The following is a 49,062-nucleotide window of genomic DNA, read 5'->3' on the forward strand; positions in this document are numbered from 1 at the left end:
CGTAAGAAAGGGCGTGTCGCCAAAAAGGATCAGAACGTCGCCGGTAAAACCGGACAACCGCTTTTTCGCCGCGCGAACGGCATCCCCCGTCCCGGCCTGAGTCTTTTGAACCACGGTAGGCCATGGCGCGACCGCGTCAGCAACCGCTGCCATCCCCGGCCCGATGACGACGACACCTAAATCCGGTTTTAGCGCTTTTGCCGCCGCCAGCGCGTAGCCGATCAAGGGCTGCCCCCCCAGGGGGTGCAGCACCTTGGGGAGAGCCGATTGCATCCGGGTGCCTTTTCCGGCAGCGAGGATAAGAATTGCGGTTTTTTGTCTGGCCATCGTTCCGCACGTAATAGGGGAGGGCGACTTCTTGAGTCTGCTTATGAAAGCTTGTCATAAAGCCCTCACCACGTCCAAAGCAAGATTTCCATTCCAGACGAACGGCAATATGAGGTTAGCCCGGCGAAACCCGACTGGCGAGGCTGGCCTGGCGAGGCTGGCCTGGCGGGGCCAGATCGCCATGAATTACCGGGTGCCCATCGTCACCTGCCTTGACAGGTGAAAAGCGGGCCCCTTATATCGCGGTTTCGCATCATGGGGCGCTTAGCTCAGCGGGAGAGCACTGCCTTCACACGGCAGGGGTCGCTGGTTCAATCCCAGCAGCGCCCACCATGAAATCCCAAGAAATCAATTGCTTCGCTATGAAACACGCAACGGCCCGTGGTTCTCTTGAACCAATTTTTCCAAAAATGTGCCCGGCCTGTCTGGTGCTCCTGGTTCTTTGCCTCGTTTTTCCAGGCGCCGCCGCCGCAGATGTTCTTTTGCTAAAATCCGGCGACCGCCTCAGCGGCATGATCGCCAGGATCGATCCGAAGAACCTCACCCTGCAAACGCCCTATGCGGACCGCCTCCACATTCGCCGCGAAAAAATTGCCGCCATCCAGACAGACCGGCCCCTGCGCGTAACATTTGCAAGCGGCACAGAGCTGGAAGGCACGATCCTGCCAGCCTATGGGGGCATGCTTCAACTCGTCACCCCGGACTTTAAACAGACTTGGGAATTCCGCCTCACAGATATTCAAACCGCAACACGACAAACCGCAACACGGGCCACGCCGCCCAAGGCAGTTTCTCCCAAGGTGGCTTCCCCGGTGGGGACAAAGGCCGAAAAATTTGAATGGAAGGGACGCCTCAATCTTGGCTTTAGCGCCACCGGCGGCAATACGGACAAAGAAAACTATCACGTGGACGCCGAAACAACCGTGCGCATGAAACGTCAACGGGTGAAGCTTTCCCTCCAATACAATCGGGAAAAGGACAACGGCAGAGAATCCGAGGACAATGCGGTCGTCTCTGCCAAATACGATCACTTTCTTACGAAACAGTGGTTTGCGTTCCTCAATGCGACCGTTGCGCGCGATCCTTTCCAGGACCTGGCGCTTCGCACGGCAACAGGCGGAGGCGCCGGCTATCAGTTTTTCGACACGAAGAAACGCCGTCTTTCCGCCGAAATCGGTATCAATTATGTAAAGGAAAATTTTGATACCCAGGCGAATGAAAGCTATCCCAGCGCAAGATGGTCAATCGATTATGAAGAAGAATTATTTCACAGCCGTATGGCGATTTTTCACTTCCAGGAAGGGCTTTTGGGATTGGAGAACACAAGCGACCTCATCATCCGGACCCATACCGGCCTTCGTTTCCCCCTGATCCACGGTTTTCTTGCCACCTTGCAGGCAAATATCGACTGGGACAATTCGCCAGCCCTGGACAAAACCAGCACCGACAAGACCTATCTTTTAACCCTCGGTTACGAGTGGTAATCGGAAAATCTGCGCCCGTTGCAGCCTGAACGGGTCAAAAACATTGAAATCCTCCTACACATGGCTTCTTTTGGGGGCAGCGACCTCACCGCCATTTTGAAGGAGCCCGTCTTTGGGACCAAAAGGCCAGAAGCTTGACCGCACGCGAATTTACAAATCGCCCCGACAGCGTTTTGAACATTTCCTCCTGAAATACCGGACGAAATACCGATCGCGCGACCGCCATGTGATTGCATGCCTGGGGACGCTGATCCCGGAAAACGGAGTGGTCTTCGACATCGGCGCGCATGTCGGCAACTACGCGAAAGAATTCGCCCGCCTGCACCAGGGAAATATCCATGTGCATTGCTTTGAGCCATCCCCCTACAACGCCTCCATTCTGGAAGAGGTGGCAGGCAAAATGCCAAATGTCGAAACAAGCCGGTTGGCGCTTTCCAATGTGGCCGAAGAAATTGACCTCTACCTGCCCGTCAAGGAAACCGGCCGTCTGGGCACCGGGCTTGGCCATTTCGGGATGGAAAACACGCGCGATTACGTGACCGAACGTGTCCAGACGACAACCCTTGATACCTATGCCAAAGAACGAAATCTTTCGCGTCTCGATTTCATGAAATGCGACGTAGAAGGTGCCGAAATGCTGGTTCTAAAAGGCGGGGCCGAAACCATCGCGCGTTTTCGTCCCACAATCTGCCTGGAAGTCATCGACGAACATCTGGCGCGCACGGGCCATTGCGCACAGGACGTCTTTGACTGGCTTGGCCCCCTTGGCTATGGCACCTATCAAATGGATTTTAAGACTGCCACGCTGATGCGCGTCGAGGGTTATCAAGGGCCAGCAGATTATATTTTCCGCGTAGAGAACCTACGCCAGTAATTTCGGCAAAATTTCTTCCTCGGCCTTGCGCACGTCTTCCGGAAAATCAATCTCCGTCCAGGGAAGGCCGGTAATGTCTTCGAACCCGAACGTGCCTGCCGGTTCGGACATAAGCGTGTCGCGAATGGCTTCTTCGTACCAGATTTCCGTTTCGTCCTGCCCCAAACGACGTTCCGCATGGGCCAGAATTTTTGCCGCGATTTCCGGTGCGAAGCGAAAAAAACCAACGGACTCACCATAAAAATCATGGGGTTTTGCAATTTGCCGGTTGAAATCGACAAGCCTGCCATCTTTTACGCCAAGCTTGACCGGCTCCTCCCCCGCCTCAACATCGCGGTCGAGAAGAAAGCAGTTTTCGTGCGAAGACGCCAACAGGCGTGCGATCAGACGCCGGTCGTAAAGAACGTCGCCATCCATCAGCAGCACCGGCCCGCCGGCAAGGACCGCATCTTTCAGCGCCCAAAGGGTCGTGATGCTTCCTTTGCGATAATCGGGATTTGGAAGAAAGCGAACGAAGGTTTGCGCATTTAGCCGCACAACTTCGGCCGCAATGCGTTCCGCCTCGTAGCCAACCCCAAGGGTGAGCGATTCTAACCCCGCCTCTTTCAGAATCGCAACATGGCGTTCAAGCAGCGTTTGGCCCGCAAACGCCAGCAGCACCTTGGGGGTACGATCCCCGGCACCAAGCCTGGACCCCACCCCGGCGGCAAGCATGATAGCTTTCATAATAAGAACATCCCTCAACTTTTGCGTCGCCCCACCCGGCATCCCACAGGAAGAACCGGCTTTGCACGGTTGCGGAGCCACGCGTTTCGTGGAAAATCCCATATAGGCATTTGAAAAGCCACGAGATATGACATAAATGTTACGCGTCCCTTTCCGAAAGATCTGCACCCAATGACGGTTTCACCAAAACACGCGCCGGAGGCCCCCCGCCAGCCTACGAAGGCTGGCTTGCTGCGCCGCGCATTGCTTGCCCCCGAGCTTTCCTTCCTGATGGAAGCTCATAACGGACTTTCCGCAAAAATCGTCGAAGAGGCAGGCTTTCGCGGCATCTGGGCATCCGGCCTTTCCATCTCGGCGGCGTTGGGCGTGCGCGACAACAACGAGGCCTCATGGACCCAGGTTCTCGAGATCCTCGAATTCATGTCGGACGCGACCACAATTCCGATCCTGGTGGACGGCGACACCGGCTACGGCAATTTCAACAACGTTCGCCGGCTGGTAACGAAGCTTTGCCAGCGCGGCATCGCCGGCGTCTGTATCGAGGACAAACTTTTTCCGAAAACGAATTCCTTTCTGGGCGAGGGTCAGCCCTTGGCTGACATCGACGAATTCTGCGGCAAAATCAAAGCGGGCAAAGACAGCCAGCTCGACCCCGATTTCTGCGTCATCGCACGCATCGAAGCCTTCATCGCAGGATGGGGGCTGGACGAAGCCCTGCGCCGCGCCGAAGCCTACCATCGGGCTGGCGCCGATGCGCTGCTTATCCATTCCAAGGAAAAAACACCGGACGAGATTTTTTCCTTCATGAAGGAGTGGGGAGACACCTGCCCGATCGTCATCGTGCCGACGATGTACTATTCCACGCCAACGGAACAATTCGAGAAAAGAAACATCTCGACGGTGATTTGGGCCAATCATAATTTACGCGCCGCGATCTCCGGCATGCGGAGCATCAGCAAGCAGATTTATGAAAGCAAAAGCCTCGTCAATGTCGAGGACAGCATTGCGCCGGTGAAAGACGTCTTTGCGCTTTCCGGACAGACCGAACTGGCCGAGGCGGAACGGCGCTACCTGCCGCAAAAAGGGAAGAATGCACGCGCCATCATTCTTGCGGCAACCCGGGGAGAATCCTTAGGCCCGCTTACGGAAGACCGGCCAAAATGCATGATCGACATTCGCGGAAAATCGTTGCTGCGCACGATGCTGGCGACCATCCATGAGAGCGGCATCCGCAACGTCACCGTCGTAAGCGGTTATTGCGAAGAAACCATCGACGTTCCTATGATCGACCTGCGCCCGAATGCGGATTTTGCCACGACCGGCGAGGTGGCATCGCTGGCTTGCGCAAGCGATCAGTTGGAAGACGGGCCTTGTCTAATTTCCTATGGCGACATTCTTTATCGAAGCTACATCCTGGACCAACTTCAGGAATCGGATGCCGACATCACCGTTGTCGCCGATGCGCTTTGGAAAGAACGCCAGACCCAGAAACGGTCGCGAGACTTCGTGCATTGCGACCAGCCCTTCCATCCGGACTATCTGGAGGGCGACACGGCGCAGTTGCTGCATGTCGGAACGGAAATTTCCGACGACGACATTACCGGCGAATGGGTCGGACTTGCCCTTCTAAGCCCGGTCGGCGCAAAAATCGTCCGCGACGAAATCGAGGTTATGGCGACGGATGGTAGCCTGCAAAAGGCCGACATGCCGGACCTCTTCAACCGCCTGGTCGAGGCAGGACACAAAATCCGGGTCCAGTACATCACAGGCCATTGGCTGGACATCGACGACCCCTTCGACCTTGCGAAAGCACGCAATTTTCTATGATCGAGGCGGATGCGTTTATAGAACCGGCGCGTGAACGCGGATTTGCTTTTTATACCGGCGTTCCCTGCTCGTTTTTAACCCCGTTCATCAACCGCGCCATCGGGCACCCAAAGCTTCGTTACATCGGCGCCACCAGCGAGGGCGAAGCCGTCGCCATCGCGGCGGGCGCCTGGCTTGCAGGCAAGCGCAGTGTCGCCATGTGCCAGAATTCCGGCCTTGGAAATACCGTCAATCCGCTGACCTCCCTCACCCATCCCTTTCGCATTCCCATCCTTCTGATTACGACCTGGCGCGGCCAGCCAGGACTTGGCGACGAACCGCAGCACGAATTGATGGGAAGGATTACGGGGCGGTTGCTGGACGACATGGAAATTCCCCACCGGCTGTTTCCCACCGCCACCGCCGCCATACCCGAGGCGCTCGCAGCCGCAGACCAGGCCATGCAAGCAACCGAGCGCCCCTTTGCCTTCATCATGGAGAAGGGTGCCGTTCGCAATGACGGCCTGGTCGAGTCTGCGCGCGACGCACCGCCGCCAGGCGTCCGGCAGGATTACAGCACCGGCAGCGAACGCCCCACCCGCGCGGAAGCCCTGGCCACCTTCCTCGAACTGGTGCCAGAGGACGCCGGCGTCCTTGCCACAACGGGAAAATGCGGCCGCGAGCTTTATACCCTCGGCAATCGTGAACAGCATTTTTACCAGATCGGCTCGATGGGCTGTGCAAGCGCGCTTGGCCTTGGCGTTGCCCTGAATTTTTCCGGCCCGGTCATCGTTCTCGACGGCGATGGGGCGGCGCTCATGAAATTTGGAAATTTTGCGACGATCGGGGCCGCCGGACCGAAAAATTTTCTTCACGTGCTTCTCGACAACGGCACCCATGATTCGACGGGTGGCCAGGCGACGGTTTCAAACAGCGTCGATTTTGCCGCCGTCGCACTTGCCTGCGGCTATGCCAACGCCTTTGTCGCGGACAATTGCGAAGGCTTTAGAAAAGCCTTTCAGCAGGCGGTATCCCTTCCCGGCCCGACGCTTTTGCACCTTCGCATTCGCCAAGGCTCCCTTGCCAATCTCGGGCGGCCAAAGGAAAACCCCACTGACCTCGCCCGGCGCTTTCGGGATTTTCTTACTCGGAAGTAGGAGGCGCATCCCGCGCCCCAAGGCGCGTTAGACCAAACGTCGCCACCGCCTCGCGGATCGCCGACAAAACGCCTCGAATATCCTTCTCGAAAACCTGCCCGATGCAGCCGACCCGGAAGGTGGGTGCCACTGTCACCTTCCCCGGATAGATTGCATAACCTTTGCCGCGTAGAAAATCGTAAAACGCCGGAAAAGAAAAATTCGGGTCCGGTGGCGAATGGAAGGCAACAATAATCGGAGCCTGAAATTCATCCGGCAGAAATGTCTGGAATCCAAGTTCCCTCATGCCTTCGACAAGAAGGTGGACGTTGTTGCGATAGCGGTCGCCTCGGCCTTTGACGCCACCTTCCTTTGCGTGTGCGCGGCAAGCCTCGGCAAGGGCCGCCAGCACATGGGTAGGTGGTGTAAAACGCCACTGACCCGTTTCCTCAAACGCGCGCCATTGGTCGAAGAGGTCCAGACACAGAGACGGCGCATTTCCTTTGCCCGCGACAAGTGCGTCCCGTTTCAGGATCGCAAAAGCGATCCCCGGAACGCCTTCCAGGCATTTATTTGCCGAAGCCATCACCGCGTCGCAGGGAACATTGGCAACGTCGATGGGCAGCGCCCCGAATGTGCTGATCGCATCGAAAAGAAAGTGGCGACCATGTTTCGCCACGACGTCCGCAATTTCTTCGATCGGGTTTAAAAGCCCCGCCCCGGTCTCGCAATGCACGGCCGCCACATGGGTGATGCCAGGGTCCGCCGCCAGGGCCGCATCAAACGCCATTGGGTCCAGTGGGAAGCCTTCGTCAAAAGACTGCATCACACAATTGCGCCCCATACGAAGGGCAATTTCAACCATGCGCGCCCCATAGGCACCATTGGCAAGCACAAGCAACTTTCCCGCACGCGGCAAAAACGTACCAAGCACCGCCTCCACGCCAAAAGTTCCGCTTCCCTGAATTGGCACGCAGACGTGGCTTTCGGTGCCACCCGCCAATTGAAGGAGCTGCGCACATACATGGCGCGTCAGCTCGATAAAATCCTGATCCCGCGAGCCCCAGTCGCGGAGCATCGCTTCCTTCACCGTCCGGGATGTGGTGATCGGTCCCGGCGTCAGCAGCAGTGGTTCTTCTGGAAAATCCGCCATATTCTATCTTCCCGTCTTTGAATAAGGGAAGCCTGTGGCACCCTACGCTGTCAATCCACCCGAATAAAAAACCTTGTCCTCGTACATCTTGCAGCTACGATCCCGCCAGAAGGAACACAACTAAGGACACCCCACCCGTGAGCCGCAACACCTGGATCCACCGCCTTGTTCGCCGACCGGCACGCATGCTTGCCCATACACCGGTTACACCGAACCACGTGACGACTCTGCGGCTTCTTACCGGCCTTGGGGCGGCCGGCGCCTACGCAAGCGGGGATCCTGAATGGATTTTTTCCGGTGGCCTTTTGTTCGTGCTTTCAATGGCTCTCGACCGTGCCGATGGCGAACTTGCGCGTTTCACCGGCAAGATGACCGATTGGGGCCATCGTTTTGACCTGGTGTGCGATGCCATCGTAAACGCCGGCATCCTTATCGGCATCGGCATCGGACTTCGCGAAAGCGATCTTGGAAACTGGGCAATCCCGATGGGGCTGCTAGCCGGGCTGGCGGTTGCCGCGATCCTGGGCCTCGTCGTGCAGATGGAAAACCGGGAAGGACACGGAAAGCCCGCCTTCGAAGGAGCCGGCGGCTTTGACCCGGACGATGCAATCCTTGCCGTGCCGGTCGCCATGTGGCTCGGCTGGAACGAACCCCTTCTCATTTCCGCCACAATCGGTGCGCCTGCCTTTGCCATTTACGTCTATTTGCGCTTTCGGACGCTGGCGAAACGCGGCTAACCTCCGCTAACCCTGCGCAAAAACCCCTGATATGTGCCTGCCAAAAAACCTTTTGCGCGATTGCCAAACTAGAAAGGAATTAGTAAGAAAACTGTGTCAGAAATTATGGAAACGGATCAGGAACGGACCGTTTGCCAGGCAGCCAGGATGGTGCTACCTTCCTGAAACTTAAGCTAAGTTAGGGAGTAAATAAATGCGTGAAGGCCGGTCACCTTTTCTATTGTTTCGGATGCGTCGCGTCCAAATTGTTGCGTTGTTTCTCCTGCTCGGCATGTTCGCGCTTCCTTTGTCGAATGCGCACGCCCAAGAGAAAAATGGCACAAACGACCCTATCGAATATGTGAACCGGGGCATTCTCGACTTCAACCTTCTGCTTGACCGCTTCTTCTTAAAACCGGTTGCGCAAGGGTATCGCTTTCTGTTTCCGGCTCAGGTGCGGAAAGGTCTTCACAACGCCCTTCGCAACCTCCAGACGCCAACCGTTCTCGCAAACGACCTCCTTCAGGGAAAATTCGAGCGTGCCGCAACGACAGTGGGCCGTTTCGCCATCAATTCGACCATTGGCATCGGCGGTATTTTCGATGTCGCCGTGGACTGGGGGATGGAACCCCATGTTGAGGATTTCGGGCAGACGCTGGCCGTTTGGGGCGTTCCTGACGGGCCCTATCTGATGCTGCCCGTCGTTGGACCATCAAACCCGCGCGATCTTGTCGGCGGCCTTGTTGACAGCTTTGCCGACCCCTTCCGGCTCTGGGCCAACCACGAAGACAAGGAATGGATCACCTATACCCGGAGCGGGCTTAGCGGCCTCGACCGGCGCGAAAGAAACATCGAGCGCTTCGATAATCTGCAGCGCACGTCCATTGATCTCTACGCCACGATCCGCAGCCTCTACCGGCAGGATCGCCTAGACAAGATTCACGATGGCAAGCTTCCGATGGATAGCGAATCCAGCCCCTTTGGCTACTCCTACCCGGATTACGGCAACGGCAACTAACGCCTGAAAAAATACCTCTTTTACGATTTCAAAACGGCACCCCTTCCGGGTGCCGTTTTTCGTTTCTGGGCTTTGCCGAGTTAAAAAAGCAGCCTAATAAGAAAGGCGGATGCGGATCGTTTTTCCGCCTTCTTCGAGAAAAACCGCCGCCGAAGAAAAACTTGGGGCGCTTAGAAAGCTACTCGCATCCCGGCTAAACCCATAGCCTTCAAGGGGAAGTCCGAGAAACCCCTGATCAAACTCGCCATTCCCGTTTTCGTCATGATAGGCGGCAACCGCATAAGCGCCAGGCGCAAGATCCGTAAAGACCGCCACAACGCTTCCTGTCTCTGCAACCGGCACGTCGAGATACGCGAAGCGCCCCTCATGCGTGGGAAATCCAGACGCCCGATTGTACAAGGCAAAGCGCATGACACCGTGGCGGCTTTGCACGCTGTTTACCTGAACCCGAAGATCCGCCGCCAGCGCCAAATTCACATCCAGCACGGAAAGAGGCAATCCGAAGCACAGGCAAAGAAAGAGAAAAATACGCATCCCGTTCCCACGTCAAAGAAGGTGCCGTCAGCTGTTGTCGGCCAGGCTCATGGCCTTTTTCTCCACGGCTTCGATCAACGCATCCACCCCCCGATCGCGGATGACACTCATATATTCCGAACGCCTGGCCGCAAGCTCGCTAATCGTTCCCTTGAGAAAAACGTCGATAATCCCCCATTTTTCGTTCGATTTTCGAAGCAGGTAATCGATCCGAATTTTTTCGTCGGAGGTGACAATATGAGTCTGGACGACGGTATCGTTACGTGGTGTTTGCARCGTGCCAAGGGTTTCAAAAAATTCGCCGGAGAACCCGTCAAACCGCAAGGCGTAATTCGAGAGCGTCATCTCCGTAAAGGCATGAGTCAGTTTATCTTTTTGCGCGGCGCCCATCTCTTTCCAGTAATGGCCTACCGTTACGCGCGTCATTCTCCGAAGATCAAAGCTGGCCAGAATGACCGGTGTCAGCGCGTCGCGCCGGCCCGCATAACCAAGCTCTTTCGCCTGTTGCATCACCGAAATCAGCTTGCCGTGAAGTTTTTCGATCATCGCAACCGGGTTCAGCGGCTCGGCACGAAGCGGCGGTGCCAGCAAGACGGCGGCAACGGCCAGGGCAATGAGCCCTCTTATGAAATAAAACGACATGTCTTCTTCCTTGCTCAGGCCTTCCACGCTTTCCGTGCCACATGTTCGTCGATAGAATGTTTAAGCATTTTTGGCTGAGAAAGCATCTTTATATCTCTATGATGACCCCCAGCCTCACCACAATCACCCGGAAATTTTTCAAGAGCAATCGACATTTTCGTGATTGACCGGATAACCAACTGGTATCGCCATATGCTCGCCCGGTGGGTTGGCGTTCTTTTACGCCGGGCACGGACGGTCGTCCTCACCGCCATTGCCGTGACAATCGGCCTGCTGATTTACACGGTTGAAACCCTGGGCATCAACACCCAGACGACGGACATGCTTTCGCCCGATCTGCCTTTCCGGAAAAACGCCGAAGCAATCAAATCAGCCTTCCCACAATATTCCGATGTCATCCTTGCTGTTATCGATGGCGAAAACCCCGATCAGGTGGACGCGGTGGCGGAAGAGCTTGCCGAACGTCTGCGCGCGCAACCGGCGTTTTTCCGAACGGTCTTTCATCCGGCCTCCGACCCTTATTTCAAAAAATATGGCCTCCTTTATCTGGATAGCGAGGCGCTAAACGCGCGCGCCCTTCAACTTTCCCAGGCGCAACCTTTTCTTGGAACCCTTTCACGGCATCCCGATCTTGGCGGTCTTTTCGACATGTTGGGGCTGGCAATCGATCGCATCCTGAAGGAAAAAAAACCGGAAAAAGAGGACAAAAAAAAGACGGAAGGCCTGAAACGTCTACTCAACCATATGGCCGCTGTCGTCGAGACGTTGCCGGAGGAACAGGCTCGCTCGCTTTCCTGGAAAAAAATCATTGAGGGTGAAGAGCTCGCCACCAATGGGCGTCAATTCATCGTCATACAACCAGTCTTGGATTTTTCGACTCTCGCCCCGGCAAACGCCGCCATGAACAAGATCCGCGACCTTGCCGCAACGCTGGCGCCCCGGGGTGATATTCGCCTGCGGCTAACCGGCTCTGCCGCCCTCGAACAGGCGGAACTTCAGAGCATTCAGGAAGGCATCGGCCTGGTGGGCCTGATCTCGGTCAGCCTGGTGACCGGCCTTTTGCTAATCGGTCTCGGCTCAGCGCGCGTCGTGGTTGCCGCGATCTTGACCCTAATCATGGGCCTTATCTGGAGCCTCGCCTTCGCCGCCTTCGCCATTGGCCATCTCAATCTTATCTCGGTCGCCTTTGCTGTCCTGTTCGTCGGGTTAAGCGTTGATTTTGGAATCCATTTCTCGCTCCGCTTCCGGGAAGAAATTGAGCGGGGAGAAGCGCCTCTACCCGCCCTCGAGGCCGCCGTGAAAGAGGTGGGTGGCGCCCTTACTTTTTGCGCAATAGCCGCCGCAATCGGTTTCTATGCCTTCCTGCCGACGGATTACCTAGGGGTTGCCGAGCTTGGCCTCATCGCCGGGACCAGCATGTTTATTGCACTTTTTGCAAACCTCACCGTTTTGCCGGCGCTTCTCGCCCTGATGCCGCCGCGACGATCGTCTTTTTCGCCTGGAAGGCCGTTTGATTTTGCAAAAATTGTTCGCCGGCATGCGCGCCGAATCGTGATGGCCAGCAGCCTGTTGGCGATCCTTGGTTGTGCGGCGCTTCCCTTTGCGCGGTTCGACTTCAATCCGTTGAACCTTCAGAACCCGGACAGCGAGGCCATGCGTACGTTTAAGGACCTGCTGAAAACGGGTGACATTGACCCCTATGCCATCACCGTTTTGACAAAAAATATCGACGTGGCAGCCGCGCTTAAGAAAAAACTTTCGGAACTGCCGGAAGTGGGCGACGTCATCATCCCTCAGGATCTTGTGCCAAAAAATCAGGAGGATGCGCTGTTCGTCCTGGACGATTTGTCCATCATTTTGCTGCCTGTCCTGATGGGAAACACAGAAGAACGAAAGCAAACGAACGAAGATCGCCGGGAACAGCTTCACGCATTCCGAAAAAAAATCGCGGATTTGGCCAAGATAGACCCGTCCCTTGGCTATGCCAAGATCGCAGGCCGGCTGGCAGATGCCTTCCAACGGGCGGACGTCGCATTCCCAGAAAGGGGGCTGCCAACCAAGCGGCTTGAAAAACGGCTTCTCGGTACGCTGCCAATGCAGCTCGATCGCCTTCGCACCGCACTTGGCGCGCAACCGGTGACATTCGCAACACTGCCCGAAGAACTCAGGGCACGCTTTGTCGCCAAAGACAGCCGCGCCCGGGTGGAAGTCCGCCCAGCCACGGACCTGAAAGACCCCCAGGCGCTTCGCCGCTTTGTCACCGCCGTGCAAGCCGTCGCACCAAACGCCACCGGGGACCCGATTGTCATGATCGGTGCCGTAGAAGCCGTCATCGACGCTTTCTGGCAGGCGACACTTCTGGCGCTTGCCCTGATTACAATTCTTCTGGCCATTGTGCTCCGGCGCGCCTCTGACGTTCTACTCGTGCTTGCCCCCCTCGGCCTGGCGATGCTTTTGACCAATCTTTTCGCCGTTCTTCTCGACCTGCCTCTCAACTTTGCGAATGTCATCGTCCTACCCTTGCTGCTTGGGCTTGGCGTCGCAAATGGCATTCATTTTGTCCTTCGCGAGCGCAACAATGGCGGTGACGGCGATGTTCTTCATACCAGCACGCTCCGTGCCATCCTGTTCAGCGCCCTGACAACCATTGGCTCTTTTGCCAGCCTCAGCCTTTCCACCCATGTGGGAACGGCCAGCATGGGCATGCTGCTTACGATTGCGCTGATATTGGTGATGGCCTGCACGCTGACCCTTATCCCGGCCCTGATAGCGATCCGGCGAAAGGACGCTTAAGAAATTTTTGGCGGCAGGCAAATCCCGTGTTGGGAAAACCACGTGACGGCATCGCGAAACGCTTCCTCTACCGGGCGCGGCGAATAGCCAAGTTCCTGCCGCGCGCGCGCGTTCGAGTAAAACATCCGCTTTTTCGACATCCGCACGCTGTCAACCGAAACGAAGGGCTGATCCCCACCGCTTAGCCGTGTCCAGGCTTCGGCCATAACCGCAATCGGAAAAATTGCGTTGTGAGGGATGCGGAATCTTGGTGCCGAACGCCCCGTTATGACGGCAATCTTCTGCAAGATTTCACGAAGCGTCAGGTTTTCACCACCAAGCACATAGCGCCTGCCGATCTTTCCTTTCTCGAAAGCCAGCAAATGCCCTGCTGCCACGTCTTCAACATGCACAACGTTGAGACCGGTATCGACATAGACAGGCATCCGCCCGGAAGCGGCTTCAGCAATCATATGGCCTGTGGGCGTGGGCTTGATATCACGGGGGCCAACCGGCGCCGAAGGGTTTACGGTAACGACCGGAAGGCCCTTGGCAACCAGGCGGCGCACTTCTTCCTCGCCAAGAAATTTCGAACGTTTGTAATGCCCGATCATGTCGGCAAGGGTGACCGGCGTTTCTTCATCACCGACGCCACCGTTTTTCGGCAGTCCCAGCGCCGCAACGCTGCTTGTATGGACAATGCGCGAGACTCCCGCCTGGCCTGCCGCTTCAAGCATCTGGCGAACGCCCGTGACGTTGCTTGCATAGAGCGTTTCCGGATTTCGCACCCATATCCGATAATCAGCGGCAACGTGAAAAAGCGCCTCGCAGCCCTTGATCGCACGGTCGAGGGAAGGTCGGTCGCGAAGATCGCCGGTAACGACCTCAACACGGAGTCCTTCAAGGTTCCGCCGGTCGCTGGTTTCGCGTAGCAGCACCCTTACGTCATGATCCGCCGCAAGCAAGGCCCGAAGAACGGCGGAACCAACAAAGCCCGAGGCCCCGGTAAGCAATGTCGTCATGCAGCCCTTCTCCCAGCAAAGCAAAAAACAACAAAAATTTTAGGGCCATTTTGCCCCATCCGTCTTCGGCAGGCATGCACCCGCCTTTGACAAAAAACGACCGAAAACACCTCTTATGGTAGGATGGCACTCATCGCATTCGAAATCTTTGCCTTTTTAAGAGTTCGGGCAAAGGATTACCATTGCAACCGGCACCCTAGCTGTCCTATTTGTTCCCCACCCCTTTCAGCCCGGGTAGGCAAAGAAAGCGTATAATTTTCCCATGGTGACAAGCAATACAGCCCTCAATCGACGGAAAATCCGTGTCCTCCTCGCACAACCGCGCGGATTTTGTGCCGGCGTCGAGCGCGCGATCGAGATCGTCAACCATGCCCTCGAAAAATATGGTCCGCCGGTTTATGTGCGTCACGAAATCGTCCACAACCAGCATGTGGTTGACGCCTTGCGGGAAAAGGGCGCGCGCTTTGTCAGCGAGCTTGATGAAGTGCCGGAGGGAGCGGTCACCGTGTTCAGCGCTCATGGCGTTTCCAGAAAAATTACCGACGAAGCAAAGCGCCGTCATTTGCCGGTACTCGATGCGACCTGCCCCCTCGTCTCAAGGGTGCACAAGGAAGGGCAACGCTACGCCGAGAAGGGCTATCAACTCATCCTCATCGGCCATGAAGGGCATCCGGAAGTCGAAGGAACGCGCGGGCAAATTCCTGGCGGTGTCCTTCTCATCTCAAACCCCGGCGATGCGGATAGCCTTGTGGTTAAGGACCCCAGCAAGCTTGCCTACATCACCCAGACAACGCTTAGCGTCGATGACACAAGGGACGTAATCGAGGCCTTAAAAAAGCGTTTCCCGGAAATCCAGGGACCCGACGTGAAAGACATTTGTTACGCCACCCAAAATCGTCAGGAATCCGTCCGGCATCTTGCCAAGAAGGTGGATTTGCTGCTTGTCGTCGGGGCACCGAACAGTTCAAATTCAAACAGACTCTGCGAAATTGGCCTTGAAATGGGCCTCCCCAGTTATCTCATCGAAGATTCGCAAGGGCTTGACCCAGAATGGCTGCAAGGCGTTGCCACGATCGGCATCACGGCTGGCGCGTCCGCCCCGGAAGAACTGGTGCAGGAAGTCATTCGACGACTTGGCGATTTCGGCGAACTGGAAATCCAGACCCTGGATGGAATTGAAGAACACGTGCAGTTCAAACTGCCGCCTGAACTGCTAAGCGATCCGCAAACAGCCCGCGCCTAATAAAAGTAGGATAAAGAAACGGATGCCCGTACCTCTTATACAACAAGCCCGCGTTGGCGCTTACGTTCTGAAACAACGCCTGCGGGGCACAAAGCGTTATCCGCTTGTCCTTATGCTGGAACCGTTGTTCCGCTGCAATCTTGCCTGCGCTGGCTGCGGAAAAATTGATTATCCAGCCGAGATTCTGAACAAGCGCCTAAGCGTCAAGGAATGCCTTGATGCCGTCGACGAATGTGGCGCGCCGATTGTCTCCATCCCTGGTGGCGAGCCGCTCTTGCACAAGGAAATGAAAGAGATCGTCGAAGGGATCGTTGCCCGGAAGAAATTTGTCTATCTGTGCACGAACGCCTTGCTGCTGGAGAAGAAACTGCATCTTTTCAAGCCAAGCCCTTATCTTACCTTCTCCGTTCACCTGGACGGCAACCGCGAAGTGCACGACAAGGCGGTTTGCCAGGACGGCGTCTTTGACCGGGCCGTTCAAGCCATTCAAGCCGCCGTCGAAAAAGGGTTTAGGGTCAATGTAAACTGCACATTGTTCGACGGAACAGACCCTGAGGAAATTGGAGACTTTTTCTCCTATGTGACGGACAACCTTCATGCCGAAGGGATCACCGTCTCACCTGGCTACGCCTATGAACGCGCACCGAACCAGGAACATTTTCTGAGCCGGCAAAAAACACGTCAACTTTTCCGCGATATTTTTAAAAAAGGAAAAGGAAAAAACTGGCGCTTCTCACAATCCAGCCTGTTTCTCGACTTCCTTGCCGGCAACCAGACCTATCACTGCACACCATGGGGAAATCCAACCCGCAATGTTTTCGGCTGGCAGCGACCCTGTTATCTTTTGGGCGAAGGCTATGCCAATTCCTGGAACGAACTGATTGGGGAAACGGATTGGGAAAAATACGGCACTGGCAATTACGAAAAATGTGCAAATTGCATGGTACATTGCGGCTACGAGCCAACCGCCGTTAACGACACCATCTCGCACCCGTGGAAAGCGCTCAAAGTCGCGCTTTTCGGCGTTCGAACGAATGGGCCGATGGCGGCGGACATTCCGCTTACGACACAACGAAAAGCGGATTACGTCTTTGAAGAGAACGTGGACAGCTTCCTGAAAGAAACGGGAAAAAGCGACGCCGCCTAAGCCGCACGCGCGGCCCCTCTACACGCCCCCTCTATTCGAAAGCAAGACCGACGCCAGCCACGCCAAGAAAATGGCGAAGGGCGTCATGAGCTTTTTTATGTGAACCGCCAAGCCGGACAAGCGCCGGCCATGTCTGGGGCGAAAAGGCCGCGCGCCGAAGCACGGCCAAAGGCAGGGCCTCGCCCTTTTTCCCAACGCCGACCAAAGCCACGTCCGGGATTGTCGCATTCGCCGCGTCCGCGATGGCGCGAACGACCAGAAAGGGAACGCCACAATCGCGCGCCACCCTTGCAACGACATGGCTTTCCATATCGACGGCCAGAGCGTGGGTCGCTTCGAAAAGGCCTTTTTTTTCACCCACGGTCTGCAAAACCGTATCGCTTCCAGCGATGCCACCAAGCTCCGGATTAAAATTACCCCTTACCCGGGCGCAAAGCCTATCCCGCCAGGCAAGATCGATGTTCAGCGACGGTTCCCCCACAAGTCGGACGGTGGAAGCCAGAACCAGGCTTCCTGAGGCAAGTTTTGGTGCCAGGCCACCTGCAATTCCAAAGCTAACCAGGGCACCTGCACCTTCTTCGATCAAGCGAAGCGCGCCCGCAAGCGCACGGCCCGCATGGGCACCGCCACAATGAATCAGCGGTCGATGTGGCTGGGACAGCGTCTCAGATGCCGCGTCAACAATCGCGGCTTCCGTGCGCAGGCCGGTGATGAAGCCGAGCCGCGTCATATTCCGTTCCGAAATGTCGGCGCGTCACCCCGCGAAAGATTCCGATAACGCGTCAATGCCCAGACCGGGAAATACGCGCTGTACCCGTGATAACAAAGGTAGAAGATGCGTGGAAAGCCGACAGATGTGTACCACGCCTCGTGCCATTTCGCACCGCTCCGCGGGGCGTTTAGAAGATAGGCAATCCCGCGCTTTACCGCCTGGCACTCCACCTCGCCAGCCGCAAGCAATCCAAGGATTGCCCAGGCCGTCTGCGAGGCGGTGCTTGCCTTTACCTCACCCCGGCGCGTTTCCCAATAGCTGGCACCGTCCTCACCCCAACCGCCATCTTCTCGTTGGCGTGCTTTCAACCAATCGACCGCCCGGCGAATATAGGGTGCGTTCGGATCTTCCCCGATCGCCTGAAAAGCGACAAGCGCCGACCAGGTCCCATAAATATAATTCGTACCCCAACGGCCAAACCATGAACCGTCTTCTTCCTGTTCGTTTTTCAGGAACGCCAACCCCCGGACGATCACGGGATGATCGCGCGCATAACCAATCTGCATGAGAAAACCCAGGCACCGCGCACTGACATCAACGGTCGGAGGGTCCAGCAAAGCACCATGATCGGAAAAAGGAATGTGGTTTAGACCGTAATGGGCATTCTCGGCATCGAAAGCCCCCCAGCCGCCATTTTTGCTTTGCATGCCGACAATCCACTCAGTAGCGCGTTCAATTGCGTTGGCATAACGCGCCCTGTCAAAGCGGTGAAGCGCCATCGCAACGACAGCCGTGTCATCCACATCCGGGTAATGATCGTTCCAATATTGGAAGGCCCAGCCACCGGGCCGCAGATTTGGCCGTTGCGCTTCCCAGTCGCCGACGACGTCAAGAATTTGACGGTCAGCCAGCCAATCCAGCGCCTTTTGATTTTTCTCTGTTTCTGCGCCTGGCACCTCTTGCAGCGCAAGCGACATAAGGCACGTATCCCACACCGGCGAAAAACAGGGCTGGCAATAGGCCTCCGTCTCGCGAATGACAAGCAGGCGCTGAATGGCCTTTTTGGCAACGACAATTTCCGGGTGATCCTTCCCATAGCCAAGGCAGTTCAAGGCAATCACCGCGTTCACCATCGCCGGAAAAATACCGCCGATGCCGTCTTCGCCATTGAGGCGTTCCCGGATAAAGGCGAGCGCCCTTTCAAGGGCACGCTGGCGAAGGGACTTTGGAAACCAGGGTTCCACCACACGCAGCAGGCGATCCACACGCAGCAGCAAGGCACCAAGCAGGGACCCGGTTGGATTAACGTGGTAATGCGTCTCCACATCCGGCGACAAAACAAAAAGTTCGCGAATATCAATTTTTCGCGGATTCAAAGCCCTTGGCTTTTTCGCCATGATAATCAGGAGAGGCACCATCACCGTTCGCGACCAATAGGAAACCTTGTCGAGGTGAAAAGGAAACCACTTCGGCAACAACGCGATCTCAACCGGCATGACCGGCACCGCTCGCCATGGCACCTGTCCGAAAAGCGCAAGCGCGATGCGGGTAAAGACGTTTGATTTTGCTGCCCCGCCATGGGCCAGGATTGCCTCGCGGGCACGCGTCATATGCGGCGCGTCGATGGCGTCGCCGATAAGTTTTAGTGCAAAATACGCCTTCACACTGACACTCACATTAAAATCGCCATCGTAAAAAAGTGGCCAGCCGCCATGCCGATCCGATTGTGTGCGACGAAGATAAGCCCCGATTTTTTTCTCAAGGCCGCCATCAATCTCATCAAAGAAATGTTCGTAAAGAATATATTCCGCAGGGATGGTTGCGTCCGCCTCAAGCTCGAAAACCCAATGGCCGTCCCCGGCCTGGCGACGAAAGCAATCCGCCCGGGCGTCCTCAAGGACGGCATCAAGCAGGGCATCGTTTTTGCCCTGGCGAGCCATCGAAGGGGCAGCAGTCACTGGGGCGGAATTTGTCGGCGTTTCCATGTAATCTCTGCTTGGTCGCGCGTGAATCATCGCTTTATGACGGCCTTGGCGGCCAAGTGACCGGACGCAATCGCACTTTCGATCGTAGCGGGCAAGCCAGTATCGGTCCAGTCGCCGGCCAGAAACAAATTTTCGTAATTTGTTTTGGTTTTCGGACGCAGGGAACACGCGTCTGGCGTTTGGGAAAAGGTCGCCCTGCGTTCCTTAATCACACGGCAAGGCGGCGGCGGGCTGGGAGCAATCTGCAACGCCTGCACCACGTCCGCCCAAAGTTTCGGAATGAGAACTTCGGCGCTTTCGTCGATATGGCTGCCAGCGGCGCTTACGGTAACCGATGCAACACGGCCACGCAGAAACACCCATTGGGCAAGCCCGCCAATGACGCCGATAAAGGGTGCCTCATGGGGCCACGGCGGGGCTTCAGCCAGGTGAAAATGCGCGTTCAGGATTGGTTCTGTTTCCTCTGGCGTGGAAAGGTCAGGAAGCAAACCGGCGGCATTCGACGGTGGCACAGCGAGAATCAACTGATCCTCTGCTTCCAGTGAAATTTTTTGGCCTCCAAAATCAAGTCCCCGGACACGTCCATCCACAAAGGTGATTTTGCGAAGACGTTGCGTGAAATGGATAGCCGCACCCCTTGCCTCAAGATAGGCAAGCGCCGGGTCGATAAAACTTTCCGAGAGCCCTTCTTTTGCAATCATCGGGCGCGCCGCTTCTGGTCCCCTCCCAAAAATACGCAGCACGACAGGAAGAAGCAGCCGCGTCGCCGCTTTCTCTACCGGCGTGTTCAGTGACGCAACGGCAAGGGGCTCCCAGAAACAGCGATAGAGAGGACCGCCATCCGCGAAGGTTTCGGCAATGGTCGCCTGAGGCGATGCCAGAAAAAGCCGCAAAGCCGCCAGATAATCCGCCGGCACCGTTCCCGGAATGCGGCGCGAGGGCATAAAAATCCACCATGGGAAAACGCCTGCGGAGGGACGCACGACCCAACGTTTCCCGGACGCAAGATCGATGAAAGGAAAGGCGGGCGTACCCGGGCAAAGAAAACGATCCGTCGCGCCAATGGTTTTCAGATAGCGAAAGGCCGCCCGATTGCCACGAAACAACAGATGGTTGCCATTGTCGACGCGCCTGCCAAGCCTGGCATCGACATAGGAACGGCAGCGCCCACCGGCATGGTCGGACGCCTCATAAATCGCCACCTGTCTTCCCGCCTTCGAAAGAGAAACGGCGGCGGCCAGCCCGGCCAGCCCGGCGCCAACGATGTGCGTAACGGCCATCGCCTATAGCATCCCGTAGCGTAACGCGATCCATAACTTCGTCGCCTTCGAAGGCCCGACCGCGCGATCCAGATCTCTCCAGCCTCTCGCCTGCAACGCCTCAAGGGTTTCCCAGTAAACCCGAAGCATGACATTGGCCGGCCGCATTTTCCGCCGCGCGCATTGCGCCAGCGCCGCTTCCGCCTCTTCGAAGTGACGGCGTGCGATCCGGACAAGATCCTCGCAGACTGCCGGAAGGGCTGGATGCTTCAGAACCTCTTCCGGCACGCGTTCGGAAATGCCGTGCGTGTCCAAAAGCTCCGCAGGCAGATAAAGGCGGTCGTCTTCTGCATCCTCATGCAAATCGCGAAGAATGTTCGTCAGCTGCAATGCGTGGCCAAGCTTGTCCGCGACGACATAGCCAAATGCGTTTGGAACGCCGAACGCGTGCACGGAAAGACGCCCAACGGCGCAAGCCACACGGTCGCAATAGCGTTCCAGATTGGCCATCGACGGTCCCTGAATAGGGCCGTCCGCATCCATTTCCATGCCATCGATGATGGCCAGGAAATCTTCTTTTCGAAGGTTGAATTCAGCAATCGGGCCGACCAAAACCCTTGCCGTGGGAGGCAGTTTTGCGTCTTTTCCAGCATCCCCGGCATAAAGACTGTCAAGATACGCCCGCCACTTACCAAGACCTTCGGTCTTGGCCGCCTTTGGCGCCGGTTCGTCAGCAATGTCATCGACCTCACGGCAGAAAGCGTAGATCGCAAACATCCCCCTTCGACGACTTTCCGGAAGCATCCGCATCGCCCAGAAAAAAGACGTGCCGGAACGCCTCACAACCCGTTGGGCTGCTTCGAGGGCTTCCATATCCCGAGAAGGTTCGAAGGCATCTGGCGACATTGGCACCCAATTTATCCATTCAGGTTTTGCAAAAAGCGGCCCGAGCATAGACCGAAATGAAGGGCGCGAAAAGCAAGCGATACCGCCCCAGGTAACGAAAAAAGAAGGCACCGCCTCAAAAAATCGTGCGGAAGATGCCTTTCAGGAAACAGGTCGCATAGGCCATTTTTGAAAGAACGACCCGTTCGGCAAGCGGGTCACGGCGACGGAGTTGACGGGTCAGTTCTTCCGCGACGGCAAAAATAACAGCCGCTTCCATCGCCAAGAAGCGGTTGCTGAGTATATCAGGCAACCTGCGCGCCGGGACGAGAAGCGCCTCAACGCCATCAAGGCAGCGATCCAGCACCCGACGAAGGGCGGCACTTGCATCAGAAGCCGCCAGGTCCTCAACCGAAGCACCCGCTTCCGCCAGCCAGCTTTCTGGAAGGTAAACCCGGTCGAGAGAAAGGTAGTCATCCTTGCAATCCTGCAAATGGTTCAAAACCTGTAGCACGTTACAAAGCGCGTCCGATTCCAGATAACCTGCTTTCGATTCGCCGTGAAGGTCCAAAAGATAGCGCCCAACCGGCGCCGCCGACCGATCGCAATAATGCAGAAGATCGCGCCAATCCCGGTAGCGGCGCTGCGTCGCATCCTGCTTGAAGGCGTCGATCAGATCCGTGCAATGAACCGTTGAAACCTTTGTTTGGCGAAGGCTTTCGCGCATGCGATAGGCCTTTTCATAGGCTGGAGCCTCGGTTTCGTCGCCGACAATGGCCCGTGCAAATCCTTCGAGACGATGAATTTTCTCTTCCGGCGCAAGTTCTGGATTGTCCGCAATGTCGTCGATTGCACGAGCATAGGCATAAAAAACAGCGGCGTGCGGGCGCAGCCGTGGCGGTAGCAAAAAAGACCCAACCGGGAAGTTTTCCTCCGCAGCTTCTTTTCCGGACGGTGTTTCGGCCGGGCTGAAAGTTGTCATATTTCGACGTTCCGGTGTGTCATGAACCGTGGCGAGGCACCGCAAAACCAATCGTCAGCGGATCGGCCTGAAATTAGCACGAATGAGGCACCACCATACAGGCCGGAAAAGGCCCTTTTGTCCCTTGGGAACAGGGATGCTATAGACGGAGTCCAAGGATCGGATTTTGCCCTTGAAAGGAAATGCAATGCTGACCCTATACACGGACGGCACACCGAACGGTCGCAAAATTTCCATCTTCCTTGAAGAAGCCGCCCTTCCCTATCGGGTCGTCCATATCGACATTACGAAAGGTGATCAGTTCAAGCCGGATTTTCTGAAAATCAGCCCCAACAACAAAATCCCGGCGATCCTCGACCCAAAAGGGCCGGACGGCAGGGAAATCGCGCTTTTCGAATCCGGGGCCATCCTGATTTATCTGGCCGAAAAAACAGGAAAATTCCTGTCACCGGACCCACGCACGCGCATTGAAACGATCCAATGGCTGATGTTCCAGATGGGCGGCATTGGGCCCATGCTTGGCCAAGCCAATCATTTTCGAAAATACGCTCCGAAAAAAATTCCCTACGCAATCGAGCGCTACACGAAGGAAGCGGCAAGGCTTTATCGCGTTCTCGACACACGGCTTGGCGAAAGCCCCTATTTAGCCGGCGACTATTCGATCGCAGACATGGCCACTTTCCCATGGATACGGTCGCACGACTTGCAGGGGCAAAACCTGGTAGATTTCCCGAACATCGCGCGATGGTTCATGAAAATCGCCAATCGGCCCGCCGTGGGACGAGGCATGGAAGTGCCGCGTGGCTTAAAATCGGATTGGGCAGAAGATAAGGATGCCTGGAACGTCATGTTCGGCCAGGCCCAATATGAACGCCACTAAATAAGGAAATCAACTTGGACAAAACAACGCGCCTTGCACTCATCGAGGCCCTCCGCCCCATCGTTCACGAAGCCGGCAAGGAAATCATCCGGATCTACGAGACGAAAAATTACAACGTCCGCAAAAAAGAAGATGCGTCGCCCGTCACGGATGCCGACGAAGCGGCCGAACGCATTCTTCTGCGCGGCCTGCGCAAACTTACGCCCGATATTCCCATTGTTTCGGAGGAAAGCGTCGAGGCGGGCGACATTCCATCCATCGCCGGCGGAAAATTCTGGCTCGTCGACCCCCTTGACGGCACAAAAGAGTTCATCAGCCAAACCGGCGAATTTACGGTGAACGTCGCCCTTGTCATCGGCGACCGTCCGGTTCTGGGGCTGATCGGCATCCCATTTAAGAAAATCATCTATGCCGCAACAGAAACCGGGCCTGCCACCATTGCCATTGGCGAAACACCTCCCCGACCGATCGCCGCCGTCACGGCATCCCCGGAAGGCGTTGTCGTTATCACAAGCCGTTCCCACACCGGCAAGGAAACGCAAGAATATCTGTCAAACATAAAGGTCCGCGAGAAGAAGGTTGCCGGCAGTGCATTGAAATTTYGCGTCATCGCAGAAGGCGGCGCCGACCTTTACCCGCGTCTTGGACGAACGATGGAGTGGGACACGGCAGCCGGACACGCCATCCTGCTTGCGGCAGGGGGCAATGTTCTAACCCTGGATGGCAAACAATTGCGTTACGGAAAACCGAATTTTGAAAATCCATCTTTTATCGCGAAKGGGTGCAGTTCGTAGCCATATCGCAAAATTGGAGAACCGTTATTAACCTTGCTRAGGTAACTTTACGGACAAAATTCCGTAAATTTTTCTTCATTAGCCGGTTTTTCAATCGACATGAATGAAGCAATGCCCCTTACCAAGCTGCCCGCACCCGATCCAGACTGGGCGCTGCTCCTGGACGTAGACGGGACACTGATCCAAATCGCAAAAACKCCAAAGCAGGCGCGCGTCGAGTCAGAGATGCGGACGATCCTGCACCACCTCTCCGATACCTTCGACGGTGCCAAGGCCACAGATGGACGCGTCCGCCAACGCCTTGGGGGCAGTCTGTCACCCTTTCGGGGTGAGGCGCGCACGCTTTGTCCCTTTTCCAGGATGTTAGCGCGAGCGGGTTTTTGAAATCAGATCCGGCATCCGCTTCCTTCCCGGCATCCCCAATCGGATCGGCCAGCCACAAACAAGGCCCCCGAGCTAACTGCAACCTGGCAATAGCATGTAACAATAAGACATGCAGCGCACGACGCCAGAAAAGGGAAACGTAAAAGAATGACTTCCAATTTACCGGAGATCGTCGGGGTGTTGCTGGCAGGCGGGCAGGCGCGACGGATGGGCGGCAGGGAAAAATACCTCCTTCCGCTTCAGGGCCGGCCGCTGCTGGCCCACGTCATTGAACGCGCCAGATCACAGGTAACGTCCCTGCTTCTCAATGCCGCGGGCGACCCAGACCGCCTGTCCGGCTTTGGCCTGCCGATCGCATGCGACGTTGTCGAAGGGCATGCCGGCCCCCTGGCGGGTGTCCTGACCGGCATGGAGTGGGCCTTGCAAAACGCCCCCCAATGCCGGTGGATTGCCACGTTCGCAACAGACACGCCCTTCTTTCCAACGGATTTAGTGCATCATTTATGGGCGGCGGTCGAGGCGGAAGAAAGCGACCTTGCCCGGGCCACTTCCGCCGGGCGGCCACATCCCGTTTTCGGACTCTGGCCGGTCGCACTTGCCCCGGACCTCCGACACGCCCTCACAGAAGAGGGAGCCAGCAAGATCGCCACATGGACCGCACGCTACCGAACAGTCGATGTGAACTTTCCGACGGAGCCAATGGATCCTTTTTTCAATATTAATCAGCCACAGGATTTGACGCGGCTAGAAGCACTGCTCGAAAAAGCCGGCAAGAAAATGCAGGCTTGAGGCCTGCGGTTCCTGTCAGCTCTGCATTGCAATATCCGCGTCGCAGGCGGCTTCAGCCACGACCTGATTTCGCCCCTGATTCTTTGCGCGATACAGGGCATTATCCGCCCGTTGAATGAGGGCTTCCGCATTCTCGCCCGGACGGTATTCTGCAACGCCGACGGAAATTGTGATGGAACCAAGGTCCTCGCCCGTTGCCTTGCGAATAACTTTTTTCGAAGCAACCCGCAGACGGATATCCTGCCCGACTTTCTTTGCGCCAAGGATATTCGTGCGCGGAAGAATGATAGCAAATTCCTCGCCTCCGAAACGGGTTGGAATATCGCGCCCCTTGACGCATTCAATAAGCGTATTTGCAACAAGCCATAAAACCTGGTCGCCAAAAAGGTGCCCGTAATTGTCGTTGAATTTTTTAAAGTGGTCGATATCGGCCATCACCAGACAAAGCGCTTCCTTCCCCTCCTTTGCCTGGTGCATAGAACGTTCGAGCTGATCATTGAAATGCTTGCGGTTTGGCAGACCGGTCAGGGCGTCCGTCGTCGCCTCCTGGCGAATATATTGGATGTGCTCATGAAGCTCGACAATTTCATCCGTCGCAGTTTTTAATTGCCCCTCCAGCTTTCGGCTTTTCACAGCCATGCGCTTCGTCTCGGAAAGAATGTCGCCCACCACATCCCGAATGGCATCGATATCCGTCTCATTTTTAATTTTCCCGGACACGGTTTCCAGGGCCTTGCCATAGGTCAGAACCTCGGCGTTCGTATCGCCCAGATAATCCAACACCCGCGTCACGGCCGATTGAATGCGATCACTTGCCTTCTTTATCTCGGCTGCCTCGTGAGAAAGGCCAAAGAAGCGGTCGTAAATTTCACCGTTTAGAACTTCCGTGAATTTTTCTTTTTTTCTGAGAACGGCATCCAAAATCTGCTTCAACTCCGGATTGGTGCCGGCATAGTAGCAATACCAAGTCTCAAAATTTTCCGGCTGCGGCACAATGCCAAGCGCCGCCATTTTGGCGAACGCCGCCTTGGCGTAACTGGCGGCCTGTTCAGAACTCTCGTGGTAACTCATGCCTTAAACCCTTTACGACACCGTTTTTCAACAAAGCGGCCATAACGCCGCGCGCGCGGCAGATGCGGCAAAACCTTTCCTTAAAGGAAATTAATTAACAAAGCCTGTTAGCGGCTCCCTGAGCGATGGCGGAGAAAACGCAGGCGGACGGCACGTCATCCCCAAATACCCATAAAATTTCTATGTAAATCAGGATGTTCGGCACTTGACAGCGGGCTGCGAATCCCCAATTTTAAAGGGGACCAATTTAGGTCTGATTAGAATTTTAGAGAGGCCGCCATGCTTCGCCTGAACCGATTGGTCGATTATGGCATCGTCCTGATGAGCCATATTGCTGCCCACCCGGAATCCCGGTTTAGCGCCCCGGATTTGGCCCATAAGCTGGGCCTGCCAACGCCAGCTGCCAGCAAGGTGTTGAAGGGGCTGGCCCATGACGGCCTGCTCACATCCTACCGGGGGGCAAAGGGCGGTTACAGCCTTGCCCGTTCTGCGGACGCCATCACTGTCACGGACATCATCTCGGCCCTTGACGGACCCATCGCGCTGACCGATTGCATCGAAGACAGCGATGGCACTTGTGGCATTGAATCACTCTGCCCGATCCGGGGCAATTGGCAGGTTATCAATGACACTGTACGCCGCGCACTTTCCGAAATCCGACTTTCCGATTTAACGACGCCGCTTCCCTCCTTCTTCGAGCCCCCTATGGCCAAAGATGGAAAACAAATCGGCACCGCATAAAACCAGGGAACGAAAACCAGCACCATGACCGCAAATACTGAAACCGCTGAAACCGTCCGCGCCATTACCGAAGAATATAAATATGGCTTTGTCACCGACATCGAATCCGTCCGGGCGCCGAACGGCTTAAACGAAGAAATTGTCCGATTTATCTCGGCCAAGAAGAACGAGCCGGCCTGGCTTCTCGAATGGCGGCTGAAGGCGTTCCGGGCCTGGTGCACCATGGAAACAGAGGAACCCACCTGGGCAAACCTTCATTACCCGCCGATCGATTACCAGGCGTCTTCTTACTATTCCGAGCCAAAATCCGATGCCGACCGGCCAAAAAGCCTGGATGAGGTCGACCCGGAACTGCTGGCCACCTATGAAAAACTGGGCATTCCCCTGCGGGAACAGGCAACCCTGGCCGGTGTTGCGGTTGATGCTGTGTTTGACAGCATTTCCGTCGCCACCACCTATAAGGAAAAGCTGGCAAAGGTCGGCGTTATTTTTTGCCCCATGTCGGAGGCCGTCGAAAAACATCCCGAGCTTGTAAAAAAATACCTGGGAAGCGTCGTGCCCTATTCCGACAATTTCTTCGCCACATTGAATTCCGCCGTCTTCAGCGACGGTTCCTTCGTCTACATCCCGGAGGGCGTGCGCTGCCCGATGGAACTTTCCACCTATTTCCGGATCAATGCAGCAAATACCGGGCAGTTCGAACGCACGCTCATCATCGCGGAAAAAGGCAGCTATGTAAGCTATCTGGAAGGCTGCACCGCCCCCATGCGCGACGAAAACCAGTTGCACGCGGCGGTTGTCGAACTGGTCGCCATGGACGATGCCGAAATCAAATATTCAACCGTCCAGAACTGGTATCCCGGCGATAAGAATGGAAAAGGCGGCATCTATAACTTCGTCACGAAGCGGGGCATTTGCCGTGGGCGAAATTCGAAAATTTCGTGGACCCAGATCGAAACCGGTTCCGCCATCACCTGGAAATACCCAAGCTGCATCCTCCAGGGCGACAATTCGGTCGGTGAATTTTATTCGGTGGCGACAACGACGAATTTTCAGCAGGCCGATACCGGAACGAAGATGATTCACATCGGCAAAAACACCCGCAGCACGATCATCTCGAAAGGCATCGCGGCAGGTAAAAGCCAGAGTACCTATCGCGGACTCGTGAAAATTCTCAAAGGGGCAGATAACGCGCGCAACTACACGCAATGCGATTCCCTGCTTCTGGGAGACAAATGCGGGGCCCACACAATCCCCTATATCGAATCCCGCAATCGCTCGGCCCGGGTCGAGCATGAAGCCACCACCTCGAAAATCAGCGATGAGCAGCTTTTTTATTGCAGCCAAAGGGGGCTTTCGCAGGAAGACGCCATTTCGCTGATCGTCAACGGCTTCTGCAGAGAAGTCTTCAAAGAATTACCGATGGAATTCGCCGTCGAGGCCACAAAATTGATGAACGTGACTCTCGAAGGCGCCGTCGGCTGAGACAGGGAACCATTAATGCCTAATCTATTGGACGTTAAAGACCTTCACGTAACGGTCGAGGACCATGAAATCCTCCGCGGCCTGACTCTTTCCGTAAAGGCCGGCGAAGTGCACGCCATCATGGGGCCGAATGGTTCCGGAAAAAGCACGCTTGCCCATGTGCTTGCCGGACGGCCCGGCTATGAGGTGACGCAGGGCGAAGTCTTGTTCCGGGGCAAGAACCTGTTGGAGATGCCGCCCGAGATACGCGCCCGGGAAGGCGTCTTTCTGGGCTTGCAATACCCGATCGAGATTCCGGGCGTGTCGAACATGTATTTTTTAAAAGCGGCGCTAAACGCGATCCGCGTCCACCGGGAAGAACCGGAACTCGATGCCATTGAATTCCTGCAAATCGCCCGCGAAAAGGCAAAACTTCTGGAAATGAATGAGAACCTTTTGCAACGCGCGGTGAATGTCGGCTTCTCTGGCGGCGAAAAGAAACGCAACGAAATTTTCCAAATGGCGTTGCTCGACCCGACGCTGGCCATTCTTGATGAAACCGATTCCGGGCTTGATATTGATGCGCTGAAAATTGTGGCGAATGGCATCAATGCCCTGCGTTCGGACACACGCGCCATGATTCTAATTACCCATTACCAGCGTCTCCTCGAACATATCGAACCGGACAAAGTGCACGTTCTTTCGGAAGGCCGGATTGTTGAGACCGGCGGCAAAGAGCTGGCGTTGGAGCTTGAGAAAAAGGGCTATGCCACTTTCGAAAAGCAGGACGCCGCCACCATGACGGCAAGCACGTGATCCAGGATTGCAGGCAATGAACAAAACCACACCCATCGGCAACGAATATCTGGAACGCTATCCGGAATGGCGGAAAAGCCTTCCTGGAACCGACCTCGTCTGGCTTGCAAAAATGCGCGAGGACGCCTTCCAACGCTTTGCCGAAAGCGGTTTTCCAACGCCCAAGACCGAAGCGTGGAAATACACGAATCTCAATCCCCTTGCGAAAAACGTCTTCGCGCCCAAGACCGGATTTTCCGAAACGATTAGCGCAGATGATCTTCCGTTAGAGGCTCAAGATGGGCTTTCGGCACACCACCTTGTTTTCATAAATGGAAAATACGCTCCGCCAGGGCCGGCGGCGACACCGCTGCCAGAAGGCGTCCGCCTTCTAAGCCTTGGCGACGCTCTGAAAACGATACCGGATTTAATGGCCGAGCTTCTGACCGAGAATGCAAAACCGGAGGCCCCGGACTTACGCAATATAAACACGGCCCTTATGACGGAAGGCGCGGTCCTGCTGGTTGAACCCGGCGTTCAGCTGGAAAAACCGGTGCATTTTTTCTTCCTTGCTACAGAGGAAGCCGGCGACGCAGCGATGCACCTTCGAAATCTGGTTGTCCTCGGCAAAGGAAGCACGGCCACCGTCCTCGAAAGCTATCTTGGAACGGGGCAAGCCGGCTATTGGACGAATGTTGTGACGGAAATCGCCGTCCATGACGATGCCCGCCTCCATCATTACAAATTTCAGAATGAGGCTGCCGCCGCCTATCACATCGCCGCGACCACCGCAAAAATAGGCGAGCGTGCCGTTTACGACAATTTTATCATGTCGCTGGGGGGCAGCCTCTCGCGAAACGATATTTTTGCGCTTCTGGACGGCAGTGGCATCGATTGCCGGTTAAACGGGGTCAACCTCGCCCGAAACCGGCAACACATGGATACGACAAGCGTCATCGACCATAAAAAACCCGGCAGCAGCAGCAGCGAAACCTACAAAAACGTCGTGGACGATCACGCAAAAACGGTTTTCCAGGGCAAGGTTATCGTTCGCCCCGACTCCCAGAAAACGTCGGCCCATCAGTTAAACCGGAATCTTCTTCTTTCGGATGACGCCAGCGCAAATGCAAAGCCCGAACTTCGCATTCATGCCGATGACGTCAAATGCAGCCATGGCGCCACCATCGGCGAATTGGACGAACAGGCGCTTTTCTATTTTTGCTCCCGGGGGATTTCCGAAAACATCGCGCGCAGCCTTCTGACCGAGTCCTTTCTTGCCGAACTGGTTGATGCGGTCGAAATCCCCGCCATTCGCGAAAAAATGCGCCAGGCGATCACCGCTTGGCTGGCACAGGCCGGGCCGATTGGGGGCCGCCCATGACGCAACCGGTCGCCACGATGACGGACCTGCAAACGCCGCCCTTCGACGCCTTGCGCGCCCGGGGGGATTTCCCAATCTTGAAAACGACAGCCCATGGGAAGCCGCTCGTCTTTTTGGACAGCGCCGCCAGTGCCCAGAAACCCCGCCAGGTAATCGAGGCAATCACGCATGTCTATGAGGCGGAATACGCAAACATCCATCGCGGCGTCTATGAATTGTCTGAAAAGACAACGGCGGCTTTTGAAAATTCCCGCGAGAAGGTGCGTGCCTTCCTGAACGCCCGTGAAAACCGCGAAATTATCTTCGTCCGCGGCGCAACGGAAGGGATCAACCTGGTCGCGCAAACCTATGGAAAGCGCTTTCTGAAGGAAGGCGACGAGATTGTCCTTTCCGTTCTCGAACACCACTCAAACATCGTTCCCTGGCAGATGTTGCGGGACATGACCGGCGTCGTTCTGCGCGTCGTGCCCGTGAACGATGCCGGAGAAATCGAGGTTAAAGCCTATGAAAAGCTTCTAAATGCGCGCACCCGCCTGGTCGCGATGACCCAGGTTTCAAACGCAATTGGAACGGTGACGCCAATCCAGAAAATCATCCGCCTGGCCCATGAAAAGGGCATTCCGGTTCTCGTCGATGGTTGTCAGGCCGTCCCCCATCAAAAGGTGGACGTTCAAGAACTCGATTGCGATTTTTATGTGTTTTCCGGCCACAAGCTTTACGGGCCCAGCGGCATCGGGGTTCTTTATGGAAAAGCCCGGCATCTCGAAGCGATGCCGCCCTATCAAGGCGGCGGCGACATGATCCGCTCGGTGACCTTCGAAAAAACGGATTACGGCCCCCTTCCCCATAAATTCGAAGCCGGCACGCCGCATATCGCGGGCGCCATCGGCTTAAGCGCCGCCATTGACTACGTCGAGGAACTTGGGCTTTCGGCAATCAAGGCTCATGAACAAAATCTCCTTCGTTACGCGACGGAACGGCTTTCCGCCATCGAAGGGCTTCGGATTATCGGAACGGCAGCAGAGAAAAGCAGCATCCTCTCTTTCACCCTGGCCGCCGCCCACCCTCATGACATCGGAACAATCCTGGACGGCGAAGGCATTGCCATTCGGACCGGCCATCACTGCGCCCAGCCGCTGATGAACCGTTTTGGCGTACCGGCAACGGCACGGGCCTCCTTCGGGCTTTACAACACAACTGAGGACGCCGACGCCCTGGTGGCCGGTCTCCACAAAGTTCTGGAGATATTTGGCTGATGTTCGATTTGAAGGACCTTTATCAGGAAGTCATTATCGATCACAGCAAGCGGCCACGGAATTTCGGCAAGCTGGCCGGGGCCAACCGCGAAGCGGAAGGTTACAACCCGCTTTGTGGCGATCAGCTGACGGTCGAATTGATCCTTAAGGACGGCATCGTGAAGGACGTCGCCTTCGAGGGCACCGGCTGTGCCATTTCAACAGCGTCCGCATCTTTGATGACGGACATGGTGCGCGGAAAAACGGAAGTGGAAGCACAGGAAATATTTCGCCGGTTTCAGAATCTGGTGACCCGGAAAGATCCACCAACGGAAGACGACCTTTTAAAACTGGAGAAACTTGCCGTACTGACGGGCGTGCGTGTGTTTCCCTCACGCGTGAAATGCGCAACCCTGGCCTGGCACACCCTCGCCGCCGCACTAAACGGGCGAGAAAAAACCGTAAAAACAGAATAGAGAAACCAACGATGTCTGAAATGAAAGACGATACCATTTCCCTTAAGCGGGATTGCGATGCCACCCTGATCCCTGTCGGCACGAAGCTCTCGCTTGCGGCCGGAACGCCGGTGACAATCACCCAGGCGCTTGGCGGGGCCTATACGGTCAACGTGAATGGCAACCTCGTGCGTATCGACGGCAAGGACGCCGACGCACTTGGCATAAAAGCCGATGACACCGAGATCCCAGCGACGGCGACAGAGGCTGGCAAAGCGGACCCGGAATTGCTCTGGGAACAGATGCGGACCTGCTACGACCCGGAAATTCCCGTGAACGTCGTCGATCTGGGTCTGATTTACGATTGCAAGCTATGCCTGCTGGAAAGTGGTGGCAGCCGCGCCGAAGTGACGATGACGCTGACCGCGCCTGGCTGCGGCATGGGAGACGTCATCGCCGAGGACGTACGGCAAAAACTTCTCCGCGTTCCAAACGTAAAAGAAGCGCATGTTGAAATCGTTTTCGACCCCCCCTGGGACCCGAGCAGGATGTCAGACGCGGCTCGTCTTGAGGTTGGATTCTTTTAGGAAAGGCATGTTGATGTCGACAAAAACCATCGTGACGATCACGGACGCCGCCGCCAGGCGGATGAAGGAACTGCTTGCCCGCAAGCAGGAAACACCCGCCCGTGGCTTGCGGGTTAGCGTGACGAACACCGGGTGTTCCGGCCATTCTTACAAGATGGAATATACCGATGCCGCCCAGCCAGGCGATGAAACCGTCGAAGACAGAGGCATCACGATTTTCATCGATCCCGGTGCCATGATGTTTCTGATTGGCAGCGAAATCGACTATGTCGAAGACCAGTTTCAGTCGGGTTTTATTTTCAAAAACCCAAACGCCACGGCAACTTGCGGCTGCGGCGAATCTTTCAGCGTTTAACTTTAAACCCCGGCCGGAGCGGTGGAACCGAAGCGCGCTGGAACGGCATCAAGACTGGCACCATGCGGGCGGGCACGTTTGACCACATCCAGGGCCTCAAGCAGAATTTCCGCACCAGCCCCATGCCGGGACGCCCCTTCGCTTAGACATTGCCGCCAGGCCCTGGCCCCCGGAACACCGTTAAAAAGACCGGTGAGATGCCGCGTAATCCGACCGATGGGGACACCTTTCCCTATCTCGGCTTCAAGGTAAGGCCGCATCGCGCACACGATATCCTCGCGCGAAGGGGGCGGCGTCGTTTCGCCATAAAAGCAACGATCGGCCTCGGCCAGCAAATAGGGATTTTGGTAAGCCGCCCGTCCGATCATCACGCCATCGACATGGGACAAATGGGACGCGGCGTCTTCCAGGTTCTCAACACCGCCGTTCAGGACAATTTCAAGATCGGGAAAATCCTTTTTCAGGCGATAAACGACGTCATAACGAAGCGGCGGCACAGAACGGTTTTCCTTCGGGCTTAGGCCCTGAAGATAGGCCTTGCGGGCATGGACAATCAGGGTCCGGCATCCCGCCGCCGCCACCGCCGCGACGAAGCCGGTCAGAAAGTCGTAATCGTCATGGGCATCGACGCCAATCCGGGTCTTGACCGTAACCGGAATCCCGACGGCCTCACCCATGGCGCGCACGCAATCGGCGACCCGTTCGCGCTCCAGCATCAGACAGGCGCCAAAACGCCCCCGCTGGACCCGATCGCTGGGGCAGCCAATGTTGAGGTTAATCTCGTCATAGCCAAAATCTGCGCCGAGCCGGGCCGCAGCAGCAAGGGCGTCCGGATCCGAACCGCCAAGCTGGAGAGCCAGCGGGCGTTCGTCCGGGTGGAAGCCAAGAAAACGCATTCGATCCCCATGGAGGATCGCGCCCGTCGTCACCATCTCCGTATAAAGCAGCGTGTGCCGCGAAATCTTCCTCAGGAAATAGCGATCATGGCGGTCCGTACGCTCCATCATCGGCGCAACGGAAATGCGCCGGGAAGGAAGGGCCATTTTCACAAAATCGTCTCCGGTTTCACGCATGGACGCGAATTTGCCCGGCCCCCCGTGGAAAGGCAACCGGGAAGAATCGCTTCTTGACCCGTAGGACGTTTTAGGATAATATTCCTATGATTCAGAACGCAACCGGAGAAGGCTTCATGTCCAAAAATTCAGCCATACCAAAGGCCATACCCGCCCTACCAAAAACATCCCTACCGGACAGACCGCCGCCCCACCCCGTCCTGGAAAGCCCCTTGCCAAAGCTGGAAATCCGCAAAACCGACCCGCAAGGGGCTGGCCATTTCGGCGCACGCCGGAATGGCGGCCGACGCAAACATCTGGGAATAGACCTCGTCGCCCCCCCCGGCACACCGGTCACAAGCCCCCTTGATGGAACCGTTACCCGCCTCGGCTGGCCCTATGGCGACGATCCGAGCTATCGCTATGTCGAGGTCACAACCGGGACCGGCCTGGTTGCAAGGCATTTCTATGTCGCGCCCAGCGTCACCCTTGGCGAGACGGTCACCGCCGGAAAGAGCTGCCTCGGCACGGTTCAGGACCTGACCAAACGCTACCCGCACATCACCAACCATCTGCACCTTGAAATACGCCAGGCAGACGATCCGGCCCGGCGGGATCACCGCCCCCGGGACGCCAATGGCCAAACAGCCAATCTCTACAAGACCTATCCGGTCATCGACCCCACATATCTGCTTCCAAAACAGGCTTGAGAGGGCGTCGGCTTGCGGGGACATCGGCTTGCGGGCATTCTAGGCACGTCATCCCTCCCCTCTCTCCGAAGGTCTTCCCGCCCATGACAACGATTTCAGAAACCCTTGGTGAATTTGCCGCCGGCCTTCGGGATGACGCCATCCCTTCAGATGTCCGCGCACGTGCGCGCGCGCTTATTCTCGATGCGGTCGGCATCGCGCTGGCCTCAAACCACTTTGATTTTGCAGAAAAAACCCTGCGCGGCCTGAGCGCATTTTCCACCGATGGCAGCGCGCCCATTATCGGCCGAAAAGAACGCCTGCCCCTGCGCGACGCCGCCGTGATGAACGGGCTTCTGATCCACGGGCTTGATTACGACGACACCCATGTCGCGGGCATCGTCCATCCAACGGCCAGCGCCTTTCCCGCAGCCCTTGCCGCCGCCACTCTGGTCGGGGCCTCCGGACGCGAAATGCTGACCGCTTTTATTCTCGGCATCGAGGCCAGCGCCCGCATCGGCGCGGTGGCGAAGGGTGGCTTCCACCAGGTGGGTTTCCATCCCACCAGCGTCGCCGGCATTTTTGGCTGCACGCTGATCGCGGGCCGGCTTTTCGGGCTGAACGCGAAGGAATTCGCCATGGCCCAGGGGGTAGCGCTCAGCCTCGCTTCAGGCAGCATGGAATTCCTCGAAGACGGTGCCTGGACAAAACGCCTGCACCCGGGTTGGGCGGCATCGGCGGGGCTGACCGCCGCCATGCTGGCAAAGCACGGCTTTGTCGGCCCCGGCCAGGCCTATGAGGGCCGTTTCGGCCTCTACAAATCCCATCTTGGCCCGGAAGAGAAAAATTGCGATTACGAAATTGCGACGGCAGGTTTAGGAAAAGTGTGGGAGTTGCAGAACGTCGCGACAAAACCCTACCCGGCCTGTCACTTCACCCATGCCTGCATCGACGCCGCCATCGCGTTGCGCAGCAAACCGGATTTCCGGGTAGAAGACATCGCGCATGTTCGCGCCCTGGTGCCAAAAGAAGTCATCACCACCGTCTGCGAACCGCTTGCCAACAAGCAAAGCCCTGCCAACGCCTATGAGGCCCAGTTCAGCGTTCCTTATCTGACGGCCCTCGGCTTCCTGCGCGAACGCTTTGGGTTGAACGATCTGACACCGGACGCCCTTGGCGACGCCGCCATCCTCGCCCTGGCCAAAAAGGTGGCTTACGAAGCCGACCCGAATTCGGGTTTCCCGAAATATTATTCCGGCGAATTAATCGTCACGCTTAAGGACGGACGCCAAATTTCCCACCGCGAACACCAGAACCGGGGCTGTGCCGACCGCCCCCTAACGACAGACGACATTCGCGAAAAATTTCTGGCAAACGCCACGATAACCGTGAGTACCACGCAAAGCGAAGCCATGGCCGCCAGCATCGACGCCATCGAGGATTGCAAGCGCGCCAGCGACCTCGGCGAAGCCCTCGCCGGATAGTGGTGCGCCGCTGACTTGAGGGCTCCCTCGGGTCAAGTGAATATGCTTCTGGGCCTTCGCCATGTCCCGCACCAGCGCAAAATCCGCATTAGCCAGAGCGAGACGATGCCTGTAAGCGCCATCATCCTGAATCCCTGAAATCTCATGTGACGCATTGGTGCAACACCAGTGATACAAATGCCCGGCAAAAGCATCCAAGGCCGCAATAGCATTAAACGCCAGACGGACATCTCCATAACCTTCACGCAGTTCCGCCATGTTGGGATGAACAATCCGCTCCAGATGCTCTCGGACGTCCATCGGATCACCTTTTCCCAGATGGACCAGCGGTTCGCGTCCTACGTCGGGCTCGCTTCGGCTTGGCGGCAGCCTCCAGCGGTGCAACCATCTTCTCATAAAGGCCGAGCAGGTGTTCGACACGCGCCTGGTCTGAGGCGAAGCCGGAACGACGGTAGAGCCGATCCACAGTGCGGTCGAGAGCCTGGTGTGCCTTGCGCAGATTGGCGGGCATCAAGTCAGGATCATAAAGATCGGCAAGCGTTGCGCCGGGATGGGCGGCGCGAGCGTCGAGGATGGCTTGGGCCAACGGCTCCAGCTTGTCGAGCCTGGTCTGGCTTACCGGCGGCAGCGGGAAGGTGTTGTAAATCACGCCGATACCGTACTGATACCGGCTCTCTAGTCGTCCGCCAATAAATTTTACCCACGACATATGCATGGCCGATGTCAGAATGGCGAAGGTCGGCAAGCCGGCGTTGGGGAGAAGACGTAGCTTGTTGCTGGGGATGGTTGGCGGCTCCAGCCAGCCAATGGGCACATATTCGCGACGCTCAGAACTCACCTCTGGAATGGCCAGAAATGGTGAAATCGGAACCACGTTCACGTGATACAAAGTTGGTGTCATCGCAAGGGCCTGGGTCGGCTTGCTCTTGCTTGCTAAACGGAAGGCCCGAACAGCTGCAATTCTCTCTCTAACTCTTGGAAGTTTCTTTAATGTTTCAGGCGCAGCGTTGTGAAGAGCAAGAATCCAGCGGTCGCCTCCATTGAGAAATTCCTTGCTGCCGACGTAGGGGCGGAAGAATGGTGCGGCACCGGGCTCCTCCATGAGGAGTACATTTTTCTCTTCTTCTGAAAATATGAAATATCCCCCGTCAATGGGCTTAGAACCGATGATCAACTTTGGAAAGCCATTAATCGGTCGCGCGGCTTCTTTCACAACGACATGCGGGTTCGCCAAACCGCTCACATCAAACAGATAGGGCGACAACGCCGCATGAATGCTCTCATGAGGGTCGCCATTGATGTCGTCATAGGAAAAAAGGCGTTTTTCCGGCGGAACGTTCGTGGCTTTGGCGAGCCCGATGATGACCACATGCACATGCGCCTTGCCGCGCGCGTCTGAGCCCCACGCGAAGGTTCGATGCGCGAAGGCAATTTCCAGCTTACAGCGATCGAATAAGATCGGCCAAAGCTGCGCAACCTGCTCGCCCTGGATGATGGAGTTGGTCGCCACAAAACCGATACGGGCAGATCCCTTTCGCACATATTTACCCGCCGTGAGGAACCAGGCGGTTACATAGTCCAGCGTGCCCCCGCTCTTGCCTAAGGCGGCGATGCGGCGCACTTGGGCACGCTGTTCCTCGCTTTGATACTTTGCGCCAACGAAAGGTGGATTGCCGAAAATGTAGGAACATTCTTCCGGCGGCAACAACGCTGTCCAGTCGGTTTCCAGCGCGTCGCCGTGAACGATATGCGGCGACTTCTTCAGGGGTATGCGCACATAGGTTTTCCCGAACTCCAGGCTGAGCCTGTTGTTCATGATGTGGTCCATCATCCACAGCGCCGTTTCCGCGATACGGGCGGGAAATTCACCGATTTCAATGCCGAAGAACTGATCAACGTCGATCACCGACAGGGTCTCGGCCAACACGTCCAACTGGCGTCCGGTATAGATTTCCTTCATCACCTCGATTTCCAAGGCGCGCAATTCGCGATAGGTGATGATCAGGAAGTTGCCACAGCCGCAGGCCGGATCGAAGAAGCGCAAATGTCCGAGCGTTTCCTGGAACTTCAGCAGGTCGGGGCGACGGCGGCTATCCCTGCGGGATTTCAGGCGCTTGAATTCGGCTCGAAGACCATCAAGAAACAGTGGTTCAATCACCTTCAGGATGTTTTTCTCGGTGGTGTAGTGCGCGCCCGCCGCCCGCCGTTCGGCCTTGTCCATCACCGACTGGAAGAGCGAGCCGAAGATTGCGGGCGAGATACCGGACCAATCGAACCGACAGGTATCAATAAGCCGTTTGCGCATCTCCGCATCGAACGACGGAATCAAAAGCGGTTCACGGAAAAGGTCGCCGTTCACGTAGGGAAACCTGTCCAGGTCGGAATCGAGGTTCTTTGGCCGGCTATCCTCCGGCGTGTTCAGTGTTTGAAACAACTGGGCGAGCCAACCGCCAAGGTCAGAGCCATCCTCGCGGGTCCGGTTCTCAAGAAGATCAAGGAAGCTATCGCGCGGTTCAAAAATGCCGGTATCGTCAGCAAAGAGGCAGAAGACGGTCCTGACGAGGAACTGTTCGAGATCGTGGCCAGTGTAGCCCGCAGCATCAAGAGCATCGTGGAGTTTGCCCACAAGTTCGGATGCCTTGATGTTGACCGGGTCCTGGTCTTTGAAGGAACGCTTCTGAACCCCGAGAATGAACCCGAACTTCTCGACATGCTTGGGCAGGTCGGCGAGGGATATGGAAATCTCATCTCCCTCTTCGAGATCGTAAAGCTCAAAGGTTTGAAAATCGCTCAGCAAGATGTACCGAGGCAGGTCCGCATCTTTGAGGCCCGGAAAGTAATTAAATGCCTGGGTCTTGGCTTTCTTCAGATCGCGACCAAGGCTCTTCTGTTCCACCAGAACCACGCCTTTCCAGAAGAGGTCGATGAAACCACGTTTATCGCCAAGGTTTTTGACCGGTTCCTCAAATGTCGCAACACGGCGCACCGGGACTCCGAAAACTTCGAAGAAATCCCGGTAAAAGAGTTGCGTCTGCCCTTTCTCGTAGCCTTCCCCCGCCCAGTCCTTTGCGAAGGCTGCGGCACGGGCGCGGATTTCGTTCCATGACAGGCGCATAAATTGGTTCCCTTGTGTTTCCGTTAATGACCGTTACGCCGCCGGCGAAAGCCACTCAACTTTAATCCGGTCCGCCTTCTTCATCGCCTGGGCAAGGTCGTAGGCTGCCTGAAGGCGGAACCAGATGTCCGCACTGCCGCCGTCACGCTGAGCCCTAAAGGCTCCAAACAATCGTGGCGGACAGACAGGCCCGGATGGGGCGGGTTCTTCATTGCCATCTCTTGATTGCCATGTCCTGGCCCTCCTAATGATAATCGATCAAATCCACATCGCAGGCGCATTGCAAGGTCCTTGCTGCGATTTTTGGGTGAGGCGTGGTAAAAACAACCCATGACGAACGGGAAAGAACGCGACACGATCCCGACCGGTGATCTGCGGCGACCGGTTGCAGCCTGGTGCCTTTACGATTGGGCTAACTCTGCCGTTCCAACAATCATCCTGACCTTCGTCTTCGCCCCCTATTTCACCCAGGCCGTCGCCGCCGACCCGGTAACGGGAACGGCCCTTTGGGGACAGACGCTTACCCTTTCGGCGCTTCTGATCGCCGTGCTCAGCCCGTTCCTCGGTGCCTTTGCCGACAAGGGCGGGCGGCGCAAGCCATGGCTTGGCTTCTTCAGCGCCCTCGCCTGCCTTACAACCGCCGGTCTGTGGTTCGTGCGCCCAATGGCCGATGATATCTTTTTAGCCCTTGGCCTGCTTGTCGTCGTCAATCTCGGCTTCGAACTGGCCATTGTTTTCTACAATTCCATGCTGCCATCCTTCGTGCCGCGCCGCCTGCTTGGGCGCGTTTCCGGCTGGGGCTGGGGCGTCGGCTATGCGGGCGGGCTCAGCTGCCTTGCCATCGCGCTTGTCGGGCTCGTTCAGCCAGAAACGCCGCCTTTCGGCCTCGACAAGGAAACCGCCGAACACATCCGGGCCGTCGCGCCCCTCGCCGCGATTTGGCTTGGGCTTTTTGCGCTGCCCATCTTCTTCTTCACCCCGGACCAGCCCAGAACCGGCCTGCCCTTTCGCAAAATATTGCGCGAAGGCTGGACCGAAGTCCTGGGCACGTTGCGCATGGTACGGCGTTACCCTTCGATCGCCTGGTACCTGCTTGCCCACATGATTTACACCGACGGCATCAACACCCTGTTCCTGTTCGGTGGCATTTATGCCGCCGTCGTCTTCCAGATGAACATGGTCGAAGTGCTGACCTTCGGGATCGCACTGAACGTGACGGCGGGTATCGGGGCTACGGCCTTTGCCTGGCTCGACGACTGGATCGGAGCGCGGCGTGTCATCGCCATTGCCTTGGTCGCACTGACGCTAACCGCCACCGCTATTCTTTTTGTCCAATCGAAGGATGTGTTCTGGGGCCTGGGTCTTCTGCTGGGGACGTTCTTCGGCCCGGTGCAATCGGCCAGCCGCTCGCTCATGGCTCGGCTAGCGCCCGAAGGCATGCAGTCGCAAATGTTCGGTCTTTATTCGCTCACCGGCAAGGCCACGGCCTTTGTCGGGCCGGCCCTGTTCAGCCTCGTCGTGATCCTCACGGAAAGCCACCGCGCCGGCATGGCGACAATCCTGCCTTTTTTCCTGGTCGGCCTTTTGCTGTTGCTAAAAGTGCGTGATCCCTGATGCGAAGCCGCTACAAAATTCTTACGTATCGACGACGTCGTAATATTTAATGGATGGGGCAGCGCGCAGCATGCTGCCCAGCTTCTCCATGTCGCCACGTTCCGTCCGCCAGGCAATGTAGGCTTCATGGTCGGCGCGGGTTTCCCATTCTTCATAAACAACAACGTCAGCCGGCTGATCTTTATCGACCAGCATATGAATTTTCAAAGCCCCCTTGTGCTTGCGCGTCTCAGGCAACATGGATTGAAGCGCCGCTTTGTATTCATCGGCTTTGCTTTCATCGAATTGAATATGGAGCAACACAACAACAGCCATCACGTATCCTCCTATCATTTCCAATTTCAGGCTGGCGGCATCCCCGGATAATTGGCAATCTCCGTGTGCACATCGTCCCATGGAAAGGCACTGTCTGTATAGATTGTCATTTGCGCCTTGAAGTTCTTCGGGTCATCAAGGCTGGCGGCGCGGAAAATCACCACACCTGGAAAGCCCGAACTTATGGTAAACAATGGCGAACCGCATTCCGGGCAAAACCCTCGTGCCATGTCACTGCCACCATCGGACTTGTAGTGGTAGTACTTGGGAGTTCCTGTGGTCTTAAAGACGGTTTCCGACACGCCAATCACGGAAGCGTGCGCCGCCCCGCTGAACTGCTGACAGTCCCGGCAATGACACGTCAAAGTTAAGGCCGGATCACCCGTATATTCGTAACGAATGGCGCCGCACTTGCAGCCGCCCATCAGACAAAGATCTCCCATGATTTATCCCTCCATTTATCGGTGATCTATTTGAAATAGCTCTAATGTGATGAGCTTATTTTTAAAATTTCGGGCAGTTCAAACCAGAAAAACTGCCCGCATATTCCCTCAAGGCAATTGCAGGACCGCAATCAGGCGGCGTTGAGGACCTTCAACAGGGCCTCGGCAACAGGACCGGAGGACGCTGGGTTCTGTCCCGTAATCAGCAGACCGTCTTGAACGACGTGGGGAATGAAATCCCCATCCTTCTGAAACTTTCCACCGACTCGCTGCAACTCGTCTTCAAGGAGAAAAGGAACAACTTCGGTCAGGCCGACAGCCGCCTCTTCCGAATTGGTAAATCCGGTAATGGATTTATCACGAACAAGGGGCTCGCCATCTTTGCCTCTGGCCTTTATCAAAGCGGCGGAAGCGTGGCAAACGGTGGCGATGGGCTTCCCGGCCTCATGGAATGATTCGATCAATTTGATGGAGTTTTGATCGTCGGCAAGATCCCACAACGGGCCGTGCCCACCAGGATAAAACACGGCATCAAAATCGCTTTGATTGACTTCGTCCAGCCGTACCGTGTTCTTCAAGGACTCCTGAGTTTTCTGGTCTTTATCCAGGCGCACGGTGGCATTGGTCGCGAAGTCCGGGGCTTCACTGTTGGGGTCTAGCGGCGCTTCTCCGCCCTTGGGGGTGGCAAGGGTGACGTCAACGCCAGCATCAATCAAGGCGTAGTATGGCGTCGCAAATTCTTCCTTCCAGTAGCCGGTTTTGTTTCCAGTATCCCCCAGGCGATCATGGGAAGTTAGAACAATGAGAACTTTCGCAGGCATGTTAGGGAACTCCTCGTAGCGGGTTAATTCCATTAGGAGAAACGTAGTCCTAAGATAAAAAATGATTTAGAGCTCATTACTCAAAAGAGTGTTGCCAGAGAGCAACAATGCCCATTGAACAACAATGACCTTCGCAATCCTGGCCTTTTCGGTGAAGTGTCAGTAAACCCGCTTAAAATTCAGCCCCTTGTGCGCAAAAATTCGAAATTCAGCCGTTACATTTCGACAAACTTTGCAATTTCCTCAATGCACTTTTCGTCGGAAAGACTGACCTTTTCGGGCGGAACATCGACTCCACGTTGGCACGCGGGACGTGCCCTTATAATACCCATCCAGCGCTGCAAATGCGGAAGACCATCGACAGATACGCCGGACCAGTCGTGGCCGCGGACCCAACACCAATTGGCGATATCGGCAATAGAATAATCGCCTGCCAACCACTCGCTTTCGCCAAGGCGCGTATTCAGCGCTTCAAACAGCCTGCGGCTCTCATTTTGATAACGATCGATAGCCGGCTGGTATGTTTCGAAAAAATAGCGATAGAAGACATTGGCCTGGCCCATCATCGGCCCGATCCCGCCCATTTGGAACATAAGCCACTGGATGACATTGGACCGGCCTTTAAAATCGGTTGGCAGCAATTTTCCGGTTTTCTCCGCGAGGTAGACCATGATCGCCCCGCTTTCAAAGACCGCAAAATCGTCTTCGTCGCGATCGACAATCGCAGGAATGCGCCCGTTCGGATTGATTTTTAGGAACCAATCCTGTTTTTGATCAAGCGCGGAGAGTTCCAGGGCGTGCACAATATAAGGGAAGCCCAAGTTCCTCCAATGTGACGGAAGCTTTATACCCGTTGGGGGTTCTCACCGTATAAAGGTCAATCAATTTTCGCTATCTTTTCGTCCTGATAAAATACGGATTCCTGCACCATTTCTCTGATCCATCATCAGCCAGCAGGAAACCTTTCCATATATCCTCCGGAAGAAACACATCCATTCGGTTCATGCTGTGTTGCCTGACGGCAACAATCGGATATGAAAGGCGACCCGTTTTTCTCACCCTTCAATCCATCCGCCGATATGCCGATCGCTCAAGATTAAACCGGCGCAAATCCTACTTGAAACGCTCGACAAGAAAGTCGAAGAGAACGCGCAACCGGTACGGCATGTACTCCCTGTCCGGGTAGACAAGGTAGGTAATTGTAGGAGGAATTTCGTAGTCCTCCAGCACAACTTCCAGCCGTCCGGCATCGATCGCATTGCGCACATACATATCAGCTAGGCGGACGACCCCAAGGCCGCGCAATGCTGCGTTTACTAAGGCCGGCCCGGAATTGCTGGACCAACGCCCCTTGACCTTGACCTCATACTCACCGGCTTCATTCTGAAACATCCAGGGAAGCCCTTTGCCTTGAAAGCAATTATGCGCACGCAAGTCTTCGGGTGTCTCGGGCTTACCGTACCGATCAAAGTATTTTGAAGATGAACATACAACCATGCGCATGGAGGTCAGTTTCCGGGAAATCAGATCAAGGTCGCCGGGGGAGCGATGGCGGACCGCAAGGTCGTAGCCTTCCGCGCTCAAATCGACCAATCGGTTGGAAATGTTGAGGTCTATTTTAATCTGGGGATATTCCAACGCGAAATCGGCAAGCGCCACGGCAACCTCCTCCTCCCCGAAGATGCCCCCGGCGGAGACCTTGACCTCTCCGACCACGAGTTTCTGTTGGTTGGCCATTTCAATTTCCAAATCATCGAATTGGCCAATGATATCAACAGCTTTTTCGTAATATTGACCCCCGATTTCGGTCAAGTTAACGCGGCGGGTCGTGCGGTGAAGCAATCGAATCCCTAGATGAGCCTCCAGCGAGGCCACCCTTCGGCTCACATAAGAGGTAGACACGCCCAAGGCATCCGCGGCGGCGGAGAACCCCCCATGGTCAACAACGGCAATGAATTCAATCAAGCCTATCAGGCTTTTCACTACCCCTCCTCGGCAATAATGCCATAAAATACTGTCACAATTACGTTCTTGATGACACGAGCCGTTCCTGGAAAATGCGATGAAGCAGGACAACTCCTAGTTCGTTGGTGGTCATAATCATAGCAGGAGTTGATACGTCTGCAGTGGGTCACGAACGGAAAAACAGTTGGGTGAGCTACTCCCCATTCGTTGGACAGGTTCTCGGGTAATTTAAGCTATTCTCCGGGCCTGCCGATCGGGTTTCATGTTCCGCTCGTTACCCTACCAGGGCTATCGGGTGGAGGTCCGGGCTTACGCCCGGGCCGGAAGCCAACAGCCTTTCTCGGTATACACTGACTGGCGTCTCTCCGCCATGGGCGCTGTGAGGCCGCTGATGGTTGTAGAAGGCCATCCATTTTCCGATCCCCTGGCGGTTGGCCTGGAGCGTGAGAAAAGGGAGTTGACGCTTTCACTGCCGCCAACGTTGCCTGCCCCGATCCCGGACAAAAACCTGATGGGTTTATACCGGCCTAAAGTTCGGGAACTTGCCTCAACGATCTAAGATGAGCCAATCCAGGCTGCGGCAATTGAAACATTGCAAACCCTGATTGACCGGGTAGAGGTCAGCCCCGACCTTCTATCGGATGGCGTTTGCGCCCGGCTTTACGGCGATGTCGCGGGACTTGTTGTGTTGGAAAGCGCATATGAAAAAGACCAGAAAGACGGGTTTCGTCTCTCTGGTCTTAAATGTCAGTTATCGGTGGTTGCGGGGGCTCGCAACCACCGATATCTAACCATCATGGATATAGAGGTGTGACGAATGCGGGATATGGTGGGATCAAGCGGGATTACGTGGGATATTGGGCTCCAAATCGCATTAATTATAGTCTTTACCCGTCTATCAGTTGGGAAATTACGCCGCTTCACGGAGGGTTAGTCGTGTCTAAATACCAAACCATGTCCAAGGGCCTAAACCAGTCAACAAGCTTGGCCAAGCAACTCAGCAAGGCCGCTGGAGAATCCTTCGTCACCTACCGCCTGTCGCGGAAGGGCTGGCTGGTGATAAACGCAAATTCAGGTGTCCAGAACATGCCCAACTTCGACCTCATCGCTATGAAGGACGACCGCCGCGTGACCGTTCAGGTGAAAACGGGACGGGACCCGTCGCATATCTCCATGGCGGGGACTTATCGGGAGGACGGGATTTACTTCAACACCAAGGACGGCCCAAAAGCCGACGTAGTGGCGTTCGTACGGCTGGACCCGAGCGGGAAAGATGACGTTTTTTTCGTTCCAGTAAGGAGAGCCAACACCATCGCCAAGGCCTTGGCCAACAGCGAAGCCAAGATCAAGCGTGCCCGAGGCTCATCCCTCCATTTTCCGATCTGGGCCCGGGTGAAGGGGGCCACCAAAAGAAAGCATGGCCAAAGGGCTATGGCGAAAGTTCTGCCTTTTCGCGACGCGGATATTTAATGAGGAGGCCGACGGTTCAATCTCGCCCACGAGCACCAGCCTTTCCGAAGTTTTCAAAAACCCCTCATACCACTTTCGCACCACTTGCCAGAAAGTTTCTATGGCAATAACCACTGGCATCATCATCAACATGCACAACATAATTCGTCTGTGACTGAGTTTTAATTGTCGCAAAATCCCGCGAACGCGTCTTGAACAATTTTTTCCAAGGCCATGACTTCATCATCTGTCATTGCCTCAAATTCTTTTTGTCGCCGCCTATTCGGCAACACGCCGTCATGCTGGCGGGTGAACATGATGAAATCTCCGGCTAGACGATCGGACAGCTCAACCACATTCATAATCTGTCGCAACGCCTTATCGTATCGACGCAGGCAGTCGATTTCGCGCGGCAGATCGCACTCAACCGTATGTCGCACACAAGCGTAAATAAACTCCGCCTCGGCGGTGCAATCAAAATAGCGGTAGAGATCGGCGGTGTCGTTTAACACCTCCACATTACGACCTGCCGTTGGTCGCCACTCTATAAATTCCATCAACGGCGCAGAATGCCCTTGGAGGGTCGCCTTATAATCGTCAATTCGGTCAAGCATGACAGAAGAAACTGGGAACACCATGCCCGCTGGCGTGAACTTTCGTTCCGCCAAAACGTGGTGGATAAGGCAACGATGTAATCGGCCATTTCCATCCTGCAATGGGTGGATATAGACAAACCCAAAGGCTAAAGCCGCCGCCTGTAAGACAGGATCAAGGTCGGATGGTCTCATTCGATTATTGCACCCGTTGAGACCATTCATAAGGTCAAGGATGTCATCGTCTCGCGCACCGATAAACTCAGGGTTCGGATCGCCAGACTGATCTCGCTCGCCTAAAAACACACCTTCGGTGCGATAGCCAATCGACGTAAAACGATCATCTGCGATGAGTATTCCATGCAGTCGGTATATTTCGGTCTGGTTGAGCGGATTCTTACCCGCTTGCTGGACGGCTTTGCCCCAACGCTCCAGCCTGTTCCTCGGCGGACGTTCTCCCTCAATCTCGAAACTGGCGCGACTATCCGCCAAAAGCATAAAGCTTGCGGCGCGGGCTATGAGGCGTGCATCTGTTTTTCCAACCGTATCGTTAGCTTTGTCGGCCAACCCTAATGACAGAAACTCTTCCAGAACTGGTGTCCGGCGAATGATGGGGCAAAATTGCTTATCCCCCAGCAGGTTATCACGCACTTTGTGCCGCTTTGACGGTTTGGCCTTTGCCGTAAAGTATGCCTTGGGGTCTAGAAGATCGACAAAGGCAACATTCGGCGCATCGGGCACATCCAGTTGATTGCCCGTCAATGTTTCATAGAGAAACCATGCGCGGCGTGATGGCACACCAGTAGGCGCGAACAGGACAAACGCCGCCATATCCTCTGACGCGATAACATCAAACACCCTCTTGAGAATCAGTAAATCCATATTTTCATGCTTGAGGGCAAAGGTGAGATGATCCCCGAAGGTTTCCCCCAGCAGGAAGCGTTTATCAAAAACCTTCCAACTCCCCTCTATTTTGGAACCACCTCGGATATGCCTTTCAGATACGCAGCAGATCGTGCGAACGGGAGCCTGCACCTCAAGAGCGCAAACGAGCGCAGACAGCCCAACAAGTCTTGTTTCATCGGGAACAAGCTTGTCCTGAAAAGTCAAAGGCGTTGCTGGTACAAAGTGCATATGTCGTAAATCTTTCGAAAATGTCGTATTTCTTTCTATTTTTCACCGTAATGTCGTAAACCGTTCTCTTCAAGCTTTGTCGTAAAACATTCGCTCCTGTCGTATTTCTTTCAGTTTTCTATGCTCTTGTCGTTTTTCTTTCGAATTCAAGGGTAATCCCCCCGCGTCCATTCTGATTCCACGCAATAAAAAACGACCCAGCAATTTCTTGCTAAGTCGTTGATATTCTTGGTTGCGGGGGTAGGATTTGAACCTACGACCTTCAGGTTATGAGCCTGACGAGCTACCGGGCTGCTCCACCCCGCGGCAGGGAAATTGTGAAGAAAATTGTTTTGCGCTTCGACGACCTGGCGGCGACCTACTCTCCCACGCCTTAAGACGCAGTACCATCGGCGCTGAGGGTTTTCACGGCCGAGTTCGAGATGGGATCGGGTGTAGGCCCCTCGCCATGACCACCAGGTCATCGAAGCACAAAACAATTCTTTCCGAGAACTGAAATTCCAAACTTCGAAATAAAGCCTATCAAAGATAGAGATGATCGAACATTGAAACTTTCGAAAATTGAAATTTCGGGTAACAAAATCTTGACCGGATTTATCCATACGCATGATGGAAACGCACCCAGAAGGGCACGATGATCAAGCCATACGAGCGATTAGTACCAGTTAGCTACACGCGTTGCCGCGCTTCCACACCTGGCCTATCAACGTGGTGGTCTTCCACGGCTCTTAAGGGAGAACTCGTTTTGAGGGGGGCTTCCCGCTTAGATGCTTTCAGCGGTTATCCTGTCCGCACTTAGCTACCCGGCGATGCAGCTGGCGCTACAACCGGTACACCAGTGGTACGTCCACCCCGGTCCTCTCGTACTAGGGGCAGCTCCTCTCAATTCTCCAAACACCCACGGCAGATAGGGACCGAACTGTCTCACGACGTTCTAAACCCAGCTCACGTACCACTTTAATTGGCGAACAGCCAAACCCTTGGGACCTGCTCCAGCCCCAGGATGTGATGAGCCGACATCGAGGTGCCAAACC

46 protein-coding genes, 2 tRNA genes, 2 rRNA genes and 2 pseudogenes are annotated in these 49,062 nt (G+C 55.8%); 27 read left to right on the forward strand and 25 right to left on the reverse strand.

All coding sequences use genetic code 11. The features are described from left to right. On the reverse strand, window positions 1-327 hold a 327-nt coding region (gene glmU, locus COA65_07430; protein PCJ58698.1), incomplete at its 3' end, for a bifunctional N-acetylglucosamine-1-phosphate uridyltransferase/glucosamine-1-phosphate acetyltransferase. Between glmU and COA65_07435 the strand changes: the two genes are divergently transcribed. The 4 genes from COA65_07435 (at window position 278) to COA65_07450 (ending at window position 2,685) form a co-directional block, all read left to right on the forward strand. Beyond that, window positions 278-550 (forward strand): hypothetical protein, encoded by a 273-nt coding sequence (locus COA65_07435; GenBank protein PCJ58660.1) that lies wholly within the window; start codon window positions 278-280, stop codon window positions 548-550. The two genes, glmU and COA65_07435, sit on opposite strands and share 50 nt — an antisense overlap. Before the next feature lie 35 nt (window positions 551-585). Next, a tRNA-Val gene (locus COA65_07440) sits at window positions 586-660 on the forward strand. Beyond that, window positions 660-1,811 (forward strand): hypothetical protein, encoded by a 1,152-nt coding sequence (locus COA65_07445; protein ID PCJ58661.1) that lies wholly within the window; start codon window positions 660-662, stop codon window positions 1,809-1,811. Before COA65_07440 ends, COA65_07445 begins: the two co-directional genes overlap by 1 nt. Window positions 1,812-1,923: 112 nt before the next feature. Then, window positions 1,924-2,685, forward strand: a complete 762-nt coding sequence (locus tag COA65_07450; GenBank protein PCJ58662.1) for a hypothetical protein — start codon at window positions 1,924-1,926, stop codon at window positions 2,683-2,685. On the opposite strand, the gene COA65_07455 is transcribed toward COA65_07450, so the two are convergent. Further along, complete coding sequence (locus COA65_07455; GenBank protein ID PCJ58699.1) at window positions 2,674-3,411, reverse strand: ADP-glucose pyrophosphorylase; 738 nt, start codon at window positions 3,409-3,411, stop codon at window positions 2,674-2,676. The genes COA65_07450 and COA65_07455 overlap by 12 nt on opposite strands. Before the next feature lie 171 nt (window positions 3,412-3,582). Here COA65_07455 and aepX point away from each other — a divergent pair, with 171 nt between their 5' ends. Both aepX and aepY read left to right on the forward strand, forming a co-directional pair. After that, window positions 3,583-5,238: a phosphoenolpyruvate mutase gene (gene aepX / locus COA65_07460; GenBank protein PCJ58663.1), complete on the forward strand. Its 1,656-nt coding sequence runs from the start codon at window positions 3,583-3,585 to the stop codon at window positions 5,236-5,238. Next, entirely contained in the window at window positions 5,235-6,374 is a 1,140-nt protein-coding gene (gene aepY / locus COA65_07465; GenBank protein PCJ58664.1) for a phosphonopyruvate decarboxylase, read from the forward strand. Before aepX ends, aepY begins: the two co-directional genes overlap by 4 nt. Here aepY and COA65_07470 read toward each other — a convergent pair. Beyond that, a complete protein-coding gene (locus COA65_07470) occupies window positions 6,361-7,506 on the reverse strand; it encodes a 2-aminoethylphosphonate--pyruvate transaminase (protein ID PCJ58665.1) in 1,146 nt (381 codons plus the stop codon). The two genes, aepY and COA65_07470, sit on opposite strands and share 14 nt — an antisense overlap. Before the next feature lie 185 nt (window positions 7,507-7,691). Between COA65_07470 and COA65_07475 the strand changes: the two genes are divergently transcribed. Together COA65_07475 and COA65_07480 are read left to right on the forward strand one after the other, a co-directional pair. Next, entirely contained in the window at window positions 7,692-8,243 is a 552-nt protein-coding gene (locus tag COA65_07475; GenBank protein ID PCJ58666.1) for a CDP-alcohol phosphatidyltransferase, read from the forward strand. Window positions 8,244-8,436: 193 nt separating this feature from the next. Next, window positions 8,437-9,240: a hypothetical protein gene (locus COA65_07480; GenBank protein ID PCJ58667.1), complete on the forward strand. Its 804-nt coding sequence runs from the start codon at window positions 8,437-8,439 to the stop codon at window positions 9,238-9,240. A gap of 93 nt (window positions 9,241-9,333) precedes the next feature. Here COA65_07480 and COA65_07485 read toward each other — a convergent pair whose 3' ends face one another. Then, window positions 9,334-9,774: a hypothetical protein gene (locus COA65_07485; GenBank protein PCJ58668.1), complete on the reverse strand. Its 441-nt coding sequence runs from the start codon at window positions 9,772-9,774 to the stop codon at window positions 9,334-9,336. A 27-nt stretch (window positions 9,775-9,801) separates the two neighbouring features. Further along, window positions 9,802-10,443 (reverse strand): hypothetical protein, encoded by a 642-nt coding sequence (locus COA65_07490; GenBank protein ID PCJ58669.1) that lies wholly within the window; start codon window positions 10,441-10,443, stop codon window positions 9,802-9,804. Window positions 10,444-10,608: 165 nt separating this feature from the next. On the opposite strand from COA65_07490, the gene COA65_07495 reads away from it, so the two are divergent. Further along, window positions 10,609-13,209, forward strand: a complete 2,601-nt coding sequence (locus COA65_07495; GenBank protein PCJ58670.1) for a hypothetical protein — start codon at window positions 10,609-10,611, stop codon at window positions 13,207-13,209. Here COA65_07495 and COA65_07500 read toward each other — a convergent pair. Further along, the gene (locus COA65_07500) at window positions 13,206-14,210 is read right to left on the reverse strand and encodes an NAD-dependent dehydratase (protein ID PCJ58671.1); all 1,005 of its coding nucleotides are present in this window, start codon (window positions 14,208-14,210) and stop codon (window positions 13,206-13,208) included. The two genes, COA65_07495 and COA65_07500, sit on opposite strands and share 4 nt — an antisense overlap. Before the next feature lie 262 nt (window positions 14,211-14,472). Here COA65_07500 and COA65_07505 point away from each other — a divergent pair, with 262 nt between their 5' ends. Both COA65_07505 and hpnH read left to right on the forward strand, forming a co-directional pair. Next, window positions 14,473-15,453: a 4-hydroxy-3-methylbut-2-enyl diphosphate reductase gene (locus COA65_07505; GenBank protein PCJ58672.1), complete on the forward strand. Its 981-nt coding sequence runs from the start codon at window positions 14,473-14,475 to the stop codon at window positions 15,451-15,453. 22 nt (window positions 15,454-15,475) lie between these two features. Beyond that, a complete protein-coding gene (gene hpnH / locus COA65_07510) occupies window positions 15,476-16,600 on the forward strand; it encodes a hopanoid biosynthesis associated radical SAM protein HpnH (GenBank protein PCJ58673.1) in 1,125 nt (374 codons plus the stop codon). A 31-nt stretch (window positions 16,601-16,631) separates the two neighbouring features. Here the strand turns inward: hpnH and COA65_07515 are convergent, their stop codons facing one another. The 5 genes from COA65_07515 to hpnC all read right to left on the reverse strand — a co-directional run bounded on the left by COA65_07515 (window position 16,632) and on the right by hpnC (window position 22,423). Further along, on the reverse strand, window positions 16,632-17,330 hold the full coding sequence (locus tag COA65_07515) for a nucleoside phosphorylase (protein ID PCJ58674.1): 699 nt from the start codon (window positions 17,328-17,330) through the stop codon (window positions 16,632-16,634). Beyond that, window positions 17,327-19,252 carry a squalene--hopene cyclase gene (gene shc, locus COA65_07520; protein PCJ58675.1) on the reverse strand — a complete coding sequence of 642 codons (1,926 nt, stop codon included), beginning with the start codon at window positions 19,250-19,252 and terminating at the stop codon, window positions 17,327-17,329. The genes COA65_07515 and shc overlap by 4 nt, the downstream gene beginning before the upstream one ends. Window positions 19,253-19,323: 71 nt before the next feature. Beyond that, window positions 19,324-20,577, reverse strand: coding sequence for an amine oxidase (locus COA65_07525; protein ID PCJ58676.1), 1,254 nt, complete (start codon window positions 20,575-20,577; stop codon window positions 19,324-19,326). Between the two features lie 3 nt (window positions 20,578-20,580). Next, entirely contained in the window at window positions 20,581-21,462 is an 882-nt protein-coding gene (gene hpnD, locus COA65_07530) for a squalene synthase HpnD (protein ID PCJ58700.1), read from the reverse strand. 115 nt (window positions 21,463-21,577) lie between these two features. Further along, window positions 21,578-22,423, reverse strand: a complete 846-nt coding sequence (hpnC, locus tag COA65_07535) for a squalene synthase HpnC (protein PCJ58701.1) — start codon at window positions 22,421-22,423, stop codon at window positions 21,578-21,580. A gap of 187 nt (window positions 22,424-22,610) precedes the next feature. Here hpnC and COA65_07540 point away from each other — a divergent pair, with 187 nt between their 5' ends. The 4 genes from COA65_07540 (at window position 22,611) to COA65_07555 (ending at window position 25,270) form a co-directional block, all read left to right on the forward strand. Then, entirely contained in the window at window positions 22,611-23,303 is a 693-nt protein-coding gene (locus tag COA65_07540) for a glutathione S-transferase (GenBank protein ID PCJ58677.1), read from the forward strand. Window positions 23,304-23,317: 14 nt separating this feature from the next. Continuing rightward, the gene (gene cysQ / locus COA65_07545) at window positions 23,318-24,097 is read left to right on the forward strand and encodes a 3'(2'),5'-bisphosphate nucleotidase (protein ID PCJ58678.1); all 780 of its coding nucleotides are present in this window, start codon (window positions 23,318-23,320) and stop codon (window positions 24,095-24,097) included. A gap of 99 nt (window positions 24,098-24,196) precedes the next feature. Further along, window positions 24,197-24,481: a hypothetical protein gene (locus COA65_07550; protein ID PCJ58679.1), complete on the forward strand. Its 285-nt coding sequence runs from the start codon at window positions 24,197-24,199 to the stop codon at window positions 24,479-24,481. Between the two features lie 147 nt (window positions 24,482-24,628). Beyond that, the gene (locus COA65_07555) at window positions 24,629-25,270 is read left to right on the forward strand and encodes a molybdenum cofactor guanylyltransferase MobA (protein ID PCJ58680.1); all 642 of its coding nucleotides are present in this window, start codon (window positions 24,629-24,631) and stop codon (window positions 25,268-25,270) included. Window positions 25,271-25,285: 15 nt separating this feature from the next. On the opposite strand, the gene COA65_07560 is transcribed toward COA65_07555, so the two are convergent. Then, window positions 25,286-26,341: a GGDEF domain-containing protein gene (locus COA65_07560; GenBank protein ID PCJ58681.1), complete on the reverse strand. Its 1,056-nt coding sequence runs from the start codon at window positions 26,339-26,341 to the stop codon at window positions 25,286-25,288. Window positions 26,342-26,620: 279 nt separating this feature from the next. Between COA65_07560 and COA65_07565 the strand changes: the two genes are divergently transcribed. Genes COA65_07565 through COA65_07600 form a run of 8 tightly spaced genes read left to right on the forward strand, consistent with a single transcriptional unit; the run spans window position 26,621 to window position 33,354 of the window. Further along, a complete protein-coding gene (locus tag COA65_07565) occupies window positions 26,621-27,082 on the forward strand; it encodes an SUF system Fe-S cluster assembly regulator (GenBank protein PCJ58682.1) in 462 nt (153 codons plus the stop codon). A gap of 24 nt (window positions 27,083-27,106) precedes the next feature. After that, the gene (locus tag COA65_07570) at window positions 27,107-28,567 is read left to right on the forward strand and encodes a Fe-S cluster assembly protein SufB (protein ID PCJ58683.1); all 1,461 of its coding nucleotides are present in this window, start codon (window positions 27,107-27,109) and stop codon (window positions 28,565-28,567) included. 15 nt (window positions 28,568-28,582) lie between these two features. Next, complete coding sequence (gene sufC, locus COA65_07575; protein ID PCJ58684.1) at window positions 28,583-29,362, forward strand: Fe-S cluster assembly ATPase SufC; 780 nt, start codon at window positions 28,583-28,585, stop codon at window positions 29,360-29,362. A gap of 16 nt (window positions 29,363-29,378) precedes the next feature. Further along, window positions 29,379-30,722, forward strand: a complete 1,344-nt coding sequence (sufD, locus tag COA65_07580) for a Fe-S cluster assembly protein SufD (GenBank protein PCJ58685.1) — start codon at window positions 29,379-29,381, stop codon at window positions 30,720-30,722. Between the two features lie 17 nt (window positions 30,723-30,739). Continuing rightward, complete coding sequence (locus tag COA65_07585) at window positions 30,740-31,978, forward strand: cysteine desulfurase CsdA (GenBank protein ID PCJ58702.1); 1,239 nt, start codon at window positions 30,740-30,742, stop codon at window positions 31,976-31,978. Continuing rightward, window positions 31,978-32,433, forward strand: coding sequence for an SUF system NifU family Fe-S cluster assembly protein (locus COA65_07590; GenBank protein ID PCJ58686.1), 456 nt, complete (start codon window positions 31,978-31,980; stop codon window positions 32,431-32,433). The genes COA65_07585 and COA65_07590 overlap by 1 nt, the downstream gene beginning before the upstream one ends. Window positions 32,434-32,453: 20 nt before the next feature. Next, a complete protein-coding gene (gene sufT, locus COA65_07595) occupies window positions 32,454-32,999 on the forward strand; it encodes a putative Fe-S cluster assembly protein SufT (GenBank protein ID PCJ58687.1) in 546 nt (181 codons plus the stop codon). A 13-nt stretch (window positions 33,000-33,012) separates the two neighbouring features. Further along, a complete protein-coding gene (locus tag COA65_07600) occupies window positions 33,013-33,354 on the forward strand; it encodes a Fe-S cluster assembly scaffold SufA (protein ID PCJ58703.1) in 342 nt (113 codons plus the stop codon). A 2-nt stretch (window positions 33,355-33,356) separates the two neighbouring features. On the opposite strand, the gene COA65_07605 is transcribed toward COA65_07600, so the two are convergent. Beyond that, entirely contained in the window at window positions 33,357-34,397 is a 1,041-nt protein-coding gene (locus tag COA65_07605; GenBank protein ID PCJ58704.1) for a tRNA dihydrouridine(20/20a) synthase DusA, read from the reverse strand. A 116-nt stretch (window positions 34,398-34,513) separates the two neighbouring features. On the opposite strand from COA65_07605, the gene COA65_07610 reads away from it, so the two are divergent. Together COA65_07610 and COA65_07615 are read left to right on the forward strand one after the other, a co-directional pair. Next, a complete protein-coding gene (locus COA65_07610; GenBank protein PCJ58688.1) occupies window positions 34,514-35,116 on the forward strand; it encodes a hypothetical protein in 603 nt (200 codons plus the stop codon). Between the two features lie 83 nt (window positions 35,117-35,199). After that, the gene (locus COA65_07615; GenBank protein ID PCJ58689.1) at window positions 35,200-36,579 is read left to right on the forward strand and encodes a 2-methylcitrate dehydratase; all 1,380 of its coding nucleotides are present in this window, start codon (window positions 35,200-35,202) and stop codon (window positions 36,577-36,579) included. A 304-nt stretch (window positions 36,580-36,883) separates the two neighbouring features. On the opposite strand, the gene COA65_07620 is transcribed toward COA65_07615, so the two are convergent. Together COA65_07620 and COA65_07625 are read right to left on the reverse strand one after the other, a co-directional pair. Next, window positions 36,884-39,694, reverse strand: coding sequence for an SAM-dependent methyltransferase (locus tag COA65_07620; protein PCJ58690.1), 2,811 nt, complete (start codon window positions 39,692-39,694; stop codon window positions 36,884-36,886). Between the two features lie 33 nt (window positions 39,695-39,727). Continuing rightward, window positions 39,728-39,912, reverse strand: a pseudogene (locus COA65_07625) (hypothetical protein). A 112-nt stretch (window positions 39,913-40,024) separates the two neighbouring features. Here COA65_07625 and COA65_07630 point away from each other — a divergent pair. Continuing rightward, window positions 40,025-41,308 (forward strand): MFS transporter, encoded by a 1,284-nt coding sequence (locus COA65_07630; protein PCJ58691.1) that lies wholly within the window; start codon window positions 40,025-40,027, stop codon window positions 41,306-41,308. A 21-nt stretch (window positions 41,309-41,329) separates the two neighbouring features. Here COA65_07630 and COA65_07635 read toward each other — a convergent pair whose 3' ends face one another. The 6 genes and pseudogenes from COA65_07635 to COA65_07660 all read right to left on the reverse strand — a co-directional run bounded on the left by COA65_07635 (window position 41,330) and on the right by COA65_07660 (window position 45,261). Further along, window positions 41,330-41,704: an antibiotic biosynthesis monooxygenase gene (locus COA65_07635; protein PCJ58692.1), complete on the reverse strand. Its 375-nt coding sequence runs from the start codon at window positions 41,702-41,704 to the stop codon at window positions 41,330-41,332. Further along, entirely contained in the window at window positions 41,650-42,066 is a 417-nt protein-coding gene (locus COA65_07640) for an aldehyde-activating protein (protein PCJ58693.1), read from the reverse strand. The genes COA65_07635 and COA65_07640 overlap by 55 nt, the downstream gene beginning before the upstream one ends. A gap of 131 nt (window positions 42,067-42,197) precedes the next feature. Then, window positions 42,198-42,887 (reverse strand): type 1 glutamine amidotransferase domain-containing protein, encoded by a 690-nt coding sequence (locus tag COA65_07645; protein PCJ58705.1) that lies wholly within the window; start codon window positions 42,885-42,887, stop codon window positions 42,198-42,200. A 215-nt stretch (window positions 42,888-43,102) separates the two neighbouring features. After that, window positions 43,103-43,772, reverse strand: a pseudogene (locus COA65_07650) (glutathione S-transferase). Between the two features lie 228 nt (window positions 43,773-44,000). Next, complete coding sequence (locus tag COA65_07655; protein ID PCJ58694.1) at window positions 44,001-44,963, reverse strand: LysR family transcriptional regulator; 963 nt, start codon at window positions 44,961-44,963, stop codon at window positions 44,001-44,003. Between the two features lie 163 nt (window positions 44,964-45,126). Next, entirely contained in the window at window positions 45,127-45,261 is a 135-nt protein-coding gene (locus COA65_07660) for a hypothetical protein (protein ID PCJ58695.1), read from the reverse strand. A 545-nt stretch (window positions 45,262-45,806) separates the two neighbouring features. On the opposite strand from COA65_07660, the gene COA65_07665 reads away from it, so the two are divergent. Beyond that, window positions 45,807-46,322 (forward strand): hypothetical protein, encoded by a 516-nt coding sequence (locus tag COA65_07665; GenBank protein PCJ58696.1) that lies wholly within the window; start codon window positions 45,807-45,809, stop codon window positions 46,320-46,322. A gap of 161 nt (window positions 46,323-46,483) precedes the next feature. Here COA65_07665 and COA65_07670 read toward each other — a convergent pair whose 3' ends face one another. From COA65_07670 to COA65_07685, 4 genes are all read right to left on the reverse strand, one after another. Continuing rightward, window positions 46,484-48,028 carry a cell filamentation protein Fic gene (locus tag COA65_07670; GenBank protein PCJ58697.1) on the reverse strand — a complete coding sequence of 515 codons (1,545 nt, stop codon included), beginning with the start codon at window positions 48,026-48,028 and terminating at the stop codon, window positions 46,484-46,486. Between the two features lie 229 nt (window positions 48,029-48,257). Continuing rightward, window positions 48,258-48,334, reverse strand: a tRNA-Met gene (locus tag COA65_07675). A gap of 39 nt (window positions 48,335-48,373) precedes the next feature. Then, a 5S ribosomal RNA gene (gene rrf, locus COA65_07680) occupies window positions 48,374-48,488 on the reverse strand. Between the two features lie 174 nt (window positions 48,489-48,662). Next, a 23S ribosomal RNA gene (locus COA65_07685) occupies window positions 48,663-49,062 on the reverse strand; the annotation flags it as partial.

The sequence above is a fragment of the Rhodospirillaceae bacterium genome, from assembly GCA_002746255.1.
In the GTDB taxonomy this organism is placed as follows: Bacteria; Pseudomonadota; Alphaproteobacteria.

What these genes read in the sequence shown, in the direction of transcription:
- COA65_07470 (PCJ58665.1), bottom strand. Translation starts at nt 7,506, where the DNA reads ATGGCGGATTTTCCAGAAGAACCACTGCTGCTGACGCCGGGACCGATC.
- hpnC (PCJ58701.1), bottom strand. Translation starts at nt 22,423, where the DNA reads ATGACAACTTTCAGCCCGGCCGAAACACCGTCCGGAAAAGAAGCTGCG.
- aepX (PCJ58663.1), top strand. Translation starts at nt 3,583, where the DNA reads ATGACGGTTTCACCAAAACACGCGCCGGAGGCCCCCCGCCAGCCTACG.
- COA65_07610 (PCJ58688.1), top strand. Translation starts at nt 34,514, where the DNA reads ATGATTCAGAACGCAACCGGAGAAGGCTTCATGTCCAAAAATTCAGCC.
- COA65_07475 (PCJ58666.1), top strand. Translation starts at nt 7,692, where the DNA reads ATGCTTGCCCATACACCGGTTACACCGAACCACGTGACGACTCTGCGG.
- COA65_07635 (PCJ58692.1), bottom strand. Translation starts at nt 41,704, where the DNA reads ATGGGACGATGTGCACACGGAGATTGCCAATTATCCGGGGATGCCGCC.
- COA65_07640 (PCJ58693.1), bottom strand. Translation starts at nt 42,066, where the DNA reads ATGGGAGATCTTTGTCTGATGGGCGGCTGCAAGTGCGGCGCCATTCGT.
- aepY (PCJ58664.1), top strand. Translation starts at nt 5,235, where the DNA reads ATGATCGAGGCGGATGCGTTTATAGAACCGGCGCGTGAACGCGGATTT.
- COA65_07665 (PCJ58696.1), top strand. Translation starts at nt 45,807, where the DNA reads ATGTCCAAGGGCCTAAACCAGTCAACAAGCTTGGCCAAGCAACTCAGC.
- COA65_07600 (PCJ58703.1), top strand. Translation starts at nt 33,013, where the DNA reads ATGTCGACAAAAACCATCGTGACGATCACGGACGCCGCCGCCAGGCGG.
- hpnD (PCJ58700.1), bottom strand. Translation starts at nt 21,462, where the DNA reads ATGTCGCCAGATGCCTTCGAACCTTCTCGGGATATGGAAGCCCTCGAA.
- sufD (PCJ58685.1), top strand. Translation starts at nt 29,379, where the DNA reads ATGAACAAAACCACACCCATCGGCAACGAATATCTGGAACGCTATCCG.
- sufT (PCJ58687.1), top strand. Translation starts at nt 32,454, where the DNA reads ATGAAAGACGATACCATTTCCCTTAAGCGGGATTGCGATGCCACCCTG.
- COA65_07645 (PCJ58705.1), bottom strand. Translation starts at nt 42,887, where the DNA reads ATGCCTGCGAAAGTTCTCATTGTTCTAACTTCCCATGATCGCCTGGGG.
- COA65_07630 (PCJ58691.1), top strand. Translation starts at nt 40,025, where the DNA reads ATGACGAACGGGAAAGAACGCGACACGATCCCGACCGGTGATCTGCGG.
- COA65_07495 (PCJ58670.1), top strand. Translation starts at nt 10,609, where the DNA reads ATGCTCGCCCGGTGGGTTGGCGTTCTTTTACGCCGGGCACGGACGGTC.
- COA65_07585 (PCJ58702.1), top strand. Translation starts at nt 30,740, where the DNA reads ATGACGGACCTGCAAACGCCGCCCTTCGACGCCTTGCGCGCCCGGGGG.
- COA65_07670 (PCJ58697.1), bottom strand. Translation starts at nt 48,028, where the DNA reads ATGCACTTTGTACCAGCAACGCCTTTGACTTTTCAGGACAAGCTTGTT.
- COA65_07480 (PCJ58667.1), top strand. Translation starts at nt 8,437, where the DNA reads ATGCGTGAAGGCCGGTCACCTTTTCTATTGTTTCGGATGCGTCGCGTC.
- COA65_07660 (PCJ58695.1), bottom strand. Translation starts at nt 45,261, where the DNA reads ATGGCCTTCTACAACCATCAGCGGCCTCACAGCGCCCATGGCGGAGAG.
- shc (PCJ58675.1), bottom strand. Translation starts at nt 19,252, where the DNA reads ATGGCTCGCCAGGGCAAAAACGATGCCCTGCTTGATGCCGTCCTTGAG.
- hpnH (PCJ58673.1), top strand. Translation starts at nt 15,476, where the DNA reads ATGCCCGTACCTCTTATACAACAAGCCCGCGTTGGCGCTTACGTTCTG.
- sufC (PCJ58684.1), top strand. Translation starts at nt 28,583, where the DNA reads ATGCCTAATCTATTGGACGTTAAAGACCTTCACGTAACGGTCGAGGAC.
- COA65_07525 (PCJ58676.1), bottom strand. Translation starts at nt 20,577, where the DNA reads ATGGCCGTTACGCACATCGTTGGCGCCGGGCTGGCCGGGCTGGCCGCC.
- COA65_07540 (PCJ58677.1), top strand. Translation starts at nt 22,611, where the DNA reads ATGCTGACCCTATACACGGACGGCACACCGAACGGTCGCAAAATTTCC.
- COA65_07555 (PCJ58680.1), top strand. Translation starts at nt 24,629, where the DNA reads ATGACTTCCAATTTACCGGAGATCGTCGGGGTGTTGCTGGCAGGCGGG.
- COA65_07560 (PCJ58681.1), bottom strand. Translation starts at nt 26,341, where the DNA reads ATGAGTTACCACGAGAGTTCTGAACAGGCCGCCAGTTACGCCAAGGCG.
- COA65_07590 (PCJ58686.1), top strand. Translation starts at nt 31,978, where the DNA reads ATGTTCGATTTGAAGGACCTTTATCAGGAAGTCATTATCGATCACAGC.
- COA65_07455 (PCJ58699.1), bottom strand. Translation starts at nt 3,411, where the DNA reads ATGAAAGCTATCATGCTTGCCGCCGGGGTGGGGTCCAGGCTTGGTGCC.
- COA65_07615 (PCJ58689.1), top strand. Translation starts at nt 35,200, where the DNA reads ATGACAACGATTTCAGAAACCCTTGGTGAATTTGCCGCCGGCCTTCGG.
- COA65_07605 (PCJ58704.1), bottom strand. Translation starts at nt 34,397, where the DNA reads ATGGCCCTTCCTTCCCGGCGCATTTCCGTTGCGCCGATGATGGAGCGT.
- COA65_07505 (PCJ58672.1), top strand. Translation starts at nt 14,473, where the DNA reads ATGGTGACAAGCAATACAGCCCTCAATCGACGGAAAATCCGTGTCCTC.
- COA65_07515 (PCJ58674.1), bottom strand. Translation starts at nt 17,330, where the DNA reads ATGACGCGGCTCGGCTTCATCACCGGCCTGCGCACGGAAGCCGCGATT.
- COA65_07620 (PCJ58690.1), bottom strand. Translation starts at nt 39,694, where the DNA reads ATGCGCCTGTCATGGAACGAAATCCGCGCCCGTGCCGCAGCCTTCGCA.
- COA65_07565 (PCJ58682.1), top strand. Translation starts at nt 26,621, where the DNA reads ATGCTTCGCCTGAACCGATTGGTCGATTATGGCATCGTCCTGATGAGC.
- COA65_07570 (PCJ58683.1), top strand. Translation starts at nt 27,107, where the DNA reads ATGACCGCAAATACTGAAACCGCTGAAACCGTCCGCGCCATTACCGAA.
- COA65_07485 (PCJ58668.1), bottom strand. Translation starts at nt 9,774, where the DNA reads ATGCGTATTTTTCTCTTTCTTTGCCTGTGCTTCGGATTGCCTCTTTCC.
- COA65_07445 (PCJ58661.1), top strand. Translation starts at nt 660, where the DNA reads ATGAAATCCCAAGAAATCAATTGCTTCGCTATGAAACACGCAACGGCC.
- COA65_07500 (PCJ58671.1), bottom strand. Translation starts at nt 14,210, where the DNA reads ATGACGACATTGCTTACCGGGGCCTCGGGCTTTGTTGGTTCCGCCGTT.